The organism is Pseudoalteromonas sp. FUC4 (assembly GCF_008370255.1).
In the GTDB taxonomy this organism is placed as follows: domain Bacteria; phylum Pseudomonadota; class Gammaproteobacteria; order Enterobacterales; family Alteromonadaceae; genus Pseudoalteromonas.
In genome coordinates this window covers 1-57671 of sequence record NZ_SEUI01000011.1, presented here as the reverse complement: position 1 = coordinate 57671, position 57671 = coordinate 1, and the positions used below count along the sequence as shown (strand labels likewise).

The window sequence follows — 57671 nt, the reverse complement described above, 5'->3', positions numbered from 1 at the left end:
AATAAAACATGTCATAAGCGACTTCACAGTTAGTTATGTGTTTTTTATCAAGTGCTGGAAGTTCGTTATTCATACTGCTAGAGGTAGAGTTTATAATTAGTGAGTAATCGCTTACTGGTAAATCATCAAAGCCAAAGGCAGATACTGGCCCATATTGAGTAAACAGCTCTGCGAGTTCTTTGGCTTTTTGTGCTGTGCGATTAACTATTATTATTTCCTGTGGGTTATGCTCTAACAAAGGTAAAATAACCCCCCGAGCAGCACCGCCCGCACCTATGATTAAAATGCGTTTATTAGTTATGGCTACTTCATTTGCGAGTAAATCATTTACAAAGCCCACGCCATCGGTGTTATCACCGAGTAATGTGCCATCGTCTCGTTTTTTTAATGTATTAACAGCCCCTACAATTTTAGCTAATGGCGTAAGCTCATCAGCCATTGCATAGGCTTGCTCTTTAAATGGCATTGTAACGTTAGCACCCACACCACCTTGCTCAAAAAAAGACAATACTGTTTTTTCAAAGTTATCGATAGGTGCTAATATTGCGCGATAGTCGATTTGCTCACCCAGTGATACAGCAAATTGTTTATGTATCGCGGGGGATTTTGAATGTTTAATTGGATTTCCAAAAACCGCATATTTGTCCATTTTAAAGCAACCTCTTTGCAGCTATACACTGCCTATTAACGATGATAAATAATATGATTAAACGACTTTTTTCTAAATCTAAGCCAGCTCCCGAGCAACAGGCTCCTACTCCTGAAAAAACACCGTACGAAATAATAGGTGGAGAAAAAGGAGCGCGCGCTATCTCCAATCGATTCTACGACATAATGGAGTCAGATGAATACGCTAAACCGTTATATGATATGCATCCTCTGCCATTAGATCGAATTCGCCAAGTATTTTTTGAATTTTTATCTGGTTGGTTAGGCGGGCCAAACCTATTTACAGAAAAACATGGTCAGCCAATGCTACGTAAACGCCATATGCCTTTTACTGTAGACAAAGCATTGCGCGATCAGTGGATGTACTGCATGAATAAAACGTTGGATATAGAAATAGACAATCCGTTATTACGTGAAGGCTTAAAGCAATCATTCTCTCAACTAGCAACGCACATGATCAATCAGGATTAAATTTGTATTTAGCATAATGCAAAAAGGCGCTAATTAGCGCCTTTTTGATTACTGTGTAATTGTTATAATTGCCACTCTCGGGCTATCAGCTCACTTGGCTGACTAGCTAACCACTCTTGCGGGCGTAAGTAATACTGATATAGGTTAGCTTCTGGGCTACTTGGTTCTGGTTTATAATTATATTCCCAGCGTGCAAGTGGTGGCATAGACATTAATATAGACTCAGTGCGCCCGCCACTTTGCAATCCAAATAAAGTGCCCCTATCCCATACTAAATTAAACTCTACGTAACGCCCGCGACGATAAAGCTGAAAATCACGTTGTTGCTCTGTGTATTCATCATTTTTACGACGTTCGATAATAGGTAAATAGGCATCTAAAAATCCATTACCCACCGATTGCATAAACGCAAAACTTTTTTCAAACCCTAGCTCGTTCAAATCATCAAAAAATAGTCCACCCACACCACGTGTTTCATCGCGGTGTTTAAGATAAAAGTACTCGTCGCACCATGTTTTGTATTTTGGATAAACTTCACTACCAAATGGCGCACAAATGTCGTGAGCAACTTGATGCCAGTGCTGTACGTCTTCTAATACTGGGTAAAAAGGAGTGAGATCAAATCCGCCACCAAACCACCATATTGGCTCTTCGCCTTCTTTTTCGGCTATAAAAAAGCGCACATTGGCATGACTTGTTGGTACATGAGGGTTTTTAGGATGAATAACTAACGACACACCACATGCATGAAAGCTACGTCCTGCAAGCTCTGGTCTATGTGCTGTTGCAGAGCCTGGCATTGAAGCGCCAAATACATGAGAGTAATTAACTCCGCCTTGCTCTATTACAGTGCCATTTGTGGTTACACGTGTACGACCACCACCACCTTCTGCTCGCTGCCAGTTATCTTCTATAAATTTAGCACTGCCATCTGCAGCCTCCAAACCTTGGCAAATAGTGTCTTGCAAAGCCATAAAGTAGGCTTTTACTTGATCTAATAATTCGCTTTGCATATTAACCTCTAAATATTTTGCCAGTCATGGCGTCTTTTATTGTGCTTGGTTGAGTATTACCACCTAACGGCTCGTCAACGTAAAAGCCAACTTGTTCTGCAAATTGCGCTTTCGCTTGCTCAATACTAATTACTGTTTCTTGACCGGTTAAGTTTGCACTGGTTGATACTAGTGGCTTACCAAACTCCTGGCACAAACGCTTTACTGTTGGATGGTTTGTTACTCTTACTGCGATGGTATCAAACTGCCCTGTGAGCCATTTAGGCATATTTTTAGATGCAGGCATAACCCATGTAATAGCAGCAGGCCAACTGGAAAAAATATCAGCGCGTTTATCCATTGGTATTTTTGCATCATCTACGTATTTTAATAACTGCCCATAATTATCAGCGATTAAAATAAGCCCTTTTTCAACCGGGCGCTGCTTAATAGCTAATAGTGCCTCAACGGCTTGTTGATTATCTGGATCACAACCTAAACCATATACAGCTTCTGTTGGGTATAAAATAACTTCGCCTTGCGTTAAGCATGTTATTGCAGTGGGCGTATTTGAAAGGTCTGACAAAGTAGTCTCCAGATATAATTAAACGTTATTCAGTTGGGGTAAGCTTATGCATGCAGCTTTTTTGTGGGCATTGCAATAATGTGCCATTTGCCATATTTCTTTCTATGACAATAGGCCAGTCACATTCAGGACACGGATGTTCAACCGGTTTATTATTAAGCGTGTATTTACAACTTGGGTAGCAATCACAAGAATAAAATACTTTACCAAACTTATTACTGCGCGCGACTAAATGACCTTTTTTGCATTTAGGGCAACTAGGCAAAGTATCTTCGCTTTGCTTTTCTTCATTTTCGTTAGCAATATAATGACACTCTGGATAACCCGTACACCCAATAAACATACCATAGCGGCCATTTTTAACCACCAGCGGTTTGCTACACTCAGGACATGCTGAATCTTCTAATATTTTGATTTCGTTACTGTCGTGATGTGCTAGCGGCCTAATAAAGTCGCATTTGGGATAACTTGCGCATCCTAAAAAAGGGCCTGATTTACTATTGCGGATCACTAACTCTGAACCACACTGTGGGCATATCTCGTATTCTTTTTCGAGGGCGTGCTTGTTCGCCGAGAAAAGCGAATGGTCGATTTTACTCATGGTGATCCTAATAGGTTGGTGAATTTTCGCCTAATATACCCAAACCACTTAAAGATACAAGCAATGCCGTGCTTATCCTTTTAAGTAATTTGAGTACAATTAAGATAATTATCTCTAATGAAGAAGTTCGCTGGGTTCATCAAAAATCAAATCTTCCATTTGCTCATATGCCTCTTCAGAGCCCGGAACGTTAAACAAGATCATAAGTACAATCCACTTTAAGTCTTCTAGGCTTATAGTTGGTTTATCGAGAGAGGCTAAACAGTCCATTACCATTTCACGTGTTACATTGTTAATTACGCCAATTTGCTCAATAAACATTAAAAAGCCACGACACTCAGCACTGAGCCTTTGGCATTCACTATCGGTAAATATACGCACAGCATCTTTAGGGTTAGCAATAAGATAAGGAGACTCATCGCTGTGTTGTAAATCAGCTAGTTGCTCTAACCAATCAAGAGCTTTAAATATCTCAGGCTTATTAAAGCCCGCACGCAGTAGCTCATCGGTTAACTCATTTTGCTCTGCAAATATATCCGCTTCGCTATGAATGTAATTTTCAAAAAGATACAAAAGAATATCAAACATATTACCTTCCTGCGCTTAACTTAATATAACCATCTAACACTCGCTCAATCTGATCGTCTAATTCTAAATCGAGCAACCTACTGAGTACTTTATCTATTGGCCACTGCGCACGACGCACAATGTCATCTACACTGGTTACTTCAAAGCCAATACTATTTAAAACCTCACATTGAGAATTGGCTTGAATCGGTTGCTCTTTATTACCTAAGTTACTATCGTAAGTAAAACTCACCTCATCAAGAATGTCAGCCACGTTTTCTACCAGCTTAGCACCTTGCTTTATTAAAAAGTGACTTGCCTGCGCTAACGGGTTTTTAATAGAACCCGGTACTGCAAATACCTCTTTATTTTGTTCAAGCGCATAGCGTACTGTAATTAACGAACCACTTTTAATTTCAGCCTCAACAATAAGCACTCCCAACGATAACCCAGAAATAATACGATTACGGCGCGGAAAGTTATGTGCATGCGCAGCTGTGCCTGGTAAAAACTCACTCACCAACAGGCCGCTTTCTAAAACTTGGTCTGTTAATAATTTATGGCGTTTGGGGTAGTAAATATCAACCCCAGTACCAAGCACCGCAATAGTTTTACCCGTACCAGCAAGAGAGCCTTTATGTGCTGCCCCATCTATTCCCCGCGCCATACCTGAAGTAACGGTAATACCCGCCAAAGTTAACTCGTATGCAAATTCTGAGGCTATTTCAAGCCCAGTAGGTGTGGCATTACGACTTCCTACTATTGCAATTTGCGGCGTAGATAATAACGAGACATCTCCCCTGCAAAAGAGTAATAAAGGCGCACTGGCAATCTGCCGGAGATCTTCTGGGTAAAGCGCATCAAAAATACAAACAACAGTAATGTTGTTCAGCGCTATTAATTGCTCATAATGACTGACTTGTTGCCAATTAGTGTTGAGTAAATTACTCGCTTGATTAGCGGTTAATCCAAGCTGTAAAAGCTTGTCATGAGATAAGTCGAATAACGACCCAAGGGGATAGTTTGTAGATAGTGCTAAAAGGGTTTTTATACCCAACCCTTTACACATATAAAAGGCAAGCCAGTGGGCTAGCTTGCCAGATGACTGATCCATGCTCTCTCCTAGAGCACCGACTCGCTACTTCTTAATGAATAACTGCAATATCTCCAATGCGAATTGGGTGCTGGTTTTTAGTTATTAATGCATAACTTACTTTGTTATACACTTTAAAGACAATTAGCTCGCCAACTTTTTCTTTAGGCATAGTCCACGTTGTGCTCTCTTCATCAGACTCACCACCAAATAATTGGCTTGCATCAGATAAAAGCTTCTCGTATTTACTAGAGTCCTCTGGGTAACGAGGGCCACGAGGACCATCAATAACCGTTGGCGATTGACGTTCTAGATCTAATACATGACCCGCTTCTATATTTTGTTCACTGCCTAAGTTTAGCACCACAACATCCATTGTGCTGAATTCCCTAACTTGGTGTGGCGAAGCAATAATATTACCTGTTACAGGTTCTAAAGGACGGTGTATATTAAAGTACGCAGGAAGCATTTGGCCTTCCATTGCCGGCATTAAAAAATCACCTTGCTGAATTTCTCGTTTAACAGATTCGACACGTAATGACGAGGGCACACCATTGTGTTCATCACCTGCTCTAAAGGCACGTGCTATACCTACATAAGATGCACGCGTTGCTAATACTTTACCGTTTAAATCAGTGTAAGGGTCACCCTTATGGTAAATGGCATACGCTTTATGTACTTTTAAGTCGCCTTTAGCATATAAAATGTGGCCTAACGTTTGTGTTTTAGTATTTTCGTTAGCACCTAAAATATAAGGTTTGCCTTTAATATCATCACTGTTCATTGCTTGCTCGTAACTGATATAAGGTTTAATCATTTCAAGCGGCAAGGTAGTAATAGCATTACGCCCTTTTGGTGTAATACGCCCCTGAGGAGATAGCTTTCTATAGCCTTTATTGATCACTAAACGTGGGGTTCCATCTGCATCGTATATAAGCGCCAATGCATCACCGGGGTAAATTAGGTGCGGGTTGTCAATTTGTGGATTCATTTGCCAAAGTTCAGGCCAAAGCCAAGGCTCATTTAAATAGATACCAGAAATATCCCAAAGCGTATCGCCTTTTTTTACAACATACTGTTTTGGAGCATCTTTTTTTATTTTAAGTACATCAGCTACTGCGGGAAACGCAGCGCTTAACGTAAGCATGATCGCAAGTAATGGAGATTTCATTGAGCTTCCTTGTATTGTTTTTTCATTATTATTGCCCAAAACCTGTTAAAGGTGAACGCGAATGGCTAAAATAAGAGCATACAATACCCTAAATTAAGCACAAGTGAAAAGGTAACTATGGCTAGGTTAGAAGTTTTAAGATTTCCAGATGAACGTTTACGTACCGTAGCAAAAGATGTTGCACAAGTTGACGACACAGTACGTCAAATTGTAAAAGACATGCTAGAGACAATGTACGATGAAAATGGCATTGGTCTTGCGGCCACGCAAGTTGATATTCATCAACGAATAGTCGTTATTGATGTATCAGAAGAGCGCGATGAGCCACTGGTATTAATTAACCCACAAATTATCAAAAAAGACGGCTCTACCGTTAGCGAAGAAGGCTGTTTATCAGTACCTAACTCGTACGCAAAAGTAGACCGCGCAGAAACAGTAACAGTCGCGGCACTTAACGAAAACGGTGAAGAATTTGTACTAGATGCAGATGAATTACTGGCTATTTGTATTCAACACGAACTAGATCACCTTCAAGGTAAGCTGTTCATTGATTACTTATCTCCATTAAAGCGCCAACGTATTCGTAAAAAGCTTGAAAAAGAAGCCAAGTTTGCAGAACAGTAATAAGCACCTTAGGAAAACTCAGTGACTCAACCATTACGCATTATATTTGCCGGTACGCCGGACTTTGCCGCACGTCATTTACAAGCGCTGATTCAAAGCGAACACCAAATAGTGGGTGTATATAGCCAACCAGATCGCCCTGCAGGTCGTGGTAAAAAATTAAAAGCCAGTGAAGTGAAAGAGCTAGCGCTTGAGCACAACTTACCGGTTTTTCAGCCACAGTCATTAAAAAATGATGAAGCACTAGCAGAGCTAACTAGCTTAAATGCCGACATTATGATTGTTGTAGCATATGGCTTAATTTTACCTAAAGCTATTTTAGAAGCTCCACGTTTAGGTTGTTTAAATGTGCATGGCTCTATATTACCGCGCTGGCGCGGCGCTGCACCTATTCAACGCGCAATTTGGGCAGGCGATGAGCAAACTGGCGTAACAATAATGCAAATGGATGAAGGGCTAGATACCGGCGATATGTTACATATAAGCCGCTGCCCTATTAGCACGACAGAAACTAGCGCAAGCTTATACACAAAGCTTGCTGAGCTAGGTCCAGATGCGTTAATTGAAACCATTAATAAACTAGCTAATGGTGAGATCACTCCTGAACCTCAAAACGATGAACTTGCTAACTACGCTAAAAAGCTTTCTAAAGAGGAAGCTAATATCGATTGGTCCATGAGTGCGCTGCAAATCGAGCGAAACATTCGCTCTTTTAACCCGTGGCCAATGTGCTTTACCCAAATGGGTGGACAAACAGTAAAGATTCATCAAGCACAGGTTGTGCAGCAATCAGGTGATCCTGGGCAAATTTTATCAAGCGACAAAAATGGCGTAGTAGTGGCGTGTGGCGAACACGCTTTATGTATTACGCAATTACAGCCGCAAGGTAAAAAACCAATGGCAATTAACGATTTTTTAAATGGTCGTAGTGACTGGGTTACTCCTGGCACAATATTAGGCGAAAACAATGAGTAATGTTCCAAACGTACGAGCGCTTGCCGCTGAAACTTTATATAACGTAGTTGATAAAGGCGCATCGCTTAATCAAGAACTTCCATTTGCAAGCCAAGGCTTGCCGCCTAAAGATAAAGCGTTGCTACAGCAAATTTGTTATGGCGTTTTACGCTACTTACCGAGCCTTGAAAATTACTGCCAACACTTAGTAGAGCAGCCATTAAAAGGTAAACGTAGGATATTTCAGTTTTTATTATACGTAGGTATTTATCAACTGCAGCACATGCGCGTACCACCTCATGCTGCCATTTCAGAAACTGTAAACGCACTGGCTCAACTACGCGCTTTAGGATTAAAAGGGCTGATAAATGCCATTTTACGTAGCTTTCAGCGTCAACAAGCTGAGCTTGAAGAAAAAGCAAAGCTTATTCCGGTATGTTTATACAACCATCCAAATTGGTTTATTAAACAGGTGCAAACAGCCTACCCAGATAGCTGGGAAGCACTACTTGAAGAAAACCAGCAACAAGCACCTATGTGGCTTCGTGTAAACCAAGCACAATTTAGCACGCAAGAATACAGCGAAATGCTTAGCGCTAACGATATTGAACACACCTTAAACCCTGACTTTATTGATGGGATTAAACTTGCCAAACCACGTGATGTATTTTCGTTGCCTGAGTTTGATACAGGTGCATGTTCAGTACAAGATGCTGCAGCACAATTGGCAGCCCGCTTTTTAGAGCCAAAAGATGACGACTATATTTTGGATGCCTGTGCAGCACCTGGCGGTAAAACATGTCATATTTTAGAGCTTGCTGATGCTGATGTACTTGCACTTGATAGCGATTCAACTCGTCTTGAACGCGTTAAGCAAAACTTAACACGTATTGGCTTAGGTGCAGACCTACAATGTGGCGACGCTTCACAACCACATACTTGGTGGGACGAAAAATTATTTGATCGTATTTTGCTTGATGTGCCTTGTTCAGCCACTGGCGTAATTCGCCGTCACCCTGATATAAAATGGTTACGTCGCGCATCAGACATCGAAGACTTAGCTAAATTACAAAACGATATCCTTGATAGTATTTGGCCACTGTTAAAACCAGGTGGCACATTGGTATATGCTACATGTTCGGTTCTCCCTCAAGAAAACCAACAGCAAGTTGCTAAGTTTTTAGCTAATAACGATGATGTAGAACATATACCTCTACACGAAAACGATACCGTAACAACGCCAGGTTTGCAGTTACTGCCCGGTGAAAGTGATGGATTTTATTACGCTAAGCTAGTTAAAAAAGCCTAATAGCCGTACACTAAATAGTTAGCCATTTATGAAATATTAAATGGCTATTTTTTTAATTAAATTATGATCAATATCACGGGTAAATAATGAAAATAATTATACTCGGTGCCGGGCAAGTTGGTGCTACGCTTGCTGAAAACTTAGTTGGCGAACAAAACGAAATTACCGTTGTTGATATAGACGGTAACCGATTGCGTGAACTTCAAGATAAGTACGACTTACAAGGGGTTATGGGCCACAGCGCGCATCCTGATGTATTACGCCGTGCAGGCGCTGAAGATGCCGATATGATTATTGCGGTAACTAGTTCAGATGAAGTGAACATGGTTGCATGCCAAGTGGCATACAGTATTTTTAAAACTCCCACTAAAATTGCCCGTATTCGCTCAGAGCAATATTTAAAATACCGCGAAAAACTATTTCAAAACGATGATTTACCTATCGACCATTACATTGCTCCCGAATCACTGGTCACTAAGTATATTCGCCGTTTAATTGACTACCCTGGTGCTCTGCAAGTATTGCAGTTTGCTGATGGCATGCTCTCGTTAGTCGCCGTAAAAGCTTACTATGGCGGTTTACTTGTAGGTTATGCGTTATCTGCACTTAAAGAGCATATTCCTAATGTAGAAACCCGTGTTGCCGCTATTTATCGTCAAGGTAAAGCAATAAAACCACTGGGTACCACCGTTATTGAAGCCGATGACGAAGTATTCTTTATTGCCGCTACAAAACATATTCGCGCAGTAATGAACGAGTTACAAAAACTAGAGCGTTCATACAAGAAAATTATGATAGCTGGTGGCGGTAATATTGGGGCAGGCCTTGCCCGCTCACTTGAAAAAAACCACACCGTTAAACTAATTGAACGCAGTAAAGAACGTGCCGAGCAACTCTCAGAAATGCTCGATAACACGGTCGTTTTTTGTGGTGACGCATCTGATCAAGAACTGCTCTCAGAAGAGCATATTGAACAAGTAGATGTGTTTATTGCCGTAACCAACGACGATGAAGCAAACATTATGTCAGCCATGCTTGCAAAACGTATGGGCGCACAAAAAACCATGGTGCTTATCCAGCGTGGCGCTTACGTTGATTTGGTACAAGGCGGCGAAATAGATATTGCCATATCGCCGCAGCAGGCCACTATATCGGCATTGCTTACTCATGTACGCCGTGGTGATATTGTTAATGTGTATTCACTGCGTAAAGGTGCAGCAGAAGCAATTGAAGCCGTTGCTCATGGTGATGAAAACACTTCAAAAGTGGTTGGCCGTGCTATTGCCGACATTAAGCTCCCCGCTGGTACTACTATCGGCGCAATAGTACGTAACGACGATGTACTGATAGCCCACGATGATACAATTATCATGTCGGGCGATCATGTCATCATGTTTTTAATCGACAAAAAACACATTACCGTTGTAGAAAAGCTATTCCAGGTAAGTGCTATATTCTTATAATTATTTGGCGTAAACGCAAAAAAGCCGCTGACTAAGGCGGCTTTAGTGGAGTATCTTCGAATATTGTTTACTGTACCTTTGAAAACTCTTCTTTAGAGATTTCACCATTTCCATCAGTATCTAAATCATCAAAAATCTTTACAAGCTGAGGGTTAACCTTTGCTTCTTCCATTGTAATCGCACCGTCGCCATCTGCATCAAAAGAGGCAAAGTCCACTGCTGCGTATGCTGCTGATGAAGATGCTAAAACGATAACTGCAAGTGTTGTATTGAATGTTTTCATAATAATATTCCTAGTAATATGGGAAGTCCTTTTCAAAGATCCCTGACTGTGAAAATGTTTAATCTGAAAAAAGATTAGTTAACCTGAACTCTGGTTAATTAGTAATTAGCGAACTCTTCTTTAGAAAGCTCACCGCTACCATCGGTATCTAGCTCAATAAATTCAGCCATTAAATCGGTATCAACTGCCGCTTCGCTTGGGCTAATTGTGCCGCTACCATCGATATCAAGGCTGTCAAAATCTGATGCTGCAAATGCAGCTGAAGAAGACGCTAGTGCTATAAGTGCTAATGCTTTATTTAAATTTTTCATAACTTAATCCTTCAATGTTCTATCAAAAAAATTGCTTCGTTTAACTTAAAACGTAATTTTTCACTTCCTTGTTATCCTCTTTCGTAAGCTCCCTTGCCTACTTAGGTTGTCTTTGGCAACTCAGGATAAATACTTTAAATTAAGCTTCTGAAAATTCTTCTTTTGATAACTCACCATTTTGGTCAGTATCAAGTTCTGAGAACATACTCATTAGCTTTGCATCTACTGATGCTTCTGCTTGGCTAATTGTGCCACTGCCATCTACATCTAATGTATCGAAATCTGTTGCTGCAAACGCGGCTGAAGAAGATGCTAGTGCCACAAGTGCTAATGCTTTATTTAATGTTTTCATAACGTGTATCCTTCAATTTTTTGAGTAATATGGGGCTCTTAGTAGCGCCCCAGAGTTTTAAGCTTATGCTTGTGAAAACTCTTCTTTAGATAGTTCGCCGTCTTGGTCTGTATCAAGTTCAGAGAACATGCTCATTAATTTTGCGTCTACTGATGCTTCTGCTTGGCTAATTGTGCCACTGCCATCCACATCAAGTGTGTCAAAGTCTGTTGCAGCAAAAGCGGCCGAAGAAGATGCAATAGCGATAAGTGCTAAAGTTTTATTAATGCTTTTCATAATATGTATCCTTCAAATTTATGTGTGCGATTAAGTATTTCACTTTGAATCACGATTTCGTTCAGTACACCTAGGGTATTACAAATTAGATGCCAACATTTAAAAGCTATTAAATTTCAGATAGTTAAATGTAAAACTCATAAAAAGAAGGGATTTTTAAAGTAATTACTGTTGCCTTTTAGCAACGCACTTCAGAGTGGATACATTAAAACCATTAAAAACATATAGTTATGTTTAGATAAAAAGATACATTTTTAAATGTATGGAAATTAAAGAAGGGGATTTATAGAATAATTCAGATAAATTTTAACGAGATAGATTTAATAACACAAAAAATAATACGTAATGCACTGTTTTATTTAAATAATAATTTTAATTATAAAAACAATAAAAAGTATTTTATAAATACTGACGTAAAACACCTTTTTGTTGCAAATAAGCGAAAAGCTATTTATTCAACGGTGGGTTCGAGCGCTGAAGGGTCTATAAAATGCTCTTTCATAAAAGTTTTCATTTCATCCTCGCTTGCTAGTAACTTAATTCCACAACGCACGCCTGCGACATGTTCCTTAACACTGCAAATTTCGCCTTCAAAACTTTTATCACTGCTATTGAGTATTACTGTGCATTGCATATCCTTAATACCTTCAACTTGCTGATCGCCTCTAATATCAAACATTACTCCGGTTAGCGAAATGTCTTTAATGAGGCCTTCAAGTACTCTGTCGTCACTTAGCTTTAGCTTTGCAGGTAATAAGGTAGGTATACGCGTTTGCGAGCGCAGTGCAAATAACTGCACCTGCTTAGGATAGTTAATAAATATAAGCTTAGCCGGGTGAGACGCAACCGACATTATTTGTTGGCGAAACGCTATAACTTGCCCACCACTACCTTCAATTAATGCTCTAACAACAACCATTACACCATCACGTAAATAGTCACTACTAGCAGGTAAACGTCTAGAGTTTGGGTAATTTAAAATAATAAATTTATTTTCAAGCAAACCAACAAACTCGGTTTTTACACGTTTACTGTCGGTTGGGGTTAATATTTCTAAATCGACCAAACCACTTGTAGTTAGTTGATGTAATTTGTCTAGATTTGAAGTTGGCATATCCCTTTCCCACTAACTTGTATATTAAAATTTAAACGACTCGTTTAACCACGCCAAAATGTAGGCGTAAATAGCACTAATAAGGTAAATATTTCTAGGCGCCCAAACACCATTGCAATGGTCAGTAACCATTTAGCGCCATCGGTTATAGCGCCGTAATGCGAGGCTACATCACCCAAGCCTGGGCCTAAGTTATTTAAACAAGCAGCAGTGGCTGAGAACGCAGTTATGTTATCCATACCCGTGCCCATAAGCGCTAACATAATAATAATAAATACCAGCGCATAAGCAGAGAAAAAACCCCACACAGCTTCTACTACTTTATCTGGCAACGCCTTACGACCCAGCTTGATTGAATATATAGCACGAGGATGCACTAAACGATTGAGCTCACGCACGCCTTGCAAATAAAGTAAAAATACGCGGACTACTTTCATGCCACCACCGGTAGAGCCTGCACAGCCACCAATAAAGCTCGAAAATATAAGTAAAATAGGTAAAAACAACGGCCATGTTGAAAAGTTATCCGTAGCAAAGCCTGCTGTTGTACTCATCGAAACAGCTTGAAATAACGCCTGATCGAGGGTTTCATCGCCATTAGCAAATATTTCGTTAGAGGAAAGTACAGTAAAACAAATAACCACCAGCGCTAATTGAATACACAAAAACACCTTAAACTCTGGGTCTCTAATATAAACTTGTATATTACGACTGGCCACTGCGGCGTAATGTAGGGAGAAGTTAACAGCGGCAATAATTAAAAAGAACACACAAATAAAGTTAATTACAGGGCTGTCAAAGTGACCCATGGAAGCGTCGTAAGTAGAAAAGCCACCAATAGCGACCGTTGAGAATGCATGACATATAGCATCAAACCACTCCATTCCTGCCGCCCAATAAGCCAGCATACAAGTAATAGTCAACGACACATAAATATACCAAAGGTGCTTTGCAGTATCGGCAATTCGCGGAGTCATTTTAGAATCTTTTACAGGCCCTGGTATTTCAGCGCGATACAACTGCATACCACCAACACCTAGCATTGGGAGTATAGCAACAGCGAGTACGATTATCCCCATACCGCCAAACCACTGGAGTTGCTGGCGATAAAACAATACCGACTTGGGTAAATACTCAATACCGGTAAGTACTGTAGCGCCGGTGGTTGTTAAGCCAGAAAATGCTTCAAATACCGCATCGGCGAGCGATAAGTTAGGTTCTTGTAAAAAGATAAGCGGCAAGGACGCAAACGCCCCAAGTACCAGCCAAAACAAAACAACAATTAAAAAACCTTCACGTGCTTTTAAATCACCGTTTTCATGGCGGTTTGGGTAATAAGCCATCATGCCAATAACAACACTAAAGATAAATGCTAAAACAAAGGGAACACCACCACCGTCTTTGTATATTAAAGACACCAGTGCCGGAGGCACCATGGTAATACTAAACAGCGCAACAAGTTGGCCAAGAATTTTTATGATGGTACGAAATTGCATTTAGCTTGTCGCTTTTATTATTAGTAAATTCAGGCTGAGTAGTATCAACCAAATTAAATAGGGTCAGTATGCATTACATGCAATTTGTGTAGGTTATTACTCTTTAATAGTTAACTCAACTGCGCCGTGACTTAAATCAAAAATATCTTTGATTGCTTGCTTAGCTTCACGGCTATCAATTGTAATCACCCATTCAATATTAGCAGTAAATTGCTTATCAATATTAAGCACTTGATACTTTGTTTTTAATAACTGCTCAATCGCGCCTTGCATGCTGTACTCACTACTCCCGGTAATTTCAACGCTGGGAACTTTAAGCACCGTTTGCAATTTTACTAGTGCATTATTTAATGAGCCACCATAAGCACGTACTAGTCCGCCAGTGCCTAATTTTATGCCACCAAAGTAACGTGTCACTACGGCAGTGATTTCGCCAAGGCCCGAACCCACCAGCACATTTAGCATAGGTTTTCCTGCAGTGCCATTAGGTTCACCATCATCCGAAAAACCATAAACATGGCTGCCACCGGGGTTGCCTGCCACATGTGCCCAGCAGTTATGACGGGCATCGCTATACTTTCCTTCAATGCTTTTAATAAATGTTTTTGCTGAATTTAAATCGGGGGTGTGTGCAATGTGGACTATAAACGTACTTTTTTTAATTTCTTCTTGATGAAAAACGTCAGCAGCAGGATATTTATATTCAGACATATTAAAAGCTCAATTAAAAATGGGGCCTAAAGGCCCCGTTCATATGCATATTTTAACGTTTATTCGCTAACTCGTCTTTATAGAAATTAATCGAGTTCTAAATTACGCGTCATATTCTCTAGGCTATCTTCGTGAACAATAATGTTATCTTCAATACGAATGCCGCCAAATGGTTTAAATGACTCAACCTTTTCCCAGTTAATAAACTGCTTATTATCGGTTTGCGCTAAATCACCAAGCAGTGAATCAATAAAGTATAAACCAGGCTCAATAGTAAACACTTGGTTTTTTTCGATCAGGCGAGTACAACGCAAGAACGGATGCCCTTCAGGCGATGGTTGATGTGTGCCCTTTTCGTCACTCATAAAACCGCCCATATCATGCACTTGTAAACCTAGGTGATGCCCAAGTCCATGCGGGAAGAAAGTAGATGTAATTTTACGCTCAACAATTTCCTCAGCGGGTAAGTTAACAATTTTAAAGTCACTAAGTATTTGTGCGATACGGTTATGACATTCAACGTGTAAATCACCATAAAGCATACCCGGCTTTAAACCTTTACCTAACTCGATTTGTTGAACTGTCATCGCTTGCACAAGCTCAGCAAACTCACCCTGCTTTTTAAAATCATACGTACGAGTAATATCAGCTGCGTAACCATTAAAGTTTGCACCGGCATCAATTAAAAATGAGTTATGAGTGTGCGGCGCTTTTGGATCAAAGTGCGTGTAGTGCAAAATAGCGCAGTTTTCGTTAAGTGCAACAATGTTGCCATACGGCATTTCATTTTCGCTTTGACGTGTCGCCATTAAGTACGCTTGCTGAATATCGAACTCGCTACCACCATTAAAGAATGTATCGCGTGCAGCTTTATGCCCATCTACTGCAATGCGGTTAGCGTTGCGTAAACATTCAAGTTCGTACTGCGTTTTATAAGCGCGGTGGTAATGAAAATAGTTAAGTACAGGCTCAGGATTCATAATACTAAAACCAAGAGCTTGCGCTACTTCAATATATTCACCCATGTAAGCATATTTAGCTTTGTCGTATGGTAATAGCTTTTCTACTTGATCAGGCTGAAGTAGTAGCTCTATATCAAAGTACTCGGCCCAAAAGTCGCGAGGCTCATCTGGCACTTTATGCCAAAAGTCTACTGGGCGATAAAATATGAGTTTTGGCTTGTCGCTACCATTTACCACAATCCAGCAATGGGGATTATCAATAACAGGTAACCATGCTTTAAACTGTGGATTAACTTTAAATGGATAATACATATCATCTAAAAACTGGCGCTTAGCTTGGCCTGAATGAATGACTAATCCTTCTAACCCTTCGCTGCTACAAATAGTACGAGTACGCTGTTGCAGTGTTGCAATATGTTCGGCGTATAAAACGGCTAATTTATCCATTGTTAATCCATCTGTTAAATTTAACTTGCCCTGAGTCTATCACTTAAAGACTGAGCGCTCAAAAAAGGGGATATCTAAACGCATTAGATATCCCCTCACTTTAAACTTATGTTTACTAACCGCCCATTTTCATTTCAAGTAACGGCGCTAATACATTACCTTCTCGGCCCATTCTTGTATGGTAAACCTGCCTGTACGCAAATACATTTTTTACGTAATCACGGGTTTCGCGATACGGAATAAGCTCTACCCATAACTCAGCCGGAATAGCGTCATCGGGTAACCAACGCTTTATACGGTGATAACCCGCATTATAAGAAGCTGTTGCCAGCACTTCATTGCCATGGTTTTTCTTCTTTAAGTACTGTAAGTAACTAGTACCTAACCTAATATTTGTTTTAGGTTGATATAAGCGACTACTTGTCACACTGCCTTTGTTTACATACTCAGCAGTACTAGGTAATAACTGCATTAAACCACGCGCATTAGCATGCGAGCGTGCATCTGGCGCAAAAGAGCTTTCGCGCCTTGCAATAGCAATACTCCAAGCAACATCTATTTTGCTACGTTTACTATAGCGCTCAAAAACATCTTGAAACGCAAACGGAAAACGTTGCTCTACATTATCCCACGCTTTAATTTTTGCTAAAGTAAAAATAGTACTGTCGTGCCAACCTAAATCGGTAGATAACTGTGATGCTGCCAGCTTTTCTTCATCGCTAGAGGTATCCGTTAAGTAATTCCATTCACGGCGTGCCGACGTAAAGCGTTCAATATCATAAAGCGCTTTTGCACGCTTAAAGCCTGGTGCATTACTCACTTTATCTACAAGTACCTTATCGACTGCTAAAGGCTGATTATTTAAATCAACGGGCAACCCCAAACGTGCTGCTGCTAAAAATCCGTAATAATCACGATTAGCCGCTACTTTTTTCCAGATCTCGTCTGCTTTTTTTTGCTCGCCACGTTGTGCATAGCTATAAGCTAACCAATATTGCTGACCAAGGCTTAAATTTTCTTTACCCGTAAAAAATGCAGCAATCCCTTCCCAATCTTGGGTTTTGAGCATATTGCCCAGTTGCCACTGAATAAGCTTGCTGTCTAGTCGCTCTTTTGGCACTTTATTTAGCCAAAAGCTCGCTTGTTTATGCCCGCTAGAGGCAAGTGACAATGCAAAGGTGTAATACACATCCGCTTTTTCTTCATCGCTGTACTTAAATATTTTTTCTAGCTTTTCCCATGCTTTTAAAGCTAGCTCTTTATCGCGCCAAACCAAACGCTTAACACCATAAATAGCTATTTGCCCTTCTTTAGCCGACTTGTTTTTATATCTATATAATCCAGCGGCTGCGCTTGGATCTTTTCGCACTTTTAAATATAAGTCAGCTAAGTAACGCTCCTTACTTGGTAATAAAGTTTTTAAGTAAGGTAATAAGCTTTGCGTTCCGCCTTGTGCAGCAAGTGTTACACGCTTCCAAACCGTTTCTTCTTTCATGTAGCCTTTTTTACGCCACGTAGAAAATAAGCTATCACAACCATTAGGTTGCGATTTACCTACAGCCCATAAATCGGTCACCTGATTTAGAATCGCCTTTTCGGGCGCACCTAAATCAAGCTGAAAATCTAAATAAGTACAAGTAAGCTCCGTATTAGACGTTTCACGATAGTTGCGGATATACGCCGCCTTTTCGTTGTTATCTTTTAAATATTCTAACCACGCTTTGCGCACCGGCCACTCAAGCGGCGTATGCTGGTATATATTTAAATATTCTTCTATTTCGGCCTGATGTTTAATGCTCGGATAGCGTTGCCAATACGTTTTTTCAACATAAGGTTTTAACGGATGATTTAGGTTACTAATCGCTTGTTTAAAGTCTTGGTAACTGCCGTACCTTACTTTTTTTTCGGCATCTAAAAATGCATCGTTATCGATACTTGCCTCGGCAGAATGAAGAGGAAAAATGAATGCAGCTGCCGCAACACTTAGTAAATATTTTTTCATAATGTCCTTTAATAAAAATTAAAGTTGTGAATAAAAACTTTTCAACCACCTTAGCACCAAACCAGCTATATTTTAACCAGTCGATTGTAACCGAGTTAAATTTTTCGTTGCATTTTTAATTTAAAGCAAGCACACTGATTGAAATGCAAACTCATCGTACCAGTCTTAGTTCGTCAACTAGGGAGAATAATAATGTTATATAAAAGCGATTCCTTTGAAGTTAGCTTCCTGAAGGAAAACATCGCCGAGTTTAAGTTTTGTGTTGCAGGTTCTGTAAACACACTATCTCAAAAAACTCTTTCAGATTGCGCAGCAGCATTAAAAGAACTAGCCGCCAATACTGATATCAAAGGCATGATTTTTACCAGTGATAAAGACCACTTTATTATTGGTGCCGATATCTTCGAATTTTTACCTACATTTACTAAACCTGAAGAAGAATTAGTAGTGTGGATCAAAAACGCAACCGACGTTTTTGATGCAATCGAAGATTTACCATTCCCAACTCTAAGCGCTATAAACGGTATGGCACTTGGCGGTGGTTGTGAGTGGGCACTTGCTACCGATTATCGTGTGGCAAGCGAAACAGCTAAAATGGGCCTACCAGAAGTCAAACTTGGCATAATGCCAGGGTTTGGTGGCACAGTGCGCTTACCACGTATCATTGGCGCCGATAACGCGATGATGTGGATTACCTCAGGCGCAGAAAACCGCGCAGCAGATGCCCTTAAAGTTGGTGCGTTTGACGCGGTAGTTAGTGCTGACAAACTTCTAGAGTCAAGTGTGTCAACACTTGAACTGGCGATTGCTGGCAAGCTAGATTGGCAAGCAAAACGCAACGTAAAACTACAGCCACTTAAATTAAACCGTGTTGAGCAAGGCATGAGCTTTGCTATGGCAGAAGGTATGGTCATGGGTAAAACCAAAGGCCACTATCCTGCACCGATTATGGCTGTACGTACTATTAAAGCAGCGGCAAACTGTACTCGCGATGAAGCAATGGCAATCGAAAATGCCAACTTTGCTAAATTAGCACGTACACCAGAAGCAGCAGCACAAACTGGTATATTCCTAGCTGATCAATACATTAAAGGTAAAGCACGTAAATTTGCTAAGCACAGCGATGTAGAAATTAAACAAGCAGCTGTATTAGGTGCAGGTATTATGGGCGGCGGTATTGCATACCAGTCTGCTTATAAAGGCACGCCTATTATAATGAAAGACATCCAACAAGATGCGCTTGATTTAGGTATGGGTGAAGCATCTAAATTGTTAGGTGCAAAAGTTAAGCGTGGCCACATGCCAATGGAAAAAATGTTGGCAACACTTAGCAAAATTAAACCAACACTTAACGAGTCAGACCTACAAAGTGCCAACATTATTGTTGAAGCCGTTGTAGAAAATCCTAAAGTTAAGCAAGCAGTACTCGCTGATCTTGAAAAGAACATGCCAGAAGGCACTGTACTTACTTCAAACACATCGACTATTTGTATTGATTTACTAGCACAAGCACTAGATAAGCCAGAAAACTTCTGTGGTATGCACTTTTTCAACCCTGTGCCAAAAATGCCATTAGTAGAAATTATCCGTGGCGCAAAAACCTCAGATAAAACTATTAATGCAGTAGTTGATTACGCGCTTAAATTAGGTAAATCACCAATTGTTGTTAACGATTGCCCAGGCTTTTTTGTAAACCGTGTTTTATTCCCTTACTTTGCAGGTTTTAGCAAATTAGTGGTTGAAGGCGCTAACTTTGCAAAAGTAGATAAAGTAATGGAAAACGTATTTGGCTGGCCTATGGGTCCGGCTTACTTACTTGATGTTGTAGGTATTGATACAGCGTTCCATTGTACTGGCGTAATGGCTGACGGTTTCCCTGAGCGTATGGCGCGTGCTGATAAAGACCCTGTGACTATTTTTGCCAACGAAAAACGTTTTGGTCAAAAGAACAAAGCCGGTTTTTACAAATACGAAACAGATCGTCGCGGTCGTCTTAAAAAGTCTCATGACGAGACAGCAATTGAGCTATTAAGCCCAATTACAGACGCACCAAAAGAATTTGATAAACAAGAAATCATCGACCGTTGTATGATTCCAATGATCAACGAAGTGCTACTGTGCTTGCAAGAAGGCATTGTTGCCTCGCCGCAAGAAGCAGATATGGCATTAGTTTACGGTGTTGGTTTCCCTCCATTTAGAGGCGGCGCGTTCCGTTACTTAGATCAAACTGGTTTAGCTAACTTTGTTGCAGCAGCAGACAAATACGCTCACCTAGGTGCGATTTACCAAGTATCTGAGCAAACTCGCAAGTGGGCCGAAGAAGGTCGTGTTTTCTATAAGGTGGAAGGTTAATATCATGAATAATCCAGTAATTGTAGATTGTATCCGCACACCAATGGGTCGCTCTAAAAGTGGTGTATTCAAACATAAACGTGCAGAAGATTTAAGCGCACATTTAATGAAAGGCTTACTAGATCGCAACCCAGCAGTTGATCCAGCATCAATTGACGATATTTATTGGGGTTGTGTACAGCAAACATTAGAGCAAGGCTTTAATGTAGCACGTAACGCATCATTGCTTGCCGGTATTCCGCACAGCGTTCCTGCTGTTACGGTTAACCGTTTATGTGGCTCTTCTATGCAAGCATTGCATGACGCAGCACGCGCAATAATGACAGGCGCTGGCGACACTTACCTAATTGGTGGTGTTGAGCACATGGGCCACGTACCTATGACTCACGGCAACGACTTTCACCCAGGCTTAGCAACATCAATTGCACAAGCGTCTGGCTCTATGGGCTTAACAGCAGAATACCTTGCTACGCTTCATGGCATTAGCCGTGAGCAACAAGATGAATTTGCTTATCGCTCACATCAACGTGCACAAGCTGCAACTGTTGAAGGCCGTTTCCGTCGCGAAATTTTAGCAATGGAAGGTCACGCAGCAGATGGTTCGCTTATCTTAGTTGAAGACGACGAAGTAATTCGCCCAGAAACAACAGTAGAGGGCCTATCAAAGCTTCGCCCAGTATTTAATCCTGCATCAGGTACGGTAACAGCCGGTACGTCTTCTGCACTTTCTGACGGCGCATCTGCAATGTTAGTAATGAGCGAAGAAAAAGCAAAAGAACTTGGCTTACCAATTCGTGCGCGCATTAAAGCAATGGCAGTCGCTGGTTGCGATCCATCAATTATGGGTTACGGCCCAGTACCAGCAAGTAAAAAAGCACTTGCACAAGCCGGTATTACAATTGATGACCTAGGCGTAGTAGAACTTAACGAAGCCTTTGCAGCACAATCATTACCTGTAATGAAAGATTTAGGGTTAATGGATGTTGTTGACGAAAAAGTGAATTTAAATGGCGGCGCAATCGCACTTGGTCACCCACTGGGTTGTTCGGGTTCGCGTATTAGCACATCGCTTATTCACTTAATGGAAGACAAAAATGTACGATACGGTTTAGCAACTATGTGTATTGGTTTAGGCCAAGGCATTGCCACTGTATTTGAACGTGTTCAAGACTAATTAGTTTGAACATGTAAAACCATCTTGGTGATTAAAAAGGCGGACTGATTTTATTCAGTTCGCCTTTTTTATTAGCTTCAATTTATGAAAACGACCCTTTATCAAGCAAGCATGTAACAGCGTAACTATGTGATCGGGCGTATTATTAAATAAAGCATTTTGAAACTGCTAAAAGCATTAAGTAAAATAGTTAAATTACACATAAAATTGCGTTAAACTGCCAAACTTATTAATTGCTATACCTAAGCACTCGCATACGCAGCAATCACTTTAATTAAACAGGCCAATTTATTATGAGCTTTGATAATCCCGATCACCAATTAGATGCCATAGGCCTTCGTTGCCCAGAGCCAGTAATGATGGTACGTGCTGCTATTCGTAAAATGAGTGATGGTGAAACGTTATTAATAACTGCTGATGACCCATCAACTACTCGCGACATTCCGAGCTTTTGTACATTTATGGATCACACGCTGGTGGCTAAAGATGCAGAAGAAGCACCGTATAGGTATGTGGTGAAGAAAGGGCTTTAAGGTTCATTGCTCAAATACTGTGTTCTAATTAAATTACTGCTTTTGAAGTGAGAATTGTTTTTTTCTTCTAAATAATGAGCCACTCGGAACCACTCAAAATCCAAGTAAAATTTCCTTTCATTGTTAACTACTAATTCTGGCGGCCCCAAGAGTCGCTTCACGTCTAAGTCTATATTCTGATCAAGTAACTTACTAAAATAATCTTCAGCCCCAGTTACTGATTTATTTACCAAAGTGCGTAGTTTTATCATTAAATCAAAAATACCTTCAAAATAACCATCTATCGCTCTGTTGAGGTCAACTAAATCATACTTTAAGAGCTCATCTTTAAATGCAGAGTTTAATCCCTTTAACAACTTTATCTTTTCTTTCTCTTCCATTGCCGATAATACGAGTGGAATCTGAAATTTTGTTATTACGCCATTCCCATGTTTACTTTTAGATGGATATTTTAAAGTTAGCCCATTTACGGGTAACATTTTATGTTGGCATAAATTTCTCAAATTACAGCATAGAACATAGTACTGATTCTCTTTAAAGATCCTCTCTCTTTCTATCAATAATCCAGATAATAATGATTGATCGATATCATTAATTATCGAAAACTTATTACGTTCAATGTACAACCGATCTAAAACTAATTTTCCAGTATTCAAAATACTAAGATAGGAGATATTTAATTTAGTACGTGCTTTTTGATTTTCTATGTAAGCATGTACCTCAGAGAAATTTGAAAACTCTTGTGAAAGTTGAGCCATAGTAAGTAATGATTTAAATGTTTTAACCTCCTCGATCAAAACATCAAATAAATTTTCTATCTCTAGCTTTCGTAAAAAAACTTTATGTTTTGCTATGCACTCAAATGAGTCTGACTCAGTTAATTTACTTCGTTCAAAGCTAGGCTTATCATTTTCTAGATAGCAGTACCCTATATAATTATTCAATGCACTCCCCCTTAATCCAAAGGCTCAATTTCATATTAACGTCCTTGTCACAAATCTTTAAGCTCACTCGAACAGCTAAAAACTGACGACTTATAGCTTACAGCTATTTCTTCGTTATCGTCACTTGTGGCTTATCGTAGTCACTGTAATCAATACTTACTATGTACGTGCCTTTTATTGCTGGTGTGAAACTAAAGTAGTTATAAATAGTATTACAGTCTGCGATAGCTGGCTGGCCGAGTGTTAGGCTTTGCCCTGCTGGTTGTGCATCGCTGTAACCACAGTTATAACCTTCACTAAAATCGGCATCGGCTATTTTAAATTCATATACTTTACCAGGCGTCGAAAATTTAACTTGTGCTTGATAAAGCGCAGGGCCAACTGGCGCAAACTGATACTGGGGTTCTGCATCCCACAATGTAAAGTCGCCACGTAAGTAAATTGTGCGGTCAAGCTCTTGCTGTGGCAATACATCGTTAATCGAAATTTGGCTTGTACAGGCAGTAAGTAAACCAGCAATTGCTAAGGTTAAAATTCGTTTCATAGAAATCATCAATGGGTATCCTTTGCATACAGTGAAAACTAAAAAGCCAGCAAAACGCTGGCTTTTAAAATTGCTAATCGGTGTTATTTTTGTAAAACAGAAATATCTGCAATACCTAAAAACAATCCGCTTAACTGGCTTAATAGCGCAAGACGATTTTGCTTAACAGCTTCATCGTCAGCCATAACCATTACGTTGTCAAAAAAGTTATCAACACTTTCACGAATACCTGCCAATTGGCTTAATGCTTCTTGGTAGTTTCCATCTGCATAAAGTGGTGCAAGGTCAGTGGCAAATTTTGCTACTTGTGATGCTAATACTTTTTCGGCGTCGTCGCTTAATAAGCTCTCATCAACACTACCTTGGCTGGTAATGTCGTTTTTAGCCAGAATATTACCTACACGCTTATTAGCTGCTGCAAGCGCTTCTGCTGTGTCTAATGTACGGAAGTGGCTTACGGCTTTAACACGGCGGTCAAAATCAACAGGTTTAGTCGGACGACGTGCAAGCACTGCTTGAATTACGTCTACTTCAATACCTTCGTCTTGATACCACGCACGGAAGCGCCCTAGCATAAATTCAAATACGTCAGTTGATACATTTAAGTTAGTTAACTTGTCGCCAAACAATGTTTGCGATTTAGCTACTAGGTCTAAAATATCAAGTGGTAGTTCTTTTTCTACCATGATGCGCAGTGCACCTATAGCAGCACGACGAAGAGCAAATGGGTCTTTGTCACCTTTTGGTGCTTGGCCTATACCAAAAATACCCACCAGCGTGTCAAACTTATCAGCAATCGCTACTGCGCAGCTAATTAAGTTTGTAGGTAAGTTATCCCCTGCAAAGCGTGGCATGTATTGCTCGTTTTGCGCTACGGCTACATCTTCGGCTTCACCATCGTGGCGAGCGTAATGCATTCCCATTACACCTTGCACGTCGGTAAATTCCATTACCATTTCAGTCATTAAGTCTGTTTTACTTAATAAACCTGCACGCTGCGCTAAGACTTTATCGGCACCTAATTGCTCAGCAATGTAACCCGCAAGCTCACTAATACGCTCAGACTTATCTTTCAGCGTACCAAGTTGCTTTTGGAACAATACGCTATCAAGTGACTCTAGTCGGCTTTCTAATGTTTTCTTTTTATCTGTTTCAAAGAAGAACTGTGCATCAGCTAAACGCGGGCGCACTACTTTTTCGTTACCAGAAATAACCACACTTGGATCTTTACTCTCTATGTTAGATACAAACAAAAACTTATTTAAAAGTTTGCCGTTTTTATCTAATAACGGAAAGTATTTTTGATCGTCTTTCATGGTGTAAATTAACGCTTCGGCCGGTACATCTAAAAATGCCTCTTCAAATGTTGCCGTCAAAGTAACTGGCCACTCTACAAGTGATGTTACTTCTTCTAGTAAATCTTCATCCATCGCGACAACAGCGTTAACTGCGCTTGCAGCCTCTTCTATTTGCGTACGAATTTGTGCTTTACGTTGTTCGTAATCAGCAATAACGTAAGCAGATTTAAGTACGTCAAAAACGTCATCTGCATGGTTAATGCTAATTTTTTCAGGATGATGAAAACGATGACCTTGAAGCTGGTTAGTTATTTGCTTACCAAGAATTTCGCCTTCAAGTAATTCGTCACCAAATAAAATAGTTACCGTATGCACTGGTCGAATAAATTGTGTTTTATTCGCCCCCCAACGCATTGGTTTAGGTATTGGCAATTTAGCGAGTGCTTTAGTAATTGCACCTGTCATTAACGCTTTGGTTTCTTGCCCTGCTACTTTAGCAATGTGCAATAACCATGCGCCTTTGTCAGTTTCGAGTGTTTGTGCATCTTTTACTTCAATACCACAACCACGTGCCCAACCCATTGCTGCTTTTGTTGGGTTACCGTCACCGTCAAATGCGGCTTTAGTTGCTGGACCGCGTTTTTCAACTTCTTTGTCTTGTTGCTTAGCTTCAAGCGCTTTTACTTGTAAACCTAAACGACGAGGCGATGCATACCAGCTTACGCCTTGGTGTGCTAATTCTAATGTTTCTAGCTCTTGAGTTAAGTTTGCAGCAAAGGCTTCTGCTAGTTTACGCAGTGCTTTTGGTGGTAACTCTTCAGTGCCAATTTCTACTAATAAATTTTGTGCTGACATTTTACTTATCCTTACACAGCGGGAAACCAAGCGCTTCACGTTTGTCATAGTAACTTTGTGCACACGCTTTCGATAACGCACGAACGCGTAAAATATAACGCTGACGTTCGGTTACCGAAATTGCGTGGCGTGCGTCTAGTAAGTTAAATGCGTGCGATGCTTTCATTACTTGCTCGTATGCAGGTAGTGGTAAGTTAGCTTCAATTAACTTTTGGCTTTCTGCTTCACACTTATCAAACTGTGCAAATAAGTCTTCTACGTTTGCATGTTCAAAATTATAAGTAGATTGCTCTACTTCATTTTGATGGAACACGTCGCCGTAGGTTACGCGCCCTAGTGGACCGTCTGCCCATACTAGGTCGTATATGCTATCTACGCCTTGAATGTACATTGCTAAACGCTCTAGGCCGTAAGTAATCTCACCCGTTACAGGTGAACACTCAATACCGCCAACTTGTTGGAAGTAGGTAAACTGCGTTACTTCCATGCCGTTTAACCAAATTTCCCAACCCAAGCCCCATGCGCCTAGCGTAGGTGATTCCCAGTTATCTTCTACAAAGCGAACTTCGTGAGTAAGGGTATCGATACCCATTGCCGCTAATGAGCCTAAGTAAAGCTCTTGGATGTTATCTGGCGATGGCTTTAAAACTACTTGGAATTGATAGTAATGTTGTAGGCGATTTGGGTTTTCACCATAGCGGCCATCCGTAGGACGACGACAAGGCTGAACGTACGCGCTCGACATTGGCTCTGGACCAATAGACTTTAAAAATGTTTGTGGGTGAAATGTCCCGGCGCCCACTTCCATATCAAGTGGTTGAATAATGACACAGCCTTGCTGCGCCCAATAATCCTGTAAAGCCAGGATCAAACCTTGAAAGGTTTTTACGTCATATTTTTGCATATTTGGCTTTTTACTATCTAAGAAGTAGCGTGAAAATTACCCTTAGTATACCGTGTGTACACTCAGGTTTTAAGCAGTTTGTGTAATTGAAAAAATAAAAAAGGAGCCATTAGGCTCCTTTTTCGGTGTAAGTAATATTTTTACACGTCTAGATTAACTACGCGAAGAGCGTTAGTTTCGATAAACTCTCTACGAGGCTCTACTTGGTCGCCCATTAGAGTGGCAAATAATTGATCCGCGCCAACAGCATCTTCAATTGTTACTTGTAACATACGACGAGCACTAGGATCCATTGTGGTTTCCCAAAGCTGGCTTGGGTTCATTTCACCCAGTCCTTTATAGCGTTGAATGTAGATCCCGCGCTTAGATTCTGTGATCAACCATTCCAAAGCATCCACAAAGTTATCAACAGGTTTTGTTTTCTCACCACGTTGAATATAAGCACCTTCTTTTAGGATGTTTGCAATGTTAGTACCAGTCACAGCAATGCGTTGGTAGTCACGTGATGCAATAAAGTCATAATGAAGTACATGTGCTTTATCAACACCGTGCTGACGAATATTCACAACCGGGTAATACATATTACGCTCAGCGTCAAACTCTGTGCCTGCATGGAAAATAGTTGCATCTTCATCACGTGCAATCAAGTCGTCAACTAACTCTTTTGTCCAAGCAATTACTTTAGCTTCGTCAGAAAGGTCATCAGTTTTCAACTCTGTTTGGTAGATTAAGCGTTCCATTACTGTGTTAGGATATTTACGCTTTAAACGCTCAATAACCTTAACTGTATTTTGGTAATCGTGAACGACTTTTTCTAGCGCTTCACCTTCTAGTGCAGAAGCATCTGCGCTTGGATATAAAGCAGCATTATTAAGCGCAAGCGACGTTAAGTATTCTACCAATGCTGGATCATCTTTAATATAACGCTCTTGCTTACCTTTTTTCACTTTATAAAGTGGTGGTTGAGCAATATAAATATAACCGCGTTCTACAATTTCAGGCATTTGACGATAGAAGAATGTTAGTAGTAACGTACGAATGTGAGAACCATCCACGTCCGCATCGGTCATGATGATGATACGGTGATAACGTAATTTCTCAGGGTTATATTCGTCACGACCAATACCACACCCTAATGCAGTAATTAGTGTTGCTACTTCTTGCGAAGATAACATTTTATCAAAACGTGCTTTTTCTACGTTCAATATTTTACCTTTAAGCGGAAGAATAGCTTGGTTTTTACGATTACGTCCCTGCTTGGCTGATCCGCCAGCAGAGTCCCCTTCCACTATATATAGTTCAGATTGGGCTGGGTCTTTTTCTTGGCAATCAGCTAGCTTACCTGGTAAGCCTGCTAAGTCCATTGCACCTTTACGTCGTGTCATTTCACGGGCTTTACGCGCCGCTTCACGTGCACGTGAGGCATCAATAATCTTACCGACAACAATTTTGGCATCAGTTGGGTTTTCTAATAAAAACTCAGTGAACTTTTCAGCCATTGCTTGTTCAACCGCAGATTTAACTTCACTTGATACTAGCTTGTCTTTAGTTTGTGATGAGAACTTAGGATCAGGAACTTTAACACTAACAACAGCCGTCAAGCCTTCACGGGCATCATCACCGGTAGCATTGCTGGTTGTTTTAGCTTTTTTGTTAAAGCCTTCTTTTTCCATGTAGTTATTAAGTGTACGTGTTAGCGCTGATCTAAAACCGGCTAAGTGAGTACCACCATCTCGTTGTGGAATATTATTTGTGAAACAGTAAATATTTTCTTGGTATGCATCATTCCACTGCATTGATACTTCAACGCTAATACCATCTTCTTCACGTTCGTGAGTAAAATGGAACACACCTTTATGTATAGGTGTTTTATTACGATTTAAATATTCAACGAAAGCTTGGATACCGCCTTCATATTTAAAGTGGTCAGATTTATTTTCTTCACGCTCATCATTTAATATGATGCTCACACCTGAGTTTAGGAATGAAAGCTCGCGTAAACGCTTAGCTAAAATGTCGTAATGAAAATCTAAATTTGTGAATGTTTCAGCGCTTGGCCAAAAACGTAATTCTGTACCAGTTGTTTCTGAGTCACCAATTATAGCTAAAGGTGCATCTGGAACACCCATAGTATAAAACTGCTCATGAAGTTTACCTTCACGGCGAACTGTAAGTTTTAGTTTTTCTGAAAGTGCATTTACAACAGAAACACCAACACCGTGTAAGCCGCCTGATACTTTATAAGAGTTATCATCAAACTTACCACCGGCATGAAGTACCGTCATAATAACTTCGGCTGCAGATACGCCTTCTTCTTCATGGATAGAAGTTGGGATACCACGACCGTTATCTCGAACTGAGACAGAACCGTCTAAGTGAATCGTTACATAAATATCATCACAATGACCTGCTAAGGCTTCATCGATCGAGTTATCAACGACCTCAAACACCATGTGGTGTAAGCCTGTGCCATCATCGGTGTCCCCAATATACATTCCAGGACGCTTTCTTACTGCGTCTAATCCTTTAAGTACTTTAATACTCGACGAGTCATAATTCTCAGACATGGTTAATCCCACTTATCTTGTTATTAGGTTGCCATGTTTCACGTGGAACATTTGTAGTTCTCGTTGCATGGGTTCCACCACAGCAGAAATACTTTCAGATAAAATTGAAGAGATAAAAATTTGAGAACTGCAGTGAGCAAGTAATTGTCCCACTTTCTCTTTTGTATCTTCGCCTAATTCTGAAGGTAAATCATCTATTAGCAATATAGATTGCTTATCTGTCTCTGACTCAATTAAGCTATTTTGCGTAACTTTCAACGCATACAATAATAGCTTCAATTGACCGCGTGAGAATGTATTCTCCACGCTGTTGCCAGCGACACTAAAACTAAAATCGGCCTTATGAGGGCCTTTACTTGTAAACCCTTGGCGAGCATCTCGCTCAAAGTTTTGCTCTAATGCATCTGCAAGAGATTCAGTCTCTTTCCAGCCTGCGCTAAAGGTCATTTCTAAATCACGTACAAGCGTCAATTCTGCACACATTTTATCAAAAAATTGCTGCTTAAACCTACTTATATACGCCAATCTTAATTTATTTATTTCTTCAGCCAGTCTAACAAATTCTTTGTCCCAAAACTTAATTTGGTCAAAATAATTCTTGGGCTTAGTTTTTAATAATGCATTACGTTGTTTAAGTACTTTATTAAATGATTGCCACAAAAAAAAGAACTCATGTTCCACGTGGAACAAACCTAAATCTAAAAACTTTCTGCGCTCTTTAGGTCCACCAAAAAACAAAGAATAACTCTCTGGTGTAATAATTTGTACAGGCATAAGTTGAGCAAGTTCTGATATCTTACGGCTCGCCTTACCTTGAATTTTTAAATTAGTCTCACCCGTTTGCGTTTTACTCATACCAATTGGAATAGATAAATCGTGTATTGTTTTACGCCCGTGAATTACAAACTGCTCTTGCTGGTGCGCAATAATACTTTTGTGTTTTGGAGTACGAAAAGATTTGCCATGAGAAAGGTAATATATAGCCTCTAAAAGGCTGGTTTTTCCACTGCCATTTTCACCATAAATTATATTAACGCCGTTGACTGGTTCTAGCGTCAGCGCCTCAATATTACGAAAATATTTGAGGCTCAAATGACTTAAGCTCATTATGTATTTATAGTCTTATAAACGCATAGGCATAACAACGTACATTGCTTCTTCATCGCCTGCACCTTCAATTAATGCACTGCTGTTTGAGTCGGCTAATGTAAATAGTACGTCTTCTGTTTTTAATGTGTTTAGTACATCTAATACGTAAGACACGTTGAATCCTATTTCTAGGTCCGCGCCTTCGTAACTTACTTCAACAACCTCTTCAGCTTGTTCTTGCTCTGGGTTATTGGCAGTAATTTTTAATAAACCGTTTGATAGGTTTAAGCGTACACCACGAAACTTTTCATTCGATAAAATAGACACTCGTTGAAAGGCATTACGTAACCATTCTCGGTTAGCTGTAATTACTTTGTCGCCACCACGTGGTAATACACGACGGTAATCAGGAAAACGTCCATCAACTAGCTTACTTGTAAAAGTAAACTCAATATCAATAATACGAATATGGTTAGCACCAAACTGAATTGTAACCAATTCATCGTCAGCTACCATAAGGCGCATAATCTCTTGCACACCCTTGCGAGGTATAATTAATTGACGTTGAGTGTTAAGCGATTGCGTTAATTGCTTTTGCGCAATAGCTAAACGGTGACCATCTGTTGCCACTGTTTTTATATCTGTATTATCTACTTCAAACGACATACCGTTTAAGTAGTAACGTACGTCTTGATTCGCCATCGAAAAATGTGTGCTTTCGAGTAATTTACGAAGCTCTAAACGAGTTAGTTGAAATTCAACCTCGCCATCCCACTGTTCTAAATTAGGAAAATCATCAGCAGATAAAGTCGTTAATGAAAAACGGCTTTTACCACTGGTTAAAAGTAATTGGTGCTCTTGCAAGCTTAAAGTAATGTCTGAACCATCTGGTAGACTTTTACAAATATCGAGTAACTTTTTAGCGGGTAACGTTAGTTTTGTATCGGCAATATCATCACCTACAAATACGCCAGAAACTAATTCAATTTCAAGGTCGGTACCCGTCATTGAAAGTTGTCCGTTTTCTACCACTAACAAAACGTTAGATAAGATTGGTAGCGTGTGTTTGCGCTCTATTGCACCCGACACTTGCACCAATGGCTTTAAAAATTGTTGTCTTGATATTGTTATTTGCATAATAAAGTCAGCCCTAAGATGACAATGTTCTTATTAAGTTTTGGTAATCTTCTTTGATTTCGTGGCTTTCGTCACGTAGTGATTTTATCTTACGACATGCGTGCAATACGGTCGTATGATCGCGTCCACCAAATGCGTCACCAATCTCAGGTAAGCTGTGATTAGTTAATTCTTTAGATAATGCCATGGCAACTTGACGTGGCCTTGCTATAGAGCGACTGCGGCGCTTAGACAATAGATCTGACACCCGAATTCGATAGTACTCAGCCACGGTGCGCTGAATATTATCTATCGTAACCAGCTTATCTTGCAAGGCAAGTAAATCGCGTAGTGCTTCTTTTACAAAATCAATCGAAATTGGACGACCTGTAAAATTAGCATTAGCGATTACACGGTTAAGTGCGCCTTCTAATTCACGTACATTTGAACGTAATTTTTTGGCGATAAAAAAGGCAACTTCATGTGGTAAGTTAATCTTACTTTGCTGTGCTTTTTTCATCAAAATAGCAACGCGAGTTTCAAGCTCTGGTGGCTCAATCGCGATTGTTAATCCCCAACCAAAGCGTGATTTAAGACGGTCTTCGACCCCTTCAATCTCTTTTGGATAACGGTCAGAGGTTAAAATAATTTGTTGGTTACCTTCAAGTAATGCATTAAAGGTATGAAAAAACTCTTCTTGGGAGCGCTCTTTATTAGCAAAAAATTGAATATCATCAATCATTAATGCGTCAACACTGCGGTAATAACGCTTAAATTCTTCTATCGCATTATTTTGTAGTGCCTTTACCATGTCTTGAACAAAGCGCTCTGAATGCATGTAAACAATTTTAGCATCTGGCTTGTTTGCCATAATGCCGTTACCTACTGCATGTAATAAATGAGTTTTACCTAAACCAGTACCACCGTAAATAAATACAGGGTTAAAAGCAGAGCCTGGATTGTCGGCAACTTGAGTAGCCGCTGCTTTTGCTAATTGGTTTGATTTACCTTCAACAAAGCTGTCAAAGGTATAATTTTCTTTAATGTTAGATTTGTAACCTGACTTAGGTGCAGGTTCAACAACAGGCTTTTGCTCGCGAGGCTGTTGTTTTGTAGAAGCCTGTGGTGCAGATTGTGTTTCTATAACCGGTGCAGCTTGCGCATTTAATAAAGGCTTACTACCTACATCAAAACGTAGCTTTGGTGCTTCAACACCACAAATTTCTACTAATAATTCGTTAATTCTATTTAGGTACTTTTCTCTTACCCAATCAAGCACAAAGCGATTAGGTGCATAAATCGTCAAGGTATCTTCGGTACTTTCTGCCTGTAGTGGTCTTACCCACATACTGAATTGCTGCGAAGGCAGCTCATCTTGCAATACATATAAACAACTTTGCCAAACCGACAGATACACAGTTAAACTCCCAGAGATATAATTTTTATTCCCGCACATCATTAATGATTATAAATCATACATTTATTGCGTTCAAATGGTCCAATAAGCGACCCAAGACCGCGTATTATGAAGGCACTTTATCCACAAGTAAAAGATTGATTTTTATAAAATTGTTGATATCGATGTATAAAATCATTAACAAACTGATTTAAAACAGTTTTTATTTTAGATCCGAAGAGGGGATCATAACAAAATAACACCAAGATCGCGAACCAAATTTACGATCCAATTTTCTTTTCCCCCGCTTTTATTCACTTTTTATACAGGGGCTGTGGAAAACTTCTTATTTATGATGATCCTAACAGATCGCCCTACACGATCTCTTTATGAGTCATAAGTAGGCTATATACTGCGAACGTAATTATGATTGACTTTACGTTACTTACTCTATAATATCTCGCGCTCGCAATGGCACCTATGCCAGGATCGCGACCTGTATAGGATGTTTTAACTTTAACCGATCGGATGAGATTGTTATGAAAAGAACTTTTCAACCTAGCGTTTTAAAACGCAAACGTGCACACGGCTTCCGTGCTCGCATGGCAACTGTAAATGGCCGTAAAGTATTAGCACGTCGCCGCGCTAAAGGCCGCAAAGTTCTTTCTGCTTAATTTATAAGTGGAAGACTTTAGCTTTGGCAGGGAGTTACGTCTGTTAACTCCCTCGCATTACTCTCGTATATTTAATGAACCCGCTCGGGCTGCAACTCCTTTCTTTACTCTATTAGCTAAACCAAATGACCAAGAAAAACCTCGGTTAGGTCTTACTGTTGCTAAAAAACGCGTAAAAAAGGCATGCCAACGAAACCGTATTAAACGTCTCGCTCGCGAAAGTTTTCGTTTAAATCAACACAGCATCGATAATATTGATATTGTGCTTATGGTTAAAAATGGTATTGATGAACAGTCTAATGAAGAAATAACCAAACAACTTACTAAATTATGGCGAAAAATTAACGAACGCTGTAAACCAGGTGCACCTAAACCGCCACCTTTTAAGAAACGCCCAAACAAATCAGCTAAATCTAATAAACAAACCTAATTGCAATAGAATTGCAGGGTTAATTAATGTATCTTTAGCTCACCTTTTAATCATGCATTTAAAATTTCTAATTGAGTCTTTAAATACATGATATCTATCTCACTAAACTTAAGTAGGGGCATAAACATCATGAGGTTAATTAAACCACTTGTTGCTTTTCCTAAGGTTTGTTTAGTGTTATTTATCCGCGGTTATCAAAAGTGGATTAGCCCGCTGTTAGGTCCGCATTGTCGTTTTAATCCAAGCTGCTCACATTATGCAATCCAAGCAATTAATTTGCATGGATTTATAAAAGGTAGTTGGTTAGCTTTAAAACGCATATTAAAATGCCATCCTTTACATTCAGGTGGAGACGACCCCGTACCTGAAAAATTAACCCATATTAACCACCAACACGAGAAATAAGAGCTGTTATGGAATCGCAACGCACGTTTTTATTAATTGGCCTAATGCTAGTGTCGTTTTTATTGTTCCAAGAATGGGATAATGATTACAACAAGCCTAAAGCCGATCCAAGTGCCACAACACAAACACTACAAGCAAATTCACCAGAGTCGGATGATTATATTCCTTCATCGTCAGATTCAGGTTTACCCGCTTCAACAACTTTAGCTAAACGTTCAGTTATTGAAATCACAACTGACGTTTTTAAAGTTAAAATTGACACCAAAGGCGGTGACATTGTTGAAACAGACCTTCTTCAATACGAAGAAACTAAAGGAAGTGACACTCCTTATATGCTTCTTGGTCAGCTTGATAGTGGCAAACAATACTTTTCACAAAGTGGCTTAATTGGCTTAAATGGCCCTGATGCATCAGCTAATGGTCGCCCTACTTATAGTACCGAACAAAAATCATATACCTTAACGGGTGATGAGCTTCGCGTTCCACTTCAGTTTACTGATAGTAATGGTGTTAGTTTTACTAAAACGTATGTATTCAAAAAAGGTCAGTATGACGTAGGCTTAGAATACAAAGTTAACAACACTACCAGCGCACCTCTTCAAGTACAGCTATACACGCAAATTAAGCGTACCGTACAAGAAAAAGGTAGCATGGTTGATCAAAACTATTTAGGTGCTGCATACGGTACTGACGAAGAACCATACGAAAAGTATAGTTTTTCGGATATGGCTGATAAAAACCTAAACAAAAACACGCAAGGTGGTTATGTTGCATTTATACAACATTACTTTGTAAGTGCTTGGGTTCCAATGCAGGATCAAACAAATACAATTTATAGCTTAATTACAAAAAGTAATGCCGCTATTATTGGTGCTAAAGATCCCGCTGTAAATATTCAAGCTGGTAGTGAGCAAACACTAACTGCTACTTATTATATGGGCCCGAAAGAGTCAGATATTCTTGAAGCGATTCATCCAGACTTAGACTTAACTGTAGATTACGGTTGGTTATGGTTTATTTCGCAACCTTTATTTGTATTGCTAAAATGGCTACATAGCATTTTAGGTAACTGGGGTGTAGCAATTATTGCCATCACTATTATCGTTAAATCGTTAATGTACCCACTTACTAAAGCGCAATACACTTCAATGGCAAAAATGCGTGCCCTACAGCCTAAAATGGCAGCTCTTAAAGAAAAGTTTGGTGATGACCGTCAAAAGTTCGGCCAAGCAACTATGGAAATGTACAAAAAAGAAAAAGTTAACCCAATGGGTGGCTGTTTCCCTATTTTGCTACAAATGCCAATTTTCTTAGCCTTGTTCTACGTATTCTTAGAGTCTACTGAACTTCGCCATGCTGAATTTATTTTTTGGTTAACTGACCTTTCTGCACAAGACCCGTACTACGTATTACCAATCTTATTTGGCGCGAGTATGTTTGTGACGCAAAAACTACAGCCTATGACGGTAACTGATCCAATGCAGCAAAAAATGATGACCTTTATGCCGGTTATCTTCTCTGTATTTTTCTTATGGTTCCCATCTGGTTTAGTTCTTTACTGGTTAGTGTCTAACCTTATTTCTATTGTCCAGATGTTAATCATCTACCGTGGCATGGAAAAGAAAGGAATTAAAGTAAGAGGCTGACTAAGCTCCTACTTATATAAAGGCGACTTCGGTCGCCTTTTTTATTGCCTGTTTTTCACCAGAGTATTCGCGAGTGTTTATTTCATAGGTTACAATACCGCCATAAAGTTACTTATCGTTGGCAAATTAATAGCATGATCAATCAAGATACAATTGCAGCACAAGCAACTGCCCCCGGACGTGGTGGTGTTGGTATTATTCGCGTTTCAGGCAACCTTGCTAAAAGTGTCGCCGAAAAAGTAGTAGGCAAAATTCCTAAAGTTCGTTACGCCGATTACGTGCCATTTAAAAGCCTTGCTGGCGAGCAACTTGACCAAGGTATTGCCATTTACTTTGCAGGTCCTAACTCATTTACTGGTGAAGACGTACTTGAATTACAAGGCCACGGCGGTCCTGTAGTACTTGATATGCTACTTAAAGAAATTAGTAAAATAGAGGGCGTTCGTTTAGCAAAGCCTGGTGAGTTTTCTGAGCGTGCATTTATGAACGATAAGCTTGATTTAACACAAGCAGAGGCTATCGCCGACTTAATTAATGCAACGAGCGAGCAAGCTGCTAAAAGCGCCCTGCAATCGCTACAAGGTGAATTTTCTAAGCACATAGAAACACTGGTAGAAAAAGTAATTCACTTACGCATGTATGTAGAAGCGGCAATTGATTTTCCGGATGAAGAAATTGATTTTCTATCAGATGGTAAAGTGTCAGGCGACTTAGACACCATTATTACTCAGCTTAATACAGTAACCAACCAAGCCAAACAAGGCAGCATCATGCGCGAAGGAATGCGTGTTGTTATTGCAGGTCGCCCTAATGCGGGTAAATCAAGCCTACTTAACGCTCTAGCTGGTCGCGAAGCCGCTATCGTAACAGAAATAGCCGGTACCACTCGCGACGTACTTAGAGAGCATATACATATAGATGGTATGCCTCTGCATATTATAGATACAGCTGGGCTACGTGAAAGCCCAGACAGAGTTGAGCAAATAGGGATTGAGCGTGCGTGGGATGAAATAAACCAAGCCGATCGCGTTTTATTTATGCTTGATGGCACTGACACTATAGATACTGACCCGCATAAAATTTGGCCTGAATTTATGGCCAAATTACCAGAAGGTATGGGCGTTACGGTCATCAGAAATAAAGCTGATTTATCGGGTGATATAGTCGGAATGGAGCAAGAGCAACAATACCCGGTCATCAGCTTAAGTGCTAAAAATGCTGACGGTATTGAACTTGTTCGCGAGCATTTAAAAGCCTGTATAGGCTTTCAAGGCGCTACAGAGGGTGGCTTTATGGCGCGCCGTCGTCATTTGGATGCACTAGAGAGCGCTGCGTATCATTTAGAAACAGGTAAAACACAATTAGAAATGCACATTGCTGGTGAAATATTGGCTGAAGAACTGCGTTTAACACAGCAGTATTTAAACGAAATAACCGGTGAATTTACCTCGGACGACTTACTTGGCAAAATATTTAGCTCATTTTGTATTGGTAAATAAGCACCTTATTACAGATATATTTTTATTATAAGAGCACTTCGGTGCTCTTTTTTTATGTAAAATATTCACCATAGAATATGTATTTATACCGTCAACCCCAGCCAGTTCTGCCAATAAAATCATACCCAAAGCGATAATTATTACCAGCCAGATCATGTAGATTAGACAGTGGAAAGAGCCTTTAAGTAAGGTATTAATAGCGCAAGTAATACCTATTTTAAGGTCAAAACCTATACATATTTCAAACAAAATACGATTTTAAAATCGTTATCCACCACACAAAAATTAGTTATAAATAGTTTTTTTATAATTACCTAGCTCATAAAAACTGATGACATTTGCTCAATTTAAGAGCTAAAACGTGACGATCAATACTCTAAATAACCAACTTTATACAACATATGGACAGACGATCACTGCCGCTTTTTAATAAAAATAATTCGAGATTTGAGTACACCAAACTTTTGATCTGCTAATCCACCAGCAGAATACATAAAAAAAAGTAGCTATAAAGACGCATTAAATTAAATATATTGAGATCACTTATCCACAAAACCTAATTTTTAGCTCAACTAAATAGTAAATTGAGCTACCACACGCGAAAAAACCTAACGATCTATTAAAAATTATCTGTTTATAAGCTTATTTCTAATTAATTTCGTCAGATCAGCTCAGTTAGATCATTTAATAAAATTATTTTCGATCTAAATTTAAGGTTATCAACAACCTTTATATCCACATTATGATCAACTTGTGCTTTTTATGCCTAGACTTACAATTAAGTCTTTCACTAAATAGTAATATCAATAACTTAGCGATTATTAAACAACCTAAAAAGTGTGTTTAAACAGAGCTTCCCCCATTGTTATCAACAACTTGATCAGAAGATTACATTTAAAGATATTTTGTTAAACCACATAATATCAATAACTTAAGCGCGTAATTTTAAATGAGAGTGAAATTAGCACAAAAATAGTTATACAAAAAAGCACTCTTAACTTTACTGTTACCCACACTCAGTTATCATAGGCAGCAATTAAAACCAATGTGATCACTAATATTCATGAGTTCAGTAAATCTTATTGTTGGCAGCCAAATGGGATCAGCCGAGTATGTTGCAGAGCAACTAAGCGACGCGCTTAATAACCTTGGTATTACTACACAACTACATGATCAACCTGAATTTAGCGATATTGATCAGCAAAATACCATTTGGTTAATTTGTACATCTACTTATGGTGCAGGTGATTATCCTGAAAACTTTATTAGCTTTGTTGAAGATGTGACTCAAGCTAATGATTTATCAGAATTAAAATACTCAGTAATCGCTTTAGGTGATACCAGTTATGACACTTACAACCAAGCTGGACGTAATATAGATGCCTTACTATCTCAAAAAGGCGCTATGAAAGTAGCAGAACGCTTAGAGCTTAATATTCTCGATGAAGCACTACCAGAAGACACAGCATTAGCATGGTTAGACTCTTGGATAACCAAAACAGGCTTAAAATAGATAGATCAAGTAAAAAGTTATATATAAAGTTACCCACAATTTACTAATAATTTAATAGATTTTGTGGATAAAGATTGAATAAACTGCTTTTTAAAGCATGCTTATCCATGGGATAAGATCCAACTGATTCAGCCCTGTGCATAAGGTACCTTTTTGATCAGAGCTTATTTGCTGGATGATCCGATCATATTAACACCTTTAGATCTGATCTAATTTCATGTTTTAAATGAAGATCTAAACCTTATCAACAGAAAAGCTGATCAGTAGTAGTAATAGTAATAAAAGATCTCTTTAAAAGATCCTTTATATTATTAGAGATCACATACTTAGATCTTGCTCTTTGTTTAATCATTTATCTTCTGCCAATTTCTAGGTAGAATACGCTCCCTTTTGAAGTTTACCGGTTTGATTTAAGTAGGATCCCATTAATGATTTTTCACGAAAATTTTGACGTTATCGTAGTAGGTGGTGGACATGCTGGCACTGAAGCCGCATTAGCAGCTGCCCGTATGGGGATGAATACTCTGCTACTGACTCACAATATGGATACCCTTGGTCAAATGTCTTGTAACCCAGCGATTGGTGGGATTGGCAAAGGTCATTTGGTAAAAGAAATTGATGCGCTTGGCGGTGCAATGGCACAGGCCATTGACAAAGGCGGGATCCAATTTCGCACACTAAACTCTTCAAAAGGACCTGCTGTTCGTGCAACTCGAGCACAAGCAGATCGCGCTTTGTACAAAGCAGCTATTCAAACAACATTACAAAATCAAGATAACCTTAAGATTTTTCAACAATCATGTGATGATCTTATTGTTGAAAACGATCGTGTTACTGGCGTAGTAACTCAAATGGGTTTACGTTTTAGTGCTCCAAGTGTTGTTTTAACCGTGGGTACTTTTTTAGGTGGCCAAATACACATTGGTTTAGAAAATTACAAAGGCGGTCGTGCTGGTGATCCACCATCAATTGCATTAGCTGAACGTTTACGCGAACACCCTTTTAGAGTGGATCGTTTAAAAACAGGTACTCCGCCACGTATTGATGTACGTACAGTTGATTTTACAAAAATGGAAGCACAGCCAGGTGATATGCCAACACCTGTATTTTCATTTATGGGTAAACAATCAGATCACCCACAACAAATACCGTGTTACATCACTTACACAAATGAAAAAACACATGATGTTATTCGTAAAAACCTACATCGCTCACCTATGTACTCAGGTGTTATTGAAGGTATTGGTCCACGTTACTGCCCATCAATTGAAGATAAAATTGTACGTTTTGCGGATAAAGATAAGCACCAAATATTTGTTGAACCTGAAGGCTTAACATCATACGAATTATATCCAAATGGTATTTCTACTAGTTTACCGTTTGATGTACAACTTGAGATTGTGCAATCTATTTCTGGTTTTGAAAATGCACATATTTGTCGACCAGGCTATGCAATAGAATATGACTACTTTGATCCACGCGATTTAAAACAGTCTTTAGAAACAAAATTTATCGAAGGCTTATTTTTCGCGGGTCAAATTAATGGCACTACCGGTTATGAAGAAGCGGGTGCACAAGGCTTAATTGCAGGTATGAATGCTGCGTTAAAAGTGCAAGGTAAAGATTCTTGGACGCCACGTCGCGATGAAGCTTACGTGGGTGTATTAATCGACGACTTAGCAACACTGGGTACGAAAGAACCGTACCGCATGTTTACTAGTCGTGCCGAATACCGTTTACTACTTCGTGAAGATAATGCAGATATTCGCTTAACTGAAAAAGGCCGTGAGCTGGGTTTAGTTAATGACGAACGTTGGCAGGCATTTAACGAGAAAATGGAAGTAATCGAAAAAGAGAAGCAACGCATTAAAGATACGTGGATTCATAAAGATCACGTTGTTGTTGATCAAGTAAATGCATTACTAAAAACACCATTAACTCGTGAAGCAAGTTTAGAAGAATTACTTCGTCGTCCAGAGATTCGTTATAACGATCTTATGGCTATTGACGGTTTAGGATCTGAATTTGCAAACGTAGCAGCACTTGAACAAGTTGAGATCCATACTAAGTACGCAGGTTATATTGCGCGTCAACAAGATGAGATCAATAAGCAGCTTCGTCATGAGCAAACAATTTTACCAAAAGAGTTTGATTATAAAACTGTATCAGGTTTATCAAATGAGGTTGTTGCTAAGCTTATTGAGTCACGTCCAGACACTATTGGCCAAGCATCGCGTATTTCTGGTATCACCCCAGCTGCGATTTCGCTATTATTAGTGTATCTGAAGAAGCAAGGCTTATTACGCAAATCTGCGTAACGATAAGGGTACATAGTGTTACAGCAACAATTAACTACATTGTTAGCGCAAACTGATATTGCGCTAACAGAAAAACAACAGCAACAGCTAGTTCGTTACGTCGAGTTATTAGATAAGTGGAATAAAGCTTATAATTTAACTTCGGTACGCTTACCTGAAGAAATGATGATTAAGCATATTATGGATAGTTTAGTTGTTGCACCTCACTTACCCGGTCATCATTATATTGATGTTGGCACAGGGCCTGGCCTTCCGGGCATTGTATTGGCGATTGCATTACCTAACACACAATTTGTGTTACTAGATAGTCTAGGTAAACGCGTTCGCTTTTTAATGCATGTTAAACATGAGCTTGGCCTTGATAACGTAACACCTGTTCAGTCAAGAGTTGAAGAATATCAGCCAAGTGTTAAATTAGATGGCGTACTCAGTCGTGCATTTGCTTCATTACAAGATATGGTTGACTGGTGTTCGCACTTAATTGATCATTCGGGTAAATTTATAGCGCTAAAAGGTGTGTTCCCTGGTGAAGAGCTAGAGTCGTTACCTACTGGCGTTAAGTTTGAGCAAAAAATTGCATTAGAAGTACCTAAGTTAGATGCACAACGACATTTAATTATTCTTTCTAAAGACTAGGGATCAGAGACACCGTGGCAAAAGTCATCGCATTAGCAAATCAAAAAGGTGGAGTGGGTAAAACTACAACCGCTGTAAACCTCGCTGCATCTATGGCTGCAACGAAACGTAAAGTGCTGTTAATTGATCTCGATCCGCAAGGTAATGCGACTATGGGTAGTGGCGTAGATAAGTACGGCGATGTGCCAACTATTTACGACTTACTTATTGAAGATAAGCCTATAGAAGACGTTATTATCAAAGAAACGTCTGGTGAATACCATATGATTGCTGCAAACGGTGATGTTACCGCTGCAGAAGTTAAACTTATGGAATTATTTGCCCGTGAAGTGCGTTTACGTAATGCACTTGAAAAAATTCAGGACCAGTACGAATTTATTTTTATCGACTGTCCACCCTCTCTAAATATGTTAACTGTTAACGCAATGGCTGCAGCAGATTCTATTTTAGTGCCAATGCAGTGTGAGTATTATGCACTTGAAGGGTTAACCGCATTAATGGATACGATTACGCAGCTTGCTAAGTTAGTAAACCCTAGCTTACAAATTGAAGGCATACTTCGTACTATGTACGATCCGCGTAATCGTTTAGCGAATGACGTATCAGAACAATTAAAACAACATTTTGGCGACAAAGTATACCGTACGGTGATCCCGCGTAATGTTCGTTTAGCAGAAGCACCTAGTTTTGGTACACCTGCAATGTATTATGACCGGGCATCAAGTGGCGCTAAAGCATATTTAGCGCTTGCTGGTGAAATGTTACGTAGAAAAGAAAAAACAGCGTCCGTTGTCGCCTAACTTTGAGGTAAAAAAATAACATGTCTGCTAAAAAACGAGGTTTAGGCCGAGGACTCGATGCACTTTTAAGTTCGTCAAAGCCTGCACCAAGCGTAAGCAAGGAACAAGACACATCAAACGTGACTGAAGCTGTAAAAAATGCGGCTGAGCCAACTAACAGTGAATTACAAAAACTCCCAATCGAGTTTTTACACTCTGGTAAATATCAACCTCGTAAAGACATGTCCGAAGAGGCACTAGAAGAGCTTGCTAGTTCTATTCGCTCACAAGGTATTATTCAACCTATAGTCGTGCGCCCTATTGCACAAAATAGTTTTGAAATTATCGCTGGTGAGCGTCGTTGGCGTGCAGCGCAAATAGCTAAGCTTGAAACAGTACCTTGTATTATAAAAGACGTACCAGATGAAGCCGCAGTTGCTATTGCGCTAATAGAAAATATTCAGCGTGAAGACTTAAATGCCATGGAAGAAGCGGTTGCGTTAAATCGTTTACTTAATGAGTTTGAATTAACACATCAACAAGTAGCAGATGCAGTTGGTAAATCACGTACTACAGTAACTAACTTACTCCGTTTAAATAATCTAAACAGTGATGTAAAAATACTGTTAGAACATGGCGATATTGAAATGGGGCATGCTCGTTGTTTATTAGCCCTTGAGGGAGAAGCACAATCAGATGCTGCTCGTTTAGCTGTGGCTAAAGCACTAACCGTTCGTGAAACCGAAAAGTTAGTTCGTTCAATTTTAGAACCAGTGCCAGCTAAAGAAATAGCTGAAAAAGATCCAGATGTTAAACAGTTAGAGCAACAACTCGCTGAAAACCTAGGTGCCAAAGTAGAAATAAATTACAACAAAAAAGGCAAAGGTAAGCTTGTTATTTCTTATACAAATTTGGACGAACTTGACGGCATTTTAAATCGCATTAACCAAGACAATACCCACCATTAGTTTTCTACATGTCTAAAAAGGGACATTTGTAGCTATTTCGTGTTACAAAGCGTCTACTCAAGTTGCAAAACTGGCAGGATTAAGTATAATTTCGCCAGTTTTCACACCCTAACAATTAGAACGCAATAAAGGTTAACTAAACGTGACTGACAAGTTAGCGAGTCCATATCGACTTGCCGTATTAAAGTTAATTTGCCTTCAGGGTGTTGTAGCATTAGTTGCTGCTGTAATTATTTGTTTTAGTTCGGGAGTCAATGCCGCACTTTCATCACTTGCTGGTGGTGTTGTCGCAGTACTTCCGCACTTTGTATTTGGTCTTTATGCATTCCGATATATGGGTGCAAGTCGAGCAAATCAAGCGTATGCCTCGTTGAAACGCGGCAACGGATTAAAATTTATGCTAACAATTGTATTGTTTGCGCTAGTACTGAAGCATTTTCCGGTAATTTTATTACCCTTTTTTAGTACTTATATACTGGCGCTCTTTACTGGATTGTTCGCACCCGTTTTTTTTAAACATTAACTTTGGGATATAACATGGCAGCAGAAGAAGTTACTCTATCTGGCCATATCCAGCACCATTTGACCAATGCTAAGATGTGTTCGACCGATACAGGTCTCGCCTTCAATAAAGCATGTACGGATAGTGGTTTCTGGACATGGCATATAGATACCCTCGCATGGTCTATCGGTTTAGGTCTTATATTTTTATGGATCTTTCGTAGTGCCGCTAAAAAATCAACACTAGGTGTACCTGGAAAATTTCAATGTTTCATTGAAATGGTAGTAGAGTTTGTTGGTGACAACGTACGTGATACTTTCCATGGTAAAAGCAAACTTATTGCACCATTAGCATTAACAATATTCGTTTGGATATTTTTAATGAACTTAATGGATTTAATACCAGTTGACTTTTTACCTGCATTAGCTGGTTTTGTTGGTGAAACTGCGTTTGGTATGGATTCACACGATGTGTACATGAAAATTGTACCAACGACTGACATCAATATGACAGCAGCGCTAGCGCTGGGTGTATTTATTTTAATGATAGGCTATTCAATTAAAATAAAAGGCATCGGTGGTTTTATTAAAGAACTAACACTTCACCCGTTTAGTTCAAATAATACTGCACTACAAATCCTTTTAATCCCGTTTAACTTATTACTTGAACTGATTGCGCTGGTTTCTAAACCGTTTTCATTAGCGCTACGTTTGTTTGGTAACTTATATGCAGGTGAATTGATTTTCATCTTGATCGGCGCTATCGGATTTATGCAATTACCATTGCATTTTGTTTGGGCTGTATTCCACATCTTAGTAATTGTATTGCAAGCATTCGTATTTATGATGTTAACAATCGTATACCTAAGTATGGCTAGCTCAGATAATCACTAATTTTTACAACCTTTAATATTTAACTTTAATTTACAATTGAAACTTTGGAGAAAAAAATGGAACTAGTATTAGGTCTTAAGTATATCGCAGTAGCTTTACTAATCGGCTTTGGTGCAATCGGCACAGCAATCGGTTTTGGTAACATGGGCGGTAAATTCCTTGAAGCATGTGCGCGTCAACCTGAGCTTGCACCTTCGCTACAAGTTAAGATGTTTATTCTTGCTGGTCTAATCGATGCTGTAGCAATGATTGGTGTTGGTATCGCTATGGTATTGTTGTTCGTACTTTAATTTTATTTTTTGAACAGCTTACTATTTAAGGAGGAGCGGTTGTGAACTTAAACGCCACTCTTATCGGTGAATTGATTGCGTTTACGGTGTTCGTATTATTTTGTATGAAATACGTATGGCCACCACTAAACGGTGCAATTGAAGCTCGCCAGAAAAAAATCGAAGATGGTTTAGCTGCCTCTGATAGAGCCGAAAAAGACTTAGAACTTGCGCAAATGAAAGCTGCTGAACAGCTTAAAGATGCAAAAGCTCAAGCGGCTGATATCATTGATCAAGCTAAAAAGCGTGCAGTGCTAATTGTTGACGAAGAAACACTTCGTGGTCAGCAAGAGCGTGAAAGTATCATTGCTCAAGGGCACTCTGAAGTTGAGTCTGAACGTAATCGCATAACAGAAGAGCTACGTAAGCAAGTAGCAACTCTGGCTGTGATTGGTGCAGAACGTATTTTAGAGCGTGAAATTAATCAAGCCGCACATAGTGACATCGTTGAAAAACTTGTCGCTGAGCTGTAATTAGGAGGGTATGAGCATGTCTAATTTGACTACTATCGCTCGCCCATACGCTAAAGCGGCTTTTGAACTTGCCGTTGAGAAAGGCACTCTTGAAAGCTGGAACGATATGTTGTTCTTTGCAGGCCATGTAGCCAGCAATGAACAAGCATCATCTGCTTTAGCAGGTATGCCTACAGCTACTGCACAAGCTGAATTATTTATTCAACTTTGTGCTGAGCAGCTCAACGAACAAGGTCAGAACCTAGTTAAGGTGATGGCTGAAAATGGACGTTTGACAGCTCTACCAGAAGTTGCACAGTTATTTGCTGATTTTAAAGCACAATACGATAAAGAAATCGAAGTAGATGTGATTTCTGCAACTCCTCTTGTTGCTGCGCAACAAGAGTCATTGGTAGCGGCACTTGAAAAACGTTTCGCACGCAAAGTTAAGCTGAATTGTAGTGAAGACGCGTCAGTGGTTGGTGGACTTATTATTAGGTCTGGCGACACTGTAATCGACGGTACTATTCGCGGTAAATTAAGCCGCTTAGCTACAACACTACAATCGTAATTGGGAAAAAGAGCATGCAACTTAATTCCACTGAAATTTCAGATCTGATCAAACAACGTATTGAGAAGTTCGAAGTTGTAAGTGAAGCTCGTAACGAAGGTACTATTGTATCTGTTACTGACGGTATCATCCGCATCCACGGTCTTGCTGACTGTATGCAAGGTGAAATGATTGAGCTTCCTGGCAGCCGTTATGCTATCGCACTAAACCTTGAGCGCGACTCAATTGGTGCAGTAGTAATGGGTCCGTACGCTGACCTTACTGAAGGCGTAAAAGTATATACAACTGGTCGTATTTTAGAAGTTCCTGTTGGTCCTGGTCTACTTGGTCGTGTTGTTAACACACTAGGTGCTCCTATCGATGGTAAAGGCGCTTTAGATAACGACGGTTTTGAACCTGTAGAAAAAATTGCACCAGGTGTAATCGAGCGTCAATCTGTAGATGAGCCAGTACAAACTGGTTACAAATCTATCGATGCAATGATTCCAGTTGGTCGTGGTCAGCGTGAGCTTGTTATCGGTGACCGCCAAACAGGTAAAACTGCGCTTGCAATCGATGCAATCATCAACCAAAAAGACACAGGCGTTAAGTGTGTGTACGTAGCGGTTGGTCAAAAAGCATCTACTATTGCTAACGTAGTACGTAAATTAGAAGAGCACGGTGCACTTGCAAATACTATCGTAGTTGTAGCATCTGCTTCTGAATCTGCGGCACTTCAGTACTTAGCACCGTTCTCGGGCTGTACTATGGGTGAATACTTCCGTGACCGTGGTGAAAACGCATTAATCGTATATGATGATTTGTCTAAGCAAGCAGTTGCTTACCGTCAAATTTCATTACTACTTAAGCGTCCACCAGGCCGTGAAGCATACCCAGGTGACGTATTCTACCTTCACTCTCGTCTTTTAGAGCGTGCATCGCGTGTAAACGCAGATTACGTTGAAAAGTTCACTAATGGTGAAGTGAAAGGTAAAACTGGTTCATTGACGGCATTGCCAATCATTGAAACTCAAGGCGGCGACGTTTCTGCGTTCGTACCGACTAACGTTATCTCTATCACCGATGGTCAGATCTTCTTAGAAACTGACTTATTCAACTCAGGTATCCGTCCGGCAGTAAATGCTGGTATCTCGGTATCGCGTGTTGGTGGTGCTGCACAAACTAAAATCGTTAAGAAACTAGGTGGCGGTATTCGTCTAGCCCTAGCTCAGTACCGTGAATTAGCTGCGTTCTCGCAGTTCGCGTCTGACCTTGATGATGCTACTCGTGCTCAACTTGAGCATGGTGAGCGTGTAACAGAGCTAATGAAGCAGAAACAGTACGCGCCAATGTCTGTTGCTGAAATGTCTTTGTCGTTATTTGCTGCTGAAAAAGGCTTCCTTCAAGACATCGAAATCGCGAAAATCGGTGACTTTGAAGCAGCTTTACTTTCTTATGCAACTAGCACATACGCAGAGCTTGTGGCTCAAATCAATGAAACTGGTAACTTAAATGCCGAGATCGAAGCGCAGCTTAAAGAACTTCTAACGAAGTTCAAGTCTACGCAAACTTGGTAATTTAGTTATTAATGGTGCGCTTTAGGAAACTAAAGCACATCTTGATTCGGAGAGAGAGTCATGGCCAGCGGAAAAGAGATTAAAAGCAAGATCGGGAGTATTAAAAATACTCAAAAGATCACTAGCGCAATGGAAATGGTTGCTGCGTCTAAAATGAAAAGGGCGCAAGAACGCGTTGCTTCAAGCCGTCCATACGCTAATAAATTACGTGAAGTAATTGGTCGTGTTGCTCAAGCAAATCTTGATTTTACTCACCCGTTCTTAAAAGAACGTGAAGTGAAACGAGTTGGTTATATTGTTATCTCTACAGACCGTGGTCTGTGTGGCGGTCTAAACTCAAACGAGTTTAAGAAAGTTGCACTTGATGTTAAAGCGTGGAAAGAGAAAGGTGTTGATGCTGAATTTGCTACTTTAGGTAGTAAGGCTGCTGGCTTCTTTCAACGTTTTGGTGGTCAACTACTCGCTAAAAAAGCGGGCCTAGGAGATAAACCTTCAGTACAAGACGTTATTGGTCCTGTAAAAATTATGCTTGATGCATTTTCTGAAGGCAAAATAGACCGTTTATTCTTGGTATATAACAAATTCGTTAATACCATGAAGCAAGAGCCAATTATAGATCAGTTACTCCCTTTGCCAAAAGCTGAAGAAGAAGTATCTGCTCACACATGGGATTACTTATACGAGCCAAACCCAGAGGCTATTTTAGAGTCTTTGTTAGTACGCTTTATTGAGTCTCAAGCATACCAAGGTGTGGTAGAAAATGCTGCCTCAGAACAGGCTGCTCGTATGGTTGCAATGAAAGCTGCAACTGATAACGCAGGTGACCTTATGGACGAGCTACAGCTTGTTTATAACAAGGCTCGCCAAGCAGCAATCACACAAGAAATTAGTGAGATTTGTTCTGGCTCAGCAGCAGTTTAATGCTTCGGGTAAAGATTAACGAGAGGAATAGACATGAGTTTAGGTAAGGTCGTCCAAATTATCGGCGCCGTTGTGGATATTGAATTTCCACAAGATAGCGTGCCAGCGGTATACCACGCACTAAGAGTAACAGATGGCGATTTAGCTGGTTTGACTTTAGAAGTTCAACAACAGCTAGGTGGCGGTGTAGTGCGTACTATCGCTATGGGTACTACTGATGGTTTACGTCGTAGTGCTTCAGTTATGAATACAGGTGAATCGATTCAAGTTCCAGTTGGTAAAGCAACACTTGGTCGTATCATGAACGTACTTGGTGAGCCAATCGATGAAGCGGGTCCAATCGGCGAAGAAGACCGTATGTCTATTCACCGTGCAGCGCCTTCATACGAAGAGCAATCAAGTTCAGTTGAACTTTTAGAAACTGGTATCAAGGTTATCGACCTTGTATGTCCATTTGCTAAAGGTGGTAAAGTTGGTTTATTCGGTGGTGCCGGTGTTGGTAAAACTGTAAACATGATGGAACTTATCCGTAACATCGCAATCGAGCACAGCGGCTACTCAGTATTCGCAGGTGTTGGTGAGCGTACACGTGAGGGTAACGATTTCTACCATGAGATGAACGATTCAAACGTACTTGATAAAGTATCGCTTGTATACGGTCAGATGAACGAGCCTCCAGGTAACCGTTTACGCGTAGCGTTAACAGGTCTTACTATGGCTGAAAAGTTCCGTGATGAAGGTCGCGATGTACTTTTCTTCGTAGATAATATCTACCGTTATACACTTGCTGGTACAGAAGTATCTGCACTTCTTGGTCGTATGCCATCAGCGGTAGGTTATCAGCCTACACTTGCTGAAGAAATGGGTGTGCTTCAAGAGCGTATCGCTTCAACTAAGACTGGTTCAATTACATCAATCCAAGCGGTATACGTACCTGCGGATGATTTAACAGATCCATCTCCAGCAACTACCTTTGCTCACTTAGACGCAACAGTAGTACTTTCACGTGATATCGCATCACTTGGTATCTACCCAGCGGTAGACCCACTTGATTCATCTTCACGTCAACTTGACCCACAAGTAATTGGTCAAGAGCACTACGATACAGCACGTGGCGTTCAAACAGTTCTTCAGCGTTACAAAGAACTTAAAGACATCATTGCAATCCTAGGTATGGACGAGCTTTCTGACGAAGATAAGCAACTTGTATCTCGTGCACGTAAAATCCAACGTTTCTTATCTCAGCCATTCTTCGTGGCAGAGGTATTTACAGGCGCGTCTGGTAAATACGTATCACTGAAAGATACAATTGCTGGCTTCAAAGGCATTTTAAACGGCGAGTTTGATGAGCTTCCAGAGCAAGCGTTTTACATGGTTGGCTCTATCGAAGAAGCTCAAGAAAAAGCCAAAGGCATGTAACTAGGAGGGTAGTATGACAGCTATGACTGTACATCTTGACGTAGTAAGCGCAGAGCAGAGCTTGTTCTCTGGTCTTGTTGAATCGATTCAAGTATCTGGTAGTGAAGGCGAGCTGGGTGTAAACCTAGGTCATGCTCCACTACTAACTGCCCTTAAACCTGGTATGGTACGTTTAGTTAAGCAATATGGTCACGAAGATGTGTTATATGTTGCTGGCGGTACATTAGAAGTTCAACCAAATCACATCACGATTCTTGCAGATACTGCGGTTCGTGGTGAAGATTTAGATGAAGACTCTGTACAAAAAGCTAAACGTGAAGCTGAAGAACATATGGCGAATTCGTCAGCGGTTGAGTTTGATTATCAACAAGCGGCTACGCGACTGGCAGAAGCAGTTGCTCAGTTACGCGTAATTCAGCAATTACGTCAAAAGTAAGCCTATCCGGTTTTGAAAAGCCCACTTTATGTGGGCTTTTTTGTGTCTGTAATTTAAACATGGTGTATCGCTTATTTATAATTGTTAAATAATAGGTCTATCGGACTATTATCTGTGCTTTGTCACTTATATCCTTCACCAATCCTCGCTACAATAACGTCATCCAATTAAGTGTGTTTTTCAGTCAAGATTCAGTACGAATAAACTAACCTACTGAGTATCTGCACAAGAAGTGATTTACGTAATCTTCTGTACAAACATAAAACTTATTTAGCTAAAACAACGGAAAAAGGAAATTGTTTTAATGGCTCTAACAACTGTTATTCTTGCTGCGGGTAAAGGTACTCGTATGCGCTCTGCTCTACCTAAAGTTTTGCACAATGTTGCAGGTAAACCAATGGTACAGCACGTTATTGATAATGCGATGGCATTAGGTGCAACAACCACAAACTTAGTTTACGGACACGGCGGCGATCTATTACAACAACAACTTGCCGATAACGATGTAAATTGGGTACTCCAAGCAGAGCAGCTTGGTACTGGCCACGCAGTAGCGCAAGCCAACTCTCATGTTAATGATGAAGACACAGTATTGATTTTATACGGCGATGTACCGCTAACAAAGCAATCAACACTAGAGCGTTTATTAGCTGCAACACCTAAAAATGGTTTAGCTGTATTAACGGTAAATTTGGTTAACCCAAATGGTTACGGCCGTATGCTACGTGAAAATGGCAAGCTTGTTGGTATTGTTGAGCAAAAAGATGCAAGCTCAGATCAGTTACTTATTAACGAAGTAAATACAGGCATTATGGCTGTTAATGGTAAGCTGTTAAAAACATGGTTAGGTAACTTATCTAACAATAATGCACAAGGCGAGTACTACTTAACAGATATCGTTGCAATGGCTCACAATGAAGGCGTAGAGATCACTTCAGCGCAACCAGATCATGCAATGGAAGTTGAAGGCGCAAATAACCGTGTACAACTTGCAGGCTTAGAGCGCGCTTACCAAGCATGGCAAGCAGAAGAGTTAATGTTAAATGGCGCTACCCTGGCCGACCCTGCTCGTATTGATGTTCGCGGAAATGTTAAAACAGGCGAAGACGTATTAGTTGATATAAACGTTATCTTTGAAGGTGATGTAACCCTTGGTAACAATGTACAAATTGGCCCTAACTGTGTACTTAAAAACTGTACCATAGGCGATAACGTGGTAATAAAGGCTAATACCCTAATTGAAGATGCAAGCGTAGCTGCTAAATGTACGCTAGGCCCTTATGCTCGCCTTCGCCCAGGCGCTGTTATGGAAGAAGACTCACACATTGGTAACTTTGTTGAGATGAAAAAAACCCGTTTAGGCAAAGGCTCAAAAGCCAACCACTTAAGTTATTTAGGTGATGCTGAAATTGGCGAAAAAGTGAATATTGGCGCTGGTACTATTACCTGCAACTACGATGGTGTTAATAAATCAAAAACTATTATTGGCGATAATGCTTTTATTGGCTCTAATTCATCACTCGTTGCCCCAGTAAATATAGGCGCAACTGCAACAATTGGTGCAGGCTCTGTGATCACCAGTACCGTTGAAGATGACCAATTAGCAATAGCACGCTCTAAACAGCGTAATTTAACGGGTTGGAAACGCCCAGTTAAAAAATAACAATTAGAGGCTACTTAGGTAGCCTTTTTTATTTTAGTTGAAGTTTAAATTGTTCTTTATAGCGTCTAGATAGGTTTAGTACTTTACCTGTAGTTAATTTTATTTCACTGTCGCCACTGGATAGTGGTGTTATAGACTCCACTTTATCGAGTTTTACGCCATGGCTGCGGTGAATTCTACAAAACCCCTGCACTTCAAGTTGTTTACTTAATGCTGTAAGCGTTGCCCTTAACGGATATATACGTGAGCCTATATGTAGGTTTACATAATTACCCGACGATTCAAGCCAATCAACATCCTCTATTTTTATAATGAATTCTTTTCCGAGCTTTTTAACTAATAGGCGGTTTATGGTCGATGTTGTTTGCTGCTCACTTTCTTCAATTGAAGAGGCTTCACCTAGTAACTGCTGCACCACATATTGATATACTTTGATAAGTACGATAAAAAACACAAAGCTTATAGCGTCTTTCTGGTATTCATAAATAAGCTCAAACCAGCTAAGTCCAAAGTTGTAAGACCCATCATTCAACAAATATATGAATTTACGAACCCCTACCATAATACCAACGTGTAACACGCTAAATATAATAGAGGCACCAAAGTACATACCTAATGAGGCCGTAATATTTTGCCAATTAAAAGATAAGTGTCTTAAAAACCAAATTAAAATAGGGAATATAAGCAAAGTACTCAAGGCACTTGAATACTCCCAAACAAATGGCTCCCACATTAAAAAAGTTAAAGCTCCTTCTCTTTGGGCTTCCATTATTTGGGTTGTAGCGTTTACTGTATTATTAATTAATACGTAAGCACACAGTAATACTGATGCGTAAATGCTTTGAAAACGTTGAAAGTGCTGTAGGTTCATAAATATATGCTTATTGCTGATGTGGCACGCTTATCCCTGTATACCACCTTTTATCACTATTGCCTGTAATATAAGCACTTATAGATAGTTTTAGCGAGAGCTTTAGGTATGAATAACGCATAACATACATAAAGTAGTAAAAGCATGAGCACTCAAGTACAACAACCTTCATTAGTTAATTCGCGTAAATATTATCTTGATTGGCTTAGGATAATCGCATTTGCGTCGCTAATTTTTATCACATTGGCATGTTGTATAGCGAAAACTGGGGGTTTCATTTTAAGAGTAATTATACATCACAGTATGTTGAATATTTAATGTTGGTGTTTTCACCTTGGCGCATGTTGCTCATTTGGTTGATTTCGGGCGTAGCACTGCGTTTTATGATTGATAAAGTACGCAGCTTTAAGTCTTGGTTACATTTCACTTTATACCGCTCTATTTTTTTACTATTACCCTTGCTGGTGGGGTTATGGTTAATAGTGCCTTTACAGCTGTTTGCAGAAATGTCACAGCAAGGTGTTATTGATATTAGCTATTGGCAATTTTATTTAGCTTTTATAGAGATTAACAATACGCTTTTTATTAATTATCAGTCTGGAGTGTGGCCGCATGTGGATGTAAATCACTTGTGGTATTTGCGCTCGTTGTGGCAATTTATGCTGATCATTATTGTTTTAACTCTTTTTGCACGCTTGCCCTTTATTGCGCCTTTAAAAACATTTGTTAAAGGGGATATGTCATTTGGGCTTTTAATTACCTTGCTCACTATTGCCGTACTATTTACAAGCCATTACTTAACTGGCGATTCAATCCGAGAGACTAACGGTTTAATACTGCTACTCGCAGGATACATATTTGCTAAAAACACTTACTTTTGGAACAGTTTAAATAAAAACTTGGTATTACTGGCTTTGTGTTTTGCGGTTTTGTTTTTACTTATAATATTAAGTTATCAGAAGGCGTTTACTCTTCCTCATTTTATTCTAAGCGGTAGCTACAATATTCAACGTGTTGTAGGTGTATTTTTTGTACTTGCGCTCGCTCACCGATTTTTAAATTTTAATACCTACTATTTAAAGCAGCTCAATGCATGGGTGTTTCCCTTTTATTTATTGCATCAAAGCATTTTGATTATTTTGTGTTTTTTACTACAACCTTTAAGTTTAGGGGCTGTTGTTGAACCATTTATCATTATTACAGGAACTTGGTCTCTCTGCGGGGTTATAACATGGAGTATTACACGTATTGATGTATTTAGACCTTTGCTAGGGGTTGCAATTAAACGAGATTATTCCCCTACTGTAAAAATGCTTGGCTATACGGCCGCTTTAATCTTAATAACGCCGCTAGCGTATAAGCTAATTACTTAGGCTACGAGGCTGTATTAAAACTGCCATAATCTTGTCATGCCTGTGTGTTGATATTTAGCAAATACAATACTAAGGAAAATCACATGTTTAAAAAATCAATTATTGCGCTGTCACTTATATCTGTTCTTACTGGTTGCTCACTTGATGGTGACGATGGTCAAAACGGCTCTCAAGGATTACAGGGAGAACAAGGCGCAAATGGCATTAATGGGATAAATGGTGTAAATGCTAATTCAGCATTAAATATTAACCTTGTGGGTAGAGGTGTACTAAATGCACAAAGCCCAGAAGGTGCGGCTGAAATAGTTGCATACCAAGCATCTAAAAAATGGATTTACGCTATTAACAGTTCAGGCGATGACGCTGTTATTGATATTTTACCCGCCGACACCTTTGATACTGCCGCACTCGTTAAAGATAACGAAGGGGTTATCAGCGCCACAAATTTAACGTCCGTTATTACGTTGTCTTTAAACGAGCATACCCAAGGCGATGCAAACAGCATTGCTATTGATGAAAATAATAATTTACTAGCGGTCGCAATGGCTGCTAAAAGCACGGGTGATGCAGGTCAAATTGCTTTTTACGATATAAGCGGCGACTCACCTGTATTTATTAAAAATGTTACAGTCGGATTTTTACCAGACATGGTGACGTTCACCCATGATGGCGCAAAGGCAGTGGTTGCTAACGAAGGTGAACCAAGTGGCGACTACAGCGTAGATCCTGAAGGTTCTATTAGTATTATCGATATAACAAATAATGTAATAGCCGATACAGCAATAAATATTGATTTTAAAGCCTATAACAACAAACAAACCGAACTAGAAGCGCAAGGGGTAGTTTTTGCAAACCCAAATGGTCGTACTATTAACGGTAATCTAATAAATACTACAGTAGCTATGGATTTAGAGCCCGAGTACGTTAGCATTTCTAAAGATAACAAATATGCTTATGTATCTATTCAAGAAAACAATGCACTTGCAATAGTTAACCTACAAGACAATAGTCTTGAGCTAAAGGGCTTAGGCTTTAAAGATTGGTCAAGCTTACAACTTGATGCCTCAGATAAAGACGGCGGCGTTAATTTTAAATCATACCCAGGGCTTTATGGTATGTACCAGCCCGATACTATCTCAAACTTTAGTTGGAAAGGCGCAAACTTTATAGTCACTGCCAACGAAGGTGACGCAAGAGAATACTTTTTTGATGCAACAGGTGAGGCCGATTGCATAGCAAAGGGCGGACTTGATTACGATAAAGGCGATGGCTGCTTGGCTTATATAGATGAAAGCCGCGTTGAAGACTTAACGCTTGCTGCTAATTTTGATTACTTAAATAATGACGATGATGATATTGGTCGCTTAAAAGTAACAACAGTAAAAGGTGATGCTAATAACGATGGCCAATACGAATCACTTTATGCCTATGGTGCACGTTCGCTTACCATTTGGGATAGCAATGGGCTGGTGGTTTTTGATTCAGGTGATGATATAGCACGTATGACAGCGTCTGTGCATGGTGAAGCATTTAACAACAATGAAGATGAAAACAAAGGTGACTCACGTTCAGATGATAAAGGCGCAGAGCCTGAAGCGCTGACTATTGGTAAAATTGACGATCGTACATTTGCTTTTATAGGGCTTGAGCGTATGGGTGGGATTATGGTTTATGATATTACCAATCCATATAATGTGCAGTTTGAAGACTACTTCTATAATAGAGGCTTAATTAAAGGTGCGAATATTACAGGCGATTTAGCACCTGAAGGAATGGTATTCGTTCCAGTAGAGCAAAGTGCGACAGGAAACCCACTCTTAATCGTTGGAAATGAAATATCAGGCTCCATTGCCGTATGGGAAATAGCATCTAAATAAACCTTTAATTTAAAATAAAGCTGTGTGTTGTTTGTTTAACATACAGCTTAGTTTAAACCTTACTAATACATCATCAATAGATACATATATAGTGCGTGTTTTTTAAACTAAAAGTATCCTGTAGCCCTTTATTTGTATAGCTTTCATACTAAATTCATTTAATTGTCAAAAAGCTGAAATAAAACATTGACCCCCGCTCGAATCTCCCTATAATGCGACCCCACTGAGACGGGAAACGGCAACGCATAGCGAGGCACGAATTACTCAGAGAGTTAAATAAAACTTCGGTTTTAAATCTTCCAAAAGAAAGTTTAAAACAAAGTRTTGACTCGAAAAATAAAGGGTGTATTATTCGCATCCCTTGAGACGCTAAAGCGACTCAAAACGTTCTTTAACAATATAAAGCAATCATCTGTGTGGGCACTCGTACAGATTGAGTTCTAACAGCCAACCTACTTMGGTAGYGAGGCAAACAAATTAGAGTCTCAATTGAAAACTGAGTGACCAACAGAATAGTTATTTCGGTAATTATTCGGCACAGTCAATTCAATATCGAAAGATATTAAAAAATTCAGAATTCATTGAGCTGTCGAAAGACATAAAACTTTTTAATTGAAGAGTTTGATCATGGCTCAGATTGAACGCTGGCGGCAGGCCTAACACATGCAAGTCGAGCGGTAACAGAAAGTAGCTTGCTACTTTGCTGACGAGCGG

General features: G+C 39.7%; 55 protein-coding genes and 1 rRNA gene (1 of these 56 running past the window's edge). 31 read left to right on the top strand and 25 right to left on the bottom strand.

Features of this window, described 5'->3' with window-relative positions; genetic code table 11:
* Positions 1 to 649, bottom strand: the 5' portion of a protein-coding gene (aroE, locus tag EU510_RS19670) for a shikimate dehydrogenase (protein ID WP_149594828.1). It extends 176 nt beyond the left edge of the window; 649 of the gene's 825 nt are visible here — the first part of the coding sequence; its start codon is at positions 647 to 649; the stop codon falls past the left edge of the window.
* A 53-nt stretch (positions 650 to 702) separates the two neighbouring features.
* Here aroE and EU510_RS19665 point away from each other — a divergent pair, with 53 nt between their 5' ends.
* A complete protein-coding gene (locus EU510_RS19665) occupies positions 703 to 1140 on the top strand; it encodes a group II truncated hemoglobin (RefSeq protein ID WP_149594827.1) in 438 nt (145 codons plus the stop codon).
* A gap of 62 nt (positions 1141 to 1202) precedes the next feature.
* Here EU510_RS19665 and hemF read toward each other — a convergent pair whose 3' ends face one another.
* The 6 genes from hemF to EU510_RS19635 all read right to left on the bottom strand — a co-directional run bounded on the left by hemF (position 1203) and on the right by EU510_RS19635 (position 6150).
* Positions 1203 to 2153, bottom strand: a complete 951-nt coding sequence (hemF, locus tag EU510_RS19660; RefSeq protein WP_149594826.1) for an oxygen-dependent coproporphyrinogen oxidase — start codon at positions 2151 to 2153, stop codon at positions 1203 to 1205.
* Between the two features lies 1 nt (position 2154).
* On the bottom strand, positions 2155 to 2718 hold the full coding sequence (locus EU510_RS19655) for an L-threonylcarbamoyladenylate synthase (RefSeq protein WP_149594825.1): 564 nt from the start codon (positions 2716 to 2718) through the stop codon (positions 2155 to 2157).
* 25 nt (positions 2719 to 2743) lie between these two features.
* A complete protein-coding gene (locus EU510_RS19650) occupies positions 2744 to 3319 on the bottom strand; it encodes a type I DNA topoisomerase (RefSeq protein ID WP_008138064.1) in 576 nt (191 codons plus the stop codon).
* Between the two features lie 114 nt (positions 3320 to 3433).
* On the bottom strand, positions 3434 to 3907 hold the full coding sequence (locus tag EU510_RS19645; RefSeq protein WP_004335158.1) for a DUF494 family protein: 474 nt from the start codon (positions 3905 to 3907) through the stop codon (positions 3434 to 3436).
* A 1-nt stretch (position 3908) separates the two neighbouring features.
* Complete coding sequence (dprA, locus tag EU510_RS19640; protein ID WP_149594824.1) at positions 3909 to 5000, bottom strand: DNA-processing protein DprA; 1092 nt, start codon at positions 4998 to 5000, stop codon at positions 3909 to 3911.
* A 31-nt stretch (positions 5001 to 5031) separates the two neighbouring features.
* Positions 5032 to 6150, bottom strand: coding sequence for a LysM peptidoglycan-binding domain-containing protein (locus EU510_RS19635; protein WP_149594823.1), 1119 nt, complete (start codon positions 6148 to 6150; stop codon positions 5032 to 5034).
* A gap of 117 nt (positions 6151 to 6267) precedes the next feature.
* Between EU510_RS19635 and def the strand changes: the two genes are divergently transcribed.
* From def to trkA, 4 genes are all read left to right on the top strand, one after another.
* Positions 6268 to 6774: a peptide deformylase gene (def, locus tag EU510_RS19630; RefSeq protein WP_149594822.1), complete on the top strand. Its 507-nt coding sequence runs from the start codon at positions 6268 to 6270 to the stop codon at positions 6772 to 6774.
* Positions 6775 to 6795: 21 nt separating this feature from the next.
* The gene (gene fmt / locus EU510_RS19625) at positions 6796 to 7749 is read left to right on the top strand and encodes a methionyl-tRNA formyltransferase (RefSeq protein ID WP_149594821.1); all 954 of its coding nucleotides are present in this window, start codon (positions 6796 to 6798) and stop codon (positions 7747 to 7749) included.
* Entirely contained in the window at positions 7742 to 9037 is a 1296-nt protein-coding gene (gene rsmB, locus EU510_RS19620; RefSeq protein ID WP_149594820.1) for a 16S rRNA (cytosine(967)-C(5))-methyltransferase RsmB, read from the top strand. The genes fmt and rsmB overlap by 8 nt, the downstream gene beginning before the upstream one ends.
* Positions 9038 to 9123: 86 nt before the next feature.
* The gene (gene trkA / locus EU510_RS19615) at positions 9124 to 10500 is read left to right on the top strand and encodes a Trk system potassium transporter TrkA (protein ID WP_149594819.1); all 1377 of its coding nucleotides are present in this window, start codon (positions 9124 to 9126) and stop codon (positions 10498 to 10500) included.
* Positions 10501 to 10567: 67 nt separating this feature from the next.
* Here trkA and EU510_RS19610 read toward each other — a convergent pair whose 3' ends face one another.
* The 9 genes from EU510_RS19610 to EU510_RS19570 form a co-directional block, all read right to left on the bottom strand.
* Positions 10568 to 10783: an EF-hand domain-containing protein gene (locus EU510_RS19610; protein ID WP_024597191.1), complete on the bottom strand. Its 216-nt coding sequence runs from the start codon at positions 10781 to 10783 to the stop codon at positions 10568 to 10570.
* A gap of 98 nt (positions 10784 to 10881) precedes the next feature.
* Positions 10882 to 11094: a calmodulin gene (locus EU510_RS19605; RefSeq protein WP_149594818.1), complete on the bottom strand. Its 213-nt coding sequence runs from the start codon at positions 11092 to 11094 to the stop codon at positions 10882 to 10884.
* Between the two features lie 139 nt (positions 11095 to 11233).
* Positions 11234 to 11446, bottom strand: coding sequence for an EF-hand domain-containing protein (locus EU510_RS19600; RefSeq protein ID WP_024604776.1), 213 nt, complete (start codon positions 11444 to 11446; stop codon positions 11234 to 11236).
* A gap of 63 nt (positions 11447 to 11509) precedes the next feature.
* Positions 11510 to 11722 (bottom strand): EF-hand domain-containing protein, encoded by a 213-nt coding sequence (locus EU510_RS19595; RefSeq protein ID WP_149594817.1) that lies wholly within the window; start codon positions 11720 to 11722, stop codon positions 11510 to 11512.
* Positions 11723 to 12173: 451 nt separating this feature from the next.
* Positions 12174 to 12836, bottom strand: a complete 663-nt coding sequence (locus tag EU510_RS19590) for a flagellar brake protein (RefSeq protein WP_149594816.1) — start codon at positions 12834 to 12836, stop codon at positions 12174 to 12176.
* Between the two features lie 44 nt (positions 12837 to 12880).
* Positions 12881 to 14332: a TrkH family potassium uptake protein gene (locus EU510_RS19585; protein ID WP_004335179.1), complete on the bottom strand. Its 1452-nt coding sequence runs from the start codon at positions 14330 to 14332 to the stop codon at positions 12881 to 12883.
* Between the two features lie 96 nt (positions 14333 to 14428).
* The gene (locus EU510_RS19580; protein WP_149594815.1) at positions 14429 to 15043 is read right to left on the bottom strand and encodes a YigZ family protein; all 615 of its coding nucleotides are present in this window, start codon (positions 15041 to 15043) and stop codon (positions 14429 to 14431) included.
* An 86-nt stretch (positions 15044 to 15129) separates the two neighbouring features.
* Positions 15130 to 16452 carry a Xaa-Pro dipeptidase gene (pepQ, locus tag EU510_RS19575; protein ID WP_149594814.1) on the bottom strand — a complete coding sequence of 441 codons (1323 nt, stop codon included), beginning with the start codon at positions 16450 to 16452 and terminating at the stop codon, positions 15130 to 15132.
* A 115-nt stretch (positions 16453 to 16567) separates the two neighbouring features.
* Positions 16568 to 18454 (bottom strand): transglycosylase SLT domain-containing protein, encoded by a 1887-nt coding sequence (locus EU510_RS19570; protein ID WP_149594813.1) that lies wholly within the window; start codon positions 18452 to 18454, stop codon positions 16568 to 16570.
* Between the two features lie 192 nt (positions 18455 to 18646).
* On the opposite strand from EU510_RS19570, the gene fadB reads away from it, so the two are divergent.
* The 3 genes from fadB (at position 18647) to tusA (ending at position 22513) form a co-directional block, all read left to right on the top strand.
* Entirely contained in the window at positions 18647 to 20806 is a 2160-nt protein-coding gene (gene fadB / locus EU510_RS19565; protein WP_149594812.1) for a fatty acid oxidation complex subunit alpha FadB, read from the top strand.
* A 4-nt stretch (positions 20807 to 20810) separates the two neighbouring features.
* Positions 20811 to 21980, top strand: a complete 1170-nt coding sequence (gene fadA, locus EU510_RS19560; protein WP_004335189.1) for an acetyl-CoA C-acyltransferase FadA — start codon at positions 20811 to 20813, stop codon at positions 21978 to 21980.
* A 293-nt stretch (positions 21981 to 22273) separates the two neighbouring features.
* A complete protein-coding gene (gene tusA / locus EU510_RS19555) occupies positions 22274 to 22513 on the top strand; it encodes a sulfurtransferase TusA (protein WP_007377644.1) in 240 nt (79 codons plus the stop codon).
* Here tusA and EU510_RS19550 read toward each other — a convergent pair.
* The 8 genes from EU510_RS19550 to dnaA all read right to left on the bottom strand — a co-directional run bounded on the left by EU510_RS19550 (position 22510) and on the right by dnaA (position 33247).
* Positions 22510 to 23457, bottom strand: a complete 948-nt coding sequence (locus EU510_RS19550; protein ID WP_149594811.1) for a hypothetical protein — start codon at positions 23455 to 23457, stop codon at positions 22510 to 22512. The two genes, tusA and EU510_RS19550, sit on opposite strands and share 4 nt — an antisense overlap.
* Positions 23458 to 23560: 103 nt before the next feature.
* Positions 23561 to 24010: a hypothetical protein gene (locus EU510_RS19545; protein WP_010555151.1), complete on the bottom strand. Its 450-nt coding sequence runs from the start codon at positions 24008 to 24010 to the stop codon at positions 23561 to 23563.
* A 74-nt stretch (positions 24011 to 24084) separates the two neighbouring features.
* On the bottom strand, positions 24085 to 26154 hold the full coding sequence (gene glyS / locus EU510_RS19540) for a glycine--tRNA ligase subunit beta (protein ID WP_149594810.1): 2070 nt from the start codon (positions 26152 to 26154) through the stop codon (positions 24085 to 24087).
* Between the two features lies 1 nt (position 26155).
* Positions 26156 to 27058, bottom strand: a complete 903-nt coding sequence (gene glyQ / locus EU510_RS19535; RefSeq protein WP_007377648.1) for a glycine--tRNA ligase subunit alpha — start codon at positions 27056 to 27058, stop codon at positions 26156 to 26158.
* A gap of 140 nt (positions 27059 to 27198) precedes the next feature.
* Entirely contained in the window at positions 27199 to 29625 is a 2427-nt protein-coding gene (gene gyrB / locus EU510_RS19530) for a DNA topoisomerase (ATP-hydrolyzing) subunit B (protein ID WP_149594809.1), read from the bottom strand.
* A gap of 12 nt (positions 29626 to 29637) precedes the next feature.
* Complete coding sequence (recF, locus tag EU510_RS19525; RefSeq protein ID WP_149594808.1) at positions 29638 to 30732, bottom strand: DNA replication/repair protein RecF; 1095 nt, start codon at positions 30730 to 30732, stop codon at positions 29638 to 29640.
* 15 nt (positions 30733 to 30747) lie between these two features.
* On the bottom strand, positions 30748 to 31851 hold the full coding sequence (gene dnaN, locus EU510_RS19520) for a DNA polymerase III subunit beta (protein WP_004335206.1): 1104 nt from the start codon (positions 31849 to 31851) through the stop codon (positions 30748 to 30750).
* A 13-nt stretch (positions 31852 to 31864) separates the two neighbouring features.
* On the bottom strand, positions 31865 to 33247 hold the full coding sequence (dnaA, locus tag EU510_RS19515) for a chromosomal replication initiator protein DnaA (protein ID WP_004335207.1): 1383 nt from the start codon (positions 33245 to 33247) through the stop codon (positions 31865 to 31867).
* 518 nt (positions 33248 to 33765) lie between these two features.
* Between dnaA and rpmH the strand changes: the two genes are divergently transcribed.
* The 20 genes from rpmH (at position 33766) to glmU (ending at position 52836) form a co-directional block, all read left to right on the top strand.
* Positions 33766 to 33900 (top strand): 50S ribosomal protein L34, encoded by a 135-nt coding sequence (rpmH, locus tag EU510_RS19510; protein WP_004335215.1) that lies wholly within the window; start codon positions 33766 to 33768, stop codon positions 33898 to 33900.
* Positions 33901 to 33907: 7 nt separating this feature from the next.
* On the top strand, positions 33908 to 34330 hold the full coding sequence (rnpA, locus tag EU510_RS19505) for a ribonuclease P protein component (RefSeq protein WP_007584204.1): 423 nt from the start codon (positions 33908 to 33910) through the stop codon (positions 34328 to 34330).
* Between the two features lie 129 nt (positions 34331 to 34459).
* Entirely contained in the window at positions 34460 to 34735 is a 276-nt protein-coding gene (gene yidD, locus EU510_RS19500; RefSeq protein WP_149594807.1) for a membrane protein insertion efficiency factor YidD, read from the top strand.
* A gap of 8 nt (positions 34736 to 34743) precedes the next feature.
* Positions 34744 to 36381: a membrane protein insertase YidC gene (yidC, locus tag EU510_RS19495; protein ID WP_149594806.1), complete on the top strand. Its 1638-nt coding sequence runs from the start codon at positions 34744 to 34746 to the stop codon at positions 36379 to 36381.
* A gap of 134 nt (positions 36382 to 36515) precedes the next feature.
* On the top strand, positions 36516 to 37880 hold the full coding sequence (gene mnmE, locus EU510_RS19490; RefSeq protein ID WP_149594805.1) for a tRNA uridine-5-carboxymethylaminomethyl(34) synthesis GTPase MnmE: 1365 nt from the start codon (positions 36516 to 36518) through the stop codon (positions 37878 to 37880).
* Positions 37881 to 38943: 1063 nt separating this feature from the next.
* A complete protein-coding gene (gene mioC / locus EU510_RS19485) occupies positions 38944 to 39393 on the top strand; it encodes an FMN-binding protein MioC (RefSeq protein ID WP_149594804.1) in 450 nt (149 codons plus the stop codon).
* A gap of 428 nt (positions 39394 to 39821) precedes the next feature.
* Entirely contained in the window at positions 39822 to 41711 is a 1890-nt protein-coding gene (mnmG, locus tag EU510_RS19480) for a tRNA uridine-5-carboxymethylaminomethyl(34) synthesis enzyme MnmG (protein ID WP_149594803.1), read from the top strand.
* A gap of 15 nt (positions 41712 to 41726) precedes the next feature.
* A complete protein-coding gene (rsmG, locus tag EU510_RS19475; protein ID WP_149594802.1) occupies positions 41727 to 42347 on the top strand; it encodes a 16S rRNA (guanine(527)-N(7))-methyltransferase RsmG in 621 nt (206 codons plus the stop codon).
* 14 nt (positions 42348 to 42361) lie between these two features.
* Complete coding sequence (locus EU510_RS19470; protein ID WP_004335235.1) at positions 42362 to 43147, top strand: ParA family protein; 786 nt, start codon at positions 42362 to 42364, stop codon at positions 43145 to 43147.
* Positions 43148 to 43167: 20 nt separating this feature from the next.
* On the top strand, positions 43168 to 44094 hold the full coding sequence (locus EU510_RS19465; protein ID WP_149594801.1) for a ParB/RepB/Spo0J family partition protein: 927 nt from the start codon (positions 43168 to 43170) through the stop codon (positions 44092 to 44094).
* A gap of 142 nt (positions 44095 to 44236) precedes the next feature.
* Positions 44237 to 44617, top strand: a complete 381-nt coding sequence (locus EU510_RS19460) for an ATP synthase subunit I (protein WP_149594800.1) — start codon at positions 44237 to 44239, stop codon at positions 44615 to 44617.
* Between the two features lie 14 nt (positions 44618 to 44631).
* Positions 44632 to 45489, top strand: coding sequence for a F0F1 ATP synthase subunit A (gene atpB / locus EU510_RS19455; protein ID WP_024597178.1), 858 nt, complete (start codon positions 44632 to 44634; stop codon positions 45487 to 45489).
* 56 nt (positions 45490 to 45545) lie between these two features.
* A complete protein-coding gene (gene atpE, locus EU510_RS19450) occupies positions 45546 to 45779 on the top strand; it encodes a F0F1 ATP synthase subunit C (protein ID WP_004335261.1) in 234 nt (77 codons plus the stop codon).
* A gap of 41 nt (positions 45780 to 45820) precedes the next feature.
* On the top strand, positions 45821 to 46291 hold the full coding sequence (gene atpF, locus EU510_RS19445) for a F0F1 ATP synthase subunit B (protein WP_149594799.1): 471 nt from the start codon (positions 45821 to 45823) through the stop codon (positions 46289 to 46291).
* Between the two features lie 16 nt (positions 46292 to 46307).
* Positions 46308 to 46841: a F0F1 ATP synthase subunit delta gene (atpH, locus tag EU510_RS19440; protein WP_149594798.1), complete on the top strand. Its 534-nt coding sequence runs from the start codon at positions 46308 to 46310 to the stop codon at positions 46839 to 46841.
* A gap of 14 nt (positions 46842 to 46855) precedes the next feature.
* The gene (gene atpA, locus EU510_RS19435; RefSeq protein WP_149594797.1) at positions 46856 to 48397 is read left to right on the top strand and encodes a F0F1 ATP synthase subunit alpha; all 1542 of its coding nucleotides are present in this window, start codon (positions 46856 to 46858) and stop codon (positions 48395 to 48397) included.
* 60 nt (positions 48398 to 48457) lie between these two features.
* Positions 48458 to 49318 carry a F0F1 ATP synthase subunit gamma gene (atpG, locus tag EU510_RS19430; RefSeq protein ID WP_024597176.1) on the top strand — a complete coding sequence of 287 codons (861 nt, stop codon included), beginning with the start codon at positions 48458 to 48460 and terminating at the stop codon, positions 49316 to 49318.
* Between the two features lie 33 nt (positions 49319 to 49351).
* Positions 49352 to 50737, top strand: a complete 1386-nt coding sequence (atpD, locus tag EU510_RS19425) for a F0F1 ATP synthase subunit beta (RefSeq protein ID WP_149594796.1) — start codon at positions 49352 to 49354, stop codon at positions 50735 to 50737.
* 13 nt (positions 50738 to 50750) lie between these two features.
* Entirely contained in the window at positions 50751 to 51173 is a 423-nt protein-coding gene (locus EU510_RS19420; RefSeq protein WP_149594795.1) for a F0F1 ATP synthase subunit epsilon, read from the top strand.
* A gap of 304 nt (positions 51174 to 51477) precedes the next feature.
* Positions 51478 to 52836, top strand: coding sequence for a bifunctional UDP-N-acetylglucosamine diphosphorylase/glucosamine-1-phosphate N-acetyltransferase GlmU (gene glmU / locus EU510_RS19415; RefSeq protein ID WP_149594794.1), 1359 nt, complete (start codon positions 51478 to 51480; stop codon positions 52834 to 52836).
* A 28-nt stretch (positions 52837 to 52864) separates the two neighbouring features.
* On the opposite strand, the gene EU510_RS19410 is transcribed toward glmU, so the two are convergent.
* Positions 52865 to 53707 carry a LytR/AlgR family response regulator transcription factor gene (locus EU510_RS19410; RefSeq protein ID WP_149594793.1) on the bottom strand — a complete coding sequence of 281 codons (843 nt, stop codon included), beginning with the start codon at positions 53705 to 53707 and terminating at the stop codon, positions 52865 to 52867.
* Positions 53708 to 54024: 317 nt separating this feature from the next.
* Here EU510_RS19410 and EU510_RS19405 point away from each other — a divergent pair, with 317 nt between their 5' ends.
* From EU510_RS19405 to EU510_RS19395, 3 genes are all read left to right on the top strand, one after another.
* Positions 54025 to 55080 carry a hypothetical protein gene (locus EU510_RS19405; protein ID WP_262501252.1) on the top strand — a complete coding sequence of 352 codons (1056 nt, stop codon included), beginning with the start codon at positions 54025 to 54027 and terminating at the stop codon, positions 55078 to 55080.
* A gap of 83 nt (positions 55081 to 55163) precedes the next feature.
* Positions 55164 to 56957: a choice-of-anchor I family protein gene (locus tag EU510_RS19400; protein ID WP_149594792.1), complete on the top strand. Its 1794-nt coding sequence runs from the start codon at positions 55164 to 55166 to the stop codon at positions 56955 to 56957.
* A 609-nt stretch (positions 56958 to 57566) separates the two neighbouring features.
* Positions 57567 to 57671: ribosomal RNA gene (locus tag EU510_RS19395) — 16S ribosomal RNA — on the top strand; the annotation flags it as partial.

What these genes read in the sequence shown, in the direction of transcription:
- EU510_RS19665 (WP_149594827.1), top strand. Translation starts at nt 703, where the DNA reads ATGATTAAACGACTTTTTTCTAAATCTAAGCCAGCTCCCGAGCAACAG.
- hemF (WP_149594826.1), bottom strand. Translation starts at nt 2,153, where the DNA reads ATGCAAAGCGAATTATTAGATCAAGTAAAAGCCTACTTTATGGCTTTG.
- EU510_RS19650 (WP_008138064.1), bottom strand. Translation starts at nt 3,319, where the DNA reads ATGAGTAAAATCGACCATTCGCTTTTCTCGGCGAACAAGCACGCCCTC.
- EU510_RS19645 (WP_004335158.1), bottom strand. Translation starts at nt 3,907, where the DNA reads ATGTTTGATATTCTTTTGTATCTTTTTGAAAATTACATTCATAGCGAA.
- dprA (WP_149594824.1), bottom strand. Translation starts at nt 5,000, where the DNA reads ATGGATCAGTCATCTGGCAAGCTAGCCCACTGGCTTGCCTTTTATATG.
- EU510_RS19635 (WP_149594823.1), bottom strand. Translation starts at nt 6,150, where the DNA reads ATGAAATCTCCATTACTTGCGATCATGCTTACGTTAAGCGCTGCGTTT.
- def (WP_149594822.1), top strand. Translation starts at nt 6,268, where the DNA reads ATGGCTAGGTTAGAAGTTTTAAGATTTCCAGATGAACGTTTACGTACC.
- rsmB (WP_149594820.1), top strand. Translation starts at nt 7,742, where the DNA reads ATGAGTAATGTTCCAAACGTACGAGCGCTTGCCGCTGAAACTTTATAT.
- trkA (WP_149594819.1), top strand. Translation starts at nt 9,124, where the DNA reads ATGAAAATAATTATACTCGGTGCCGGGCAAGTTGGTGCTACGCTTGCT.
- EU510_RS19610 (WP_024597191.1), bottom strand. Translation starts at nt 10,783, where the DNA reads ATGAAAACATTCAATACAACACTTGCAGTTATCGTTTTAGCATCTTCA.
- EU510_RS19605 (WP_149594818.1), bottom strand. Translation starts at nt 11,094, where the DNA reads ATGAAAAATTTAAATAAAGCATTAGCACTTATAGCACTAGCGTCTTCT.
- EU510_RS19600 (WP_024604776.1), bottom strand. Translation starts at nt 11,446, where the DNA reads ATGAAAACATTAAATAAAGCATTAGCACTTGTGGCACTAGCATCTTCT.
- EU510_RS19595 (WP_149594817.1), bottom strand. Translation starts at nt 11,722, where the DNA reads ATGAAAAGCATTAATAAAACTTTAGCACTTATCGCTATTGCATCTTCT.
- EU510_RS19590 (WP_149594816.1), bottom strand. Translation starts at nt 12,836, where the DNA reads ATGCCAACTTCAAATCTAGACAAATTACATCAACTAACTACAAGTGGT.
- EU510_RS19585 (WP_004335179.1), bottom strand. Translation starts at nt 14,332, where the DNA reads ATGCAATTTCGTACCATCATAAAAATTCTTGGCCAACTTGTTGCGCTG.
- EU510_RS19580 (WP_149594815.1), bottom strand. Translation starts at nt 15,043, where the DNA reads ATGTCTGAATATAAATATCCTGCTGCTGACGTTTTTCATCAAGAAGAA.
- pepQ (WP_149594814.1), bottom strand. Translation starts at nt 16,452, where the DNA reads ATGGATAAATTAGCCGTTTTATACGCCGAACATATTGCAACACTGCAA.
- EU510_RS19570 (WP_149594813.1), bottom strand. Translation starts at nt 18,454, where the DNA reads ATGAAAAAATATTTACTAAGTGTTGCGGCAGCTGCATTCATTTTTCCT.
- fadB (WP_149594812.1), top strand. Translation starts at nt 18,647, where the DNA reads ATGTTATATAAAAGCGATTCCTTTGAAGTTAGCTTCCTGAAGGAAAAC.
- fadA (WP_004335189.1), top strand. Translation starts at nt 20,811, where the DNA reads ATGAATAATCCAGTAATTGTAGATTGTATCCGCACACCAATGGGTCGC.
- tusA (WP_007377644.1), top strand. Translation starts at nt 22,274, where the DNA reads ATGAGCTTTGATAATCCCGATCACCAATTAGATGCCATAGGCCTTCGT.
- EU510_RS19545 (WP_010555151.1), bottom strand. Translation starts at nt 24,010, where the DNA reads ATGATTTCTATGAAACGAATTTTAACCTTAGCAATTGCTGGTTTACTT.
- glyS (WP_149594810.1), bottom strand. Translation starts at nt 26,154, where the DNA reads ATGTCAGCACAAAATTTATTAGTAGAAATTGGCACTGAAGAGTTACCA.
- glyQ (WP_007377648.1), bottom strand. Translation starts at nt 27,058, where the DNA reads ATGCAAAAATATGACGTAAAAACCTTTCAAGGTTTGATCCTGGCTTTA.
- gyrB (WP_149594809.1), bottom strand. Translation starts at nt 29,625, where the DNA reads ATGTCTGAGAATTATGACTCGTCGAGTATTAAAGTACTTAAAGGATTA.
- recF (WP_149594808.1), bottom strand. Translation starts at nt 30,732, where the DNA reads ATGAGCTTAAGTCATTTGAGCCTCAAATATTTTCGTAATATTGAGGCG.
- dnaN (WP_004335206.1), bottom strand. Translation starts at nt 31,851, where the DNA reads ATGCAAATAACAATATCAAGACAACAATTTTTAAAGCCATTGGTGCAA.
- rpmH (WP_004335215.1), top strand. Translation starts at nt 33,766, where the DNA reads ATGAAAAGAACTTTTCAACCTAGCGTTTTAAAACGCAAACGTGCACAC.
- yidD (WP_149594807.1), top strand. Translation starts at nt 34,460, where the DNA reads ATGAGGTTAATTAAACCACTTGTTGCTTTTCCTAAGGTTTGTTTAGTG.
- yidC (WP_149594806.1), top strand. Translation starts at nt 34,744, where the DNA reads ATGGAATCGCAACGCACGTTTTTATTAATTGGCCTAATGCTAGTGTCG.
- mnmE (WP_149594805.1), top strand. Translation starts at nt 36,516, where the DNA reads ATGATCAATCAAGATACAATTGCAGCACAAGCAACTGCCCCCGGACGT.
- mioC (WP_149594804.1), top strand. Translation starts at nt 38,944, where the DNA reads ATGAGTTCAGTAAATCTTATTGTTGGCAGCCAAATGGGATCAGCCGAG.
- mnmG (WP_149594803.1), top strand. Translation starts at nt 39,822, where the DNA reads ATGATTTTTCACGAAAATTTTGACGTTATCGTAGTAGGTGGTGGACAT.
- EU510_RS19465 (WP_149594801.1), top strand. Translation starts at nt 43,168, where the DNA reads ATGTCTGCTAAAAAACGAGGTTTAGGCCGAGGACTCGATGCACTTTTA.
- atpB (WP_024597178.1), top strand. Translation starts at nt 44,632, where the DNA reads ATGGCAGCAGAAGAAGTTACTCTATCTGGCCATATCCAGCACCATTTG.
- atpE (WP_004335261.1), top strand. Translation starts at nt 45,546, where the DNA reads ATGGAACTAGTATTAGGTCTTAAGTATATCGCAGTAGCTTTACTAATC.
- atpH (WP_149594798.1), top strand. Translation starts at nt 46,308, where the DNA reads ATGTCTAATTTGACTACTATCGCTCGCCCATACGCTAAAGCGGCTTTT.
- atpA (WP_149594797.1), top strand. Translation starts at nt 46,856, where the DNA reads ATGCAACTTAATTCCACTGAAATTTCAGATCTGATCAAACAACGTATT.
- atpG (WP_024597176.1), top strand. Translation starts at nt 48,458, where the DNA reads ATGGCCAGCGGAAAAGAGATTAAAAGCAAGATCGGGAGTATTAAAAAT.
- atpD (WP_149594796.1), top strand. Translation starts at nt 49,352, where the DNA reads ATGAGTTTAGGTAAGGTCGTCCAAATTATCGGCGCCGTTGTGGATATT.
- EU510_RS19420 (WP_149594795.1), top strand. Translation starts at nt 50,751, where the DNA reads ATGACAGCTATGACTGTACATCTTGACGTAGTAAGCGCAGAGCAGAGC.
- glmU (WP_149594794.1), top strand. Translation starts at nt 51,478, where the DNA reads ATGGCTCTAACAACTGTTATTCTTGCTGCGGGTAAAGGTACTCGTATG.
- EU510_RS19410 (WP_149594793.1), bottom strand. Translation starts at nt 53,707, where the DNA reads ATGAACCTACAGCACTTTCAACGTTTTCAAAGCATTTACGCATCAGTA.
- EU510_RS19405 (WP_262501252.1), top strand. Translation starts at nt 54,025, where the DNA reads ATGTTGGTGTTTTCACCTTGGCGCATGTTGCTCATTTGGTTGATTTCG.
- EU510_RS19400 (WP_149594792.1), top strand. Translation starts at nt 55,164, where the DNA reads ATGTTTAAAAAATCAATTATTGCGCTGTCACTTATATCTGTTCTTACT.